Annotated in this window: 49 protein-coding genes and 2 tRNA genes (2 of these 51 cut by a window edge); 32 read left to right on the top strand and 19 right to left on the bottom strand. The window is 38.0% G+C overall.

The features are described 5' to 3' along the window. On the bottom strand, window positions 1-485 hold the 5' portion of the coding sequence (locus KYH19_RS02310; protein ID WP_132395028.1) for a DUF1080 domain-containing protein. Its footprint begins 325 nt before the window's first position; 485 of the gene's 810 nt are visible here — the first part of the coding sequence; it begins with the start codon at window positions 483-485; its stop codon lies beyond the left edge, outside the window. Between the two features lie 188 nt (window positions 486-673). On the opposite strand from KYH19_RS02310, the gene mtgA reads away from it, so the two are divergent. Beyond that, window positions 674-1,402 carry a monofunctional biosynthetic peptidoglycan transglycosylase gene (gene mtgA / locus KYH19_RS02315; RefSeq protein ID WP_132395027.1) on the top strand — a complete coding sequence of 243 codons (729 nt, stop codon included), beginning with the start codon at window positions 674-676 and terminating at the stop codon, window positions 1,400-1,402. Between the two features lie 93 nt (window positions 1,403-1,495). On the opposite strand, the gene KYH19_RS02320 is transcribed toward mtgA, so the two are convergent. From KYH19_RS02320 to KYH19_RS02330, 3 genes are all read right to left on the bottom strand, one after another. Next, the gene (locus tag KYH19_RS02320) at window positions 1,496-3,907 is read right to left on the bottom strand and encodes an AsmA family protein (RefSeq protein WP_219077416.1); all 2,412 of its coding nucleotides are present in this window, start codon (window positions 3,905-3,907) and stop codon (window positions 1,496-1,498) included. A gap of 97 nt (window positions 3,908-4,004) precedes the next feature. Further along, a complete protein-coding gene (locus KYH19_RS02325; RefSeq protein ID WP_255562630.1) occupies window positions 4,005-4,286 on the bottom strand; it encodes a YciI family protein in 282 nt (93 codons plus the stop codon). Window positions 4,287-4,295: 9 nt separating this feature from the next. Next, on the bottom strand, window positions 4,296-4,775 hold the full coding sequence (locus tag KYH19_RS02330; RefSeq protein ID WP_219077418.1) for an ABC transporter ATPase: 480 nt from the start codon (window positions 4,773-4,775) through the stop codon (window positions 4,296-4,298). A 50-nt stretch (window positions 4,776-4,825) separates the two neighbouring features. On the opposite strand from KYH19_RS02330, the gene KYH19_RS02335 reads away from it, so the two are divergent. Beyond that, entirely contained in the window at window positions 4,826-5,311 is a 486-nt protein-coding gene (locus tag KYH19_RS02335) for a hypothetical protein (protein WP_219077419.1), read from the top strand. A gap of 593 nt (window positions 5,312-5,904) precedes the next feature. On the opposite strand, the gene KYH19_RS02340 is transcribed toward KYH19_RS02335, so the two are convergent. Next, complete coding sequence (locus tag KYH19_RS02340) at window positions 5,905-6,693, bottom strand: (Fe-S)-binding protein (protein WP_132395021.1); 789 nt, start codon at window positions 6,691-6,693, stop codon at window positions 5,905-5,907. 74 nt (window positions 6,694-6,767) lie between these two features. After that, entirely contained in the window at window positions 6,768-8,063 is a 1,296-nt protein-coding gene (locus KYH19_RS02345; RefSeq protein WP_219077420.1) for a (Fe-S)-binding protein, read from the bottom strand. A gap of 228 nt (window positions 8,064-8,291) precedes the next feature. Between KYH19_RS02345 and KYH19_RS02350 the strand changes: the two genes are divergently transcribed. The 3 genes from KYH19_RS02350 to KYH19_RS02360 all read left to right on the top strand — a co-directional run bounded on the left by KYH19_RS02350 (window position 8,292) and on the right by KYH19_RS02360 (window position 9,407). Next, window positions 8,292-8,364 (top strand) — tRNA-Phe (locus KYH19_RS02350). A gap of 282 nt (window positions 8,365-8,646) precedes the next feature. Then, on the top strand, window positions 8,647-9,153 hold the full coding sequence (locus tag KYH19_RS02355) for a GNAT family N-acetyltransferase (RefSeq protein WP_219077421.1): 507 nt from the start codon (window positions 8,647-8,649) through the stop codon (window positions 9,151-9,153). A 181-nt stretch (window positions 9,154-9,334) separates the two neighbouring features. Next, window positions 9,335-9,407, top strand: a tRNA-Phe gene (locus KYH19_RS02360). A 99-nt stretch (window positions 9,408-9,506) separates the two neighbouring features. On the opposite strand, the gene KYH19_RS02365 is transcribed toward KYH19_RS02360, so the two are convergent. Next, a complete protein-coding gene (locus KYH19_RS02365; protein ID WP_132395016.1) occupies window positions 9,507-9,947 on the bottom strand; it encodes an SRPBCC domain-containing protein in 441 nt (146 codons plus the stop codon). A gap of 310 nt (window positions 9,948-10,257) precedes the next feature. Between KYH19_RS02365 and KYH19_RS02370 the strand changes: the two genes are divergently transcribed. Then, window positions 10,258-11,856, top strand: a complete 1,599-nt coding sequence (locus tag KYH19_RS02370) for a S41 family peptidase (RefSeq protein ID WP_219077422.1) — start codon at window positions 10,258-10,260, stop codon at window positions 11,854-11,856. 69 nt (window positions 11,857-11,925) lie between these two features. Here KYH19_RS02370 and KYH19_RS02375 read toward each other — a convergent pair whose 3' ends face one another. Both KYH19_RS02375 and KYH19_RS02380 read right to left on the bottom strand, forming a co-directional pair. Beyond that, window positions 11,926-12,528 carry a hypothetical protein gene (locus tag KYH19_RS02375; RefSeq protein ID WP_219077423.1) on the bottom strand — a complete coding sequence of 201 codons (603 nt, stop codon included), beginning with the start codon at window positions 12,526-12,528 and terminating at the stop codon, window positions 11,926-11,928. A 63-nt stretch (window positions 12,529-12,591) separates the two neighbouring features. Then, the gene (locus KYH19_RS02380) at window positions 12,592-12,945 is read right to left on the bottom strand and encodes a hypothetical protein (protein WP_219077424.1); all 354 of its coding nucleotides are present in this window, start codon (window positions 12,943-12,945) and stop codon (window positions 12,592-12,594) included. 29 nt (window positions 12,946-12,974) lie between these two features. Here KYH19_RS02380 and KYH19_RS02385 point away from each other — a divergent pair, with 29 nt between their 5' ends. Further along, window positions 12,975-13,457 carry a GNAT family N-acetyltransferase gene (locus tag KYH19_RS02385; protein ID WP_219077425.1) on the top strand — a complete coding sequence of 161 codons (483 nt, stop codon included), beginning with the start codon at window positions 12,975-12,977 and terminating at the stop codon, window positions 13,455-13,457. A 101-nt stretch (window positions 13,458-13,558) separates the two neighbouring features. Here KYH19_RS02385 and KYH19_RS02390 read toward each other — a convergent pair whose 3' ends face one another. Further along, window positions 13,559-15,976, bottom strand: a complete 2,418-nt coding sequence (locus tag KYH19_RS02390) for an outer membrane beta-barrel family protein (RefSeq protein WP_219077426.1) — start codon at window positions 15,974-15,976, stop codon at window positions 13,559-13,561. A gap of 206 nt (window positions 15,977-16,182) precedes the next feature. On the opposite strand from KYH19_RS02390, the gene KYH19_RS02395 reads away from it, so the two are divergent. From KYH19_RS02395 to KYH19_RS02440, 10 genes are all read left to right on the top strand, one after another. Beyond that, window positions 16,183-17,190: a sensor histidine kinase gene (locus KYH19_RS02395; RefSeq protein ID WP_219077427.1), complete on the top strand. Its 1,008-nt coding sequence runs from the start codon at window positions 16,183-16,185 to the stop codon at window positions 17,188-17,190. 70 nt (window positions 17,191-17,260) lie between these two features. Then, window positions 17,261-17,995, top strand: coding sequence for a LytTR family DNA-binding domain-containing protein (locus KYH19_RS02400; RefSeq protein ID WP_132395010.1), 735 nt, complete (start codon window positions 17,261-17,263; stop codon window positions 17,993-17,995). A 600-nt stretch (window positions 17,996-18,595) separates the two neighbouring features. Continuing rightward, complete coding sequence (locus KYH19_RS02405) at window positions 18,596-19,063, top strand: nucleoside triphosphate pyrophosphohydrolase family protein (RefSeq protein ID WP_057932530.1); 468 nt, start codon at window positions 18,596-18,598, stop codon at window positions 19,061-19,063. An 18-nt stretch (window positions 19,064-19,081) separates the two neighbouring features. After that, the gene (locus tag KYH19_RS02410) at window positions 19,082-19,933 is read left to right on the top strand and encodes an alpha/beta fold hydrolase (protein ID WP_219077428.1); all 852 of its coding nucleotides are present in this window, start codon (window positions 19,082-19,084) and stop codon (window positions 19,931-19,933) included. Window positions 19,934-20,321: 388 nt separating this feature from the next. Beyond that, window positions 20,322-21,416: an L-rhamnose/proton symporter RhaT gene (gene rhaT / locus KYH19_RS02415; protein ID WP_219077429.1), complete on the top strand. Its 1,095-nt coding sequence runs from the start codon at window positions 20,322-20,324 to the stop codon at window positions 21,414-21,416. A 28-nt stretch (window positions 21,417-21,444) separates the two neighbouring features. Then, window positions 21,445-23,565: a bifunctional aldolase/short-chain dehydrogenase gene (locus KYH19_RS02420; RefSeq protein WP_219077430.1), complete on the top strand. Its 2,121-nt coding sequence runs from the start codon at window positions 21,445-21,447 to the stop codon at window positions 23,563-23,565. Window positions 23,566-23,800: 235 nt separating this feature from the next. Beyond that, the gene (locus tag KYH19_RS02425) at window positions 23,801-25,081 is read left to right on the top strand and encodes a sugar isomerase (RefSeq protein ID WP_219077431.1); all 1,281 of its coding nucleotides are present in this window, start codon (window positions 23,801-23,803) and stop codon (window positions 25,079-25,081) included. Between the two features lie 14 nt (window positions 25,082-25,095). After that, the gene (locus KYH19_RS02430) at window positions 25,096-26,481 is read left to right on the top strand and encodes an FGGY-family carbohydrate kinase (RefSeq protein WP_219077432.1); all 1,386 of its coding nucleotides are present in this window, start codon (window positions 25,096-25,098) and stop codon (window positions 26,479-26,481) included. Window positions 26,482-26,523: 42 nt separating this feature from the next. Then, entirely contained in the window at window positions 26,524-27,555 is a 1,032-nt protein-coding gene (locus tag KYH19_RS02435) for a GntR family transcriptional regulator (protein ID WP_219077433.1), read from the top strand. A gap of 406 nt (window positions 27,556-27,961) precedes the next feature. Next, complete coding sequence (locus KYH19_RS02440) at window positions 27,962-31,345, top strand: DEAD/DEAH box helicase (RefSeq protein WP_219077434.1); 3,384 nt, start codon at window positions 27,962-27,964, stop codon at window positions 31,343-31,345. A 158-nt stretch (window positions 31,346-31,503) separates the two neighbouring features. On the opposite strand, the gene KYH19_RS02445 is transcribed toward KYH19_RS02440, so the two are convergent. Both KYH19_RS02445 and KYH19_RS02450 read right to left on the bottom strand, forming a co-directional pair. Then, the gene (locus tag KYH19_RS02445; protein WP_219077435.1) at window positions 31,504-32,325 is read right to left on the bottom strand and encodes an SDR family oxidoreductase; all 822 of its coding nucleotides are present in this window, start codon (window positions 32,323-32,325) and stop codon (window positions 31,504-31,506) included. A 126-nt stretch (window positions 32,326-32,451) separates the two neighbouring features. Continuing rightward, the gene (locus KYH19_RS02450) at window positions 32,452-33,033 is read right to left on the bottom strand and encodes a thymidine kinase (RefSeq protein WP_132395000.1); all 582 of its coding nucleotides are present in this window, start codon (window positions 33,031-33,033) and stop codon (window positions 32,452-32,454) included. Between the two features lie 123 nt (window positions 33,034-33,156). On the opposite strand from KYH19_RS02450, the gene KYH19_RS02455 reads away from it, so the two are divergent. Beyond that, on the top strand, window positions 33,157-34,350 hold the full coding sequence (locus KYH19_RS02455; RefSeq protein WP_219077436.1) for a hypothetical protein: 1,194 nt from the start codon (window positions 33,157-33,159) through the stop codon (window positions 34,348-34,350). A gap of 616 nt (window positions 34,351-34,966) precedes the next feature. On the opposite strand, the gene rodA is transcribed toward KYH19_RS02455, so the two are convergent. From rodA to KYH19_RS02490, 7 genes are all read right to left on the bottom strand, one after another. Continuing rightward, window positions 34,967-36,232, bottom strand: a complete 1,266-nt coding sequence (rodA, locus tag KYH19_RS02460) for a rod shape-determining protein RodA (RefSeq protein WP_132394998.1) — start codon at window positions 36,230-36,232, stop codon at window positions 34,967-34,969. Next, window positions 36,229-38,235: a penicillin-binding protein 2 gene (gene mrdA, locus KYH19_RS02465; protein ID WP_219077437.1), complete on the bottom strand. Its 2,007-nt coding sequence runs from the start codon at window positions 38,233-38,235 to the stop codon at window positions 36,229-36,231. Before mrdA ends, rodA begins: the two co-directional genes overlap by 4 nt. Further along, window positions 38,235-38,750: a rod shape-determining protein MreD gene (locus KYH19_RS02470; RefSeq protein ID WP_219077438.1), complete on the bottom strand. Its 516-nt coding sequence runs from the start codon at window positions 38,748-38,750 to the stop codon at window positions 38,235-38,237. Before KYH19_RS02470 ends, mrdA begins: the two co-directional genes overlap by 1 nt. After that, window positions 38,743-39,582 carry a rod shape-determining protein MreC gene (gene mreC / locus KYH19_RS02475; protein WP_219077439.1) on the bottom strand — a complete coding sequence of 280 codons (840 nt, stop codon included), beginning with the start codon at window positions 39,580-39,582 and terminating at the stop codon, window positions 38,743-38,745. Before mreC ends, KYH19_RS02470 begins: the two co-directional genes overlap by 8 nt. Window positions 39,583-39,662: 80 nt before the next feature. Continuing rightward, a complete protein-coding gene (locus KYH19_RS02480) occupies window positions 39,663-40,685 on the bottom strand; it encodes a rod shape-determining protein (protein ID WP_010601761.1) in 1,023 nt (340 codons plus the stop codon). A 222-nt stretch (window positions 40,686-40,907) separates the two neighbouring features. Continuing rightward, window positions 40,908-42,434 carry a bifunctional phosphoribosylaminoimidazolecarboxamide formyltransferase/IMP cyclohydrolase gene (gene purH, locus KYH19_RS02485; protein ID WP_219077440.1) on the bottom strand — a complete coding sequence of 509 codons (1,527 nt, stop codon included), beginning with the start codon at window positions 42,432-42,434 and terminating at the stop codon, window positions 40,908-40,910. 170 nt (window positions 42,435-42,604) lie between these two features. After that, on the bottom strand, window positions 42,605-43,183 hold the full coding sequence (locus tag KYH19_RS02490) for a phosphoribosylglycinamide formyltransferase (RefSeq protein WP_219077441.1): 579 nt from the start codon (window positions 43,181-43,183) through the stop codon (window positions 42,605-42,607). 241 nt (window positions 43,184-43,424) lie between these two features. Here KYH19_RS02490 and rpsT point away from each other — a divergent pair, with 241 nt between their 5' ends. The 14 genes from rpsT to KYH19_RS02560 form a co-directional block, all read left to right on the top strand. Continuing rightward, on the top strand, window positions 43,425-43,679 hold the full coding sequence (rpsT, locus tag KYH19_RS02495) for a 30S ribosomal protein S20 (RefSeq protein ID WP_029277289.1): 255 nt from the start codon (window positions 43,425-43,427) through the stop codon (window positions 43,677-43,679). A 65-nt stretch (window positions 43,680-43,744) separates the two neighbouring features. Next, window positions 43,745-44,443 carry a DNA repair protein RadC gene (radC, locus tag KYH19_RS02500; protein ID WP_132394992.1) on the top strand — a complete coding sequence of 233 codons (699 nt, stop codon included), beginning with the start codon at window positions 43,745-43,747 and terminating at the stop codon, window positions 44,441-44,443. A 107-nt stretch (window positions 44,444-44,550) separates the two neighbouring features. Then, on the top strand, window positions 44,551-45,390 hold the full coding sequence (locus KYH19_RS02505) for an endonuclease/exonuclease/phosphatase family protein (protein ID WP_219077442.1): 840 nt from the start codon (window positions 44,551-44,553) through the stop codon (window positions 45,388-45,390). Further along, window positions 45,391-46,155, top strand: coding sequence for a prolipoprotein diacylglyceryl transferase (locus KYH19_RS02510; RefSeq protein ID WP_219077443.1), 765 nt, complete (start codon window positions 45,391-45,393; stop codon window positions 46,153-46,155). It begins immediately after the preceding gene. Window positions 46,156-46,160: 5 nt separating this feature from the next. Continuing rightward, a complete protein-coding gene (locus KYH19_RS02515) occupies window positions 46,161-47,555 on the top strand; it encodes a radical SAM protein (RefSeq protein WP_219077444.1) in 1,395 nt (464 codons plus the stop codon). A 1-nt stretch (window position 47,556) separates the two neighbouring features. Beyond that, on the top strand, window positions 47,557-47,751 hold the full coding sequence (locus KYH19_RS02520; RefSeq protein ID WP_219077445.1) for a hypothetical protein: 195 nt from the start codon (window positions 47,557-47,559) through the stop codon (window positions 47,749-47,751). A 14-nt stretch (window positions 47,752-47,765) separates the two neighbouring features. After that, window positions 47,766-47,960, top strand: a complete 195-nt coding sequence (locus tag KYH19_RS02525) for a hypothetical protein (protein WP_219077446.1) — start codon at window positions 47,766-47,768, stop codon at window positions 47,958-47,960. A 133-nt stretch (window positions 47,961-48,093) separates the two neighbouring features. Next, a complete protein-coding gene (gene pheT, locus KYH19_RS02530) occupies window positions 48,094-50,493 on the top strand; it encodes a phenylalanine--tRNA ligase subunit beta (RefSeq protein WP_219077447.1) in 2,400 nt (799 codons plus the stop codon). Window positions 50,494-50,524: 31 nt separating this feature from the next. After that, on the top strand, window positions 50,525-50,815 hold the full coding sequence (locus tag KYH19_RS02535) for a hypothetical protein (protein WP_219077448.1): 291 nt from the start codon (window positions 50,525-50,527) through the stop codon (window positions 50,813-50,815). Window positions 50,816-50,848: 33 nt separating this feature from the next. Continuing rightward, entirely contained in the window at window positions 50,849-51,139 is a 291-nt protein-coding gene (locus KYH19_RS02540; protein WP_219077449.1) for a cell division protein ZapA, read from the top strand. A gap of 306 nt (window positions 51,140-51,445) precedes the next feature. Then, complete coding sequence (gene rny, locus KYH19_RS02545; RefSeq protein ID WP_121282496.1) at window positions 51,446-53,017, top strand: ribonuclease Y; 1,572 nt, start codon at window positions 51,446-51,448, stop codon at window positions 53,015-53,017. A gap of 177 nt (window positions 53,018-53,194) precedes the next feature. Next, window positions 53,195-53,710 carry a DUF962 domain-containing protein gene (locus KYH19_RS02550; protein WP_219077450.1) on the top strand — a complete coding sequence of 172 codons (516 nt, stop codon included), beginning with the start codon at window positions 53,195-53,197 and terminating at the stop codon, window positions 53,708-53,710. Window positions 53,711-53,822: 112 nt separating this feature from the next. Continuing rightward, a complete protein-coding gene (locus KYH19_RS02555; RefSeq protein ID WP_219077451.1) occupies window positions 53,823-56,630 on the top strand; it encodes a TonB-dependent receptor in 2,808 nt (935 codons plus the stop codon). Between the two features lie 36 nt (window positions 56,631-56,666). Further along, window positions 56,667-57,671, top strand: the 5' portion of a protein-coding gene (locus KYH19_RS02560) for a hypothetical protein (RefSeq protein WP_255562536.1). The gene runs 519 nt beyond the window's last position; only the first 1,005 of its 1,524 coding nucleotides appear in the window; it begins with the start codon at window positions 56,667-56,669; its stop codon lies off the right edge, out of view.

The following is a 57,671-nucleotide window of genomic DNA, read 5'->3' on the forward strand; positions in this document are numbered from 1 at the left end:
TCTGTACCTGGCGAACACATATTTCCTGTTGGGCGTGGACGGCCATCACTCAAGCCACCTAAAAACTGCATTTCGATCGAAATTGGCCAGTCTTGTTCCTTAGGCATCGTTTTCGGATCCTGAGAATGAAACATCACACCGCTATTCCGCAGGGTGTAACTGGGTGCTCCTTTTTGTAGTTCGCCAACAAAGCGATATTTTAGTTTTAAGTGATAATAAGAAAATGATGTTTTATAATAAAGATGGCCGAACTGATCATTGAAATCGCCATATTGGTCATATCGAACCTGTATAATTCCATCTTCAACCCTGAAGGTATTTCCGAAATTTACATTGTAATCGTGGTGATGGATTTTAACATTCCAGTCTTTAATATCTTTCCCGTTAAAAAGTGTAATCCACTTTTCTGATTGGTTATTGATGTTCTTGCTTGTACTACAGCCCCACAGTGTTACAGCAATAAAAAGATAGCCTAGTTTTTTCATTTGGTTAATTCTGTTTGCGCTATTTTTAATAATGTGAATCACAAAATAAGTAAACAAACTGATTTTAATGCAGGTTAAGGGTTTACCACAGGAATTTTGCATTTTGGTTTTTGTGATGACTAAAAAATTTCGCATCATTCCAGTAATCTGTATTTCCCAACTTCAGTCTCTTTAATTACCTTTACGCCATGGCCAAAACCCGGACAACCAAAGCTAAAAGCAAGACAAAACATCCTCTCTTAAAAAAGATTACCAATATTTTTACGAAAGTATTTTTATATTTTTTGTTGGTGTCTGTGTTTTGGGTGATCGCGCTGCGTTTTATCAACCCACCTATTACCCTTTTAATGGTGCTACGGAATATTGAACGTAAGGCAGATGGTAAGCCTTTTAAAACCGAAAAAAAATGGGTTAAGTTTGATGATATCTCTGATAATATGAAAAGGGCTGCGGTATCTGCTGAAGATCAGCTCTTTTTAACACATATTGGTTTTGACATGAAAGCTATTGAAAAAGCTTTTGCCAGTAACGCCAAAGGGAAAAAGGTAAAGGGCGGGAGTACCATTTCGCAACAAACGGCTAAAAATGTTTTTCTGTGGCCTGGCCGATCGTGGATAAGAAAAGGTTTTGAAGCTTATTTTACTTTACTTATAGAGCTGTTTTGGAGTAAAGAGAGAATATTAGAAGTTTACTTAAACGTAATCGAAATGGGCGATGGGATTTATGGTGCCGAGGCTGCTGCACAGGAATATTATGGTAAATCCTGTACAAAACTAACCAAGAAACAAGCCGCTTTAATTGCTTCGTGTTTTCCAAATCCCAGAAGGTGGACACCTAAAAATGCAACCCCATACATCAGGCATCGACAATACCTGATTTTAAGAAATATGAACAGGTTAGGGCCGCTGGATTTTTAATGATAGAATTGTGAAGGATTGAATGAGAGAATGATCGAATTTGAATGAAAAGTATAAACACATTCAATCATTCAAAACTCTCTCATTCAATTATTAGTCGTGATCCTTATTCCACCTGATCTTTATTCCGCCTTTTTCGTCATCAATAGCTTTTAAGTGCAATACGATTCCACGCATACGGGCTTCTCTTTTTTCCGATCTGGTTAGGTTTTCATCTCCTTTCGGGTTTCTCAGTGGAATATCCATCTCTACATTTGTACCACTTCCTAAAGCGTAAATACCTTTTACGTTAAAGTTTAAGGCGCTGGAGTTTACCTGCATCGGACTTATTTCTACTTTATCGCCACGCACGTTTAGTGTTCCATCAAGGTTTTTGATTTCTACGTTTGACAGGTTCCTGTTGGCAAAAGCAAATTTTCCAACCTTAACCATCGGATCGAAATTAACGAGTGCGGCATTGTTCAGATTGAACACCACTTTCCCGTTTATTGATCGTGGAAGAATTTTTCCTGTGTGCGATATTTTTCCGGAAATGTTAGCCAACGCTGATAAATAACCTTTTAAATTTTTATTGGTAATGGTATTCTGTCCGAAATTGTCAAACGAATAAAAGAAATCTTTCACACTTACATGGCTGATCTTTGAGCTGATCTTAAAACTATTTGAAGCCGTTTCCTGCATAATATTTCCGTTTAGCGATAACTGACCGCCGGCATGTGCCACGCTTATTTTGTTGAAAAATATACCCCCTCCCCGCAAAGAAATGTCGGCATCAAGGTTTTTAGCCAGGAAATTATCATAAATGGCTTTATCAACCGTTAAACGGATATTCATTTTAGAAAGTTCCAGCACATTACTCAGCTCTTTGGAAACTACTTGTTTGTTTCCATTCGATTTTTTCTTTGCTGTTCTTGGTCCTAAGAAAGGTAAAAATTCTTTTAGGTAGAGTTGAGGACTCGACATTTTTAAGTTCACCAATATTTTTTCGGGAGCAGTATAATACAGGTTGGCAAAATTGGCGATGCTACAGCTTACATTAAGTTCGCTTTTGCCCAATTGGAAATGCCCGTTCTGGATCGATAAATCGTTCTGGTTAAAATTGATGTTTAAGGCACTCTTTACCAGGTGTAGCTTCCTGGGAATGTAAAGAATGTCTGCATCGGCAATCTGTATTTTACCCGAAACAACTGGCTTTGTAAACCTGAAGTTGTCAATATCAGCCTTGCAGTATAATCTTAAATTGGCTGTTCCGTTTTTAAATTCAAAATCGTTCGTACCTAATGAATTGTTTAAATTAGATAGGGGGAACTGCGAGGTTACCAATCCGGTGGCAATTGGACGGGCTAAATTATTTACCGTGAATGTATCGATCTTAAGCGGCGCATTAAAATATTTCGCAGTAAGCTTATGGAACTTGATAGATGAGTTTTCATCACCAATAATACCGCCAACGGTATCCTGGTTGGTAAAGGAACCATCGAAATTACAAGCCGTTAATTTACCTGCCGGAATAGAAACCACATTGTCTCTCACCGTTATGCCTACTTTAATCAACGGATCTCCATATTTGCCTGATCCGTCATCAACAATATTTCCCCTGATATTGATTGGTTTTTCTATCCCGAACTTTAAGAGTTTGGAAGAGATATTGGGCGATAGGAGTAAAGCAACATCTCTGAATAAAATATCATCTACAGCTACACTAATAGCAAAAGCAGATTTATCTAATTCTATTTTAGCACCGATTTTAAAAGGATGCCCACCAATTTTTAAGATTTCGGGATTTAGTATCACTGCGTCAAGATCCCGGCTGTAACGGGCGTTTAAGGTGCCTTCCAGGGTTTTATCTTTCAAAAAGCTACCTTTTCGTGTATTGAAAGCGAAACTGTTTACCTTAGTCGTTAACTTGATTTTACCTGTCCAGCCGCTATCAGGGTAGTCCATTCTGCCCTGGATCTGATCGATGTCGAAATTGAATAGCTTAAACCTTTTTTTATTGTCTAATATCAAGCTCACCTTGTTAAAATCAATCTTTTTAACTTCCAGTGCGGAGGATTTTGGCGATGATTTTTTATCAGTTTTAGGTTTACTTTTAAAAATACTGGTGTTGCTGTAGCCTGTAGAATCGGTGTAGATGTAAATAGATGCATTGTTAATGGCAATCTGTTTAATGTTGATATTGCCCACAATAAGCGAAAGTACATTTAGCGATACATCTATATCCTGCGCTTTTAAAAGATCGTGTTTATGTTGGTTCCATAGGCTATCTCTTAATAGAACGCCATTTAAGGATACCGAAACGCCCGGAAAGCTTTTTAGAAGCGTAGGTTCCATACTGGTGGCCGTAATCTGTCCGTTTAAATTTTTATTGAGTTGCGAGAGGATAGAAGCCAGCACTTCTTTCTTGTTGCGACTAATGTAAAACGCACCCGCCAGCCAGGTTAATATAATTAGTACAACTAAAACGGATAAGATTTTTAAAGAGATTTTAAGCCAGCGCTTCATACACATTATTTGATTTAACAATATAATGTTTTTTGTTCGCTAATTGTTTGGCTTACAGTAAAAAATAGCTGCAATAGCAACAGGTAGTCTGAATGAGTTAGCCTAAAAGAGATTCCAGGTCAGGATGGTACTGTGAAGTTAGGAAATGTGTAATCGTGAAATCAGCCAAACGGTGTTTATAAAAGGGATCCTCCATCAGGATTTTTTTCAATTCAGCCTCATCTTTAGCCAGGGCCAAAATGATTCCACCGGTTCGGGGCACCTTTCTGCCCGAAGCTACAAAAATGTTTTTTTTATAGTATTTCTTCAAATATTGTACATGCGCTTCCATATGCGCATCTAACTCGCCTAGCGGAACAATATATTTAAGATCTACGATGACACAGGCTTAAAGTAAATGTGCAAAAACGGAAGAATGCCAGCTGTTTTGAAAAGGAACTTCCCATTTAGATTCAAGCTCAGCCAGGTTTTGAACCATATTGTTAAATACAGTCGTTTCTGACGTTACCTGCTTTATATTTACCAGAGTTTCAAAATCTTCTTTGCTGTTAACCACAACTTCTCCATTTACTTTATAGGCAATGTTGAAACGGTTAAAAAGGTCTACATGATACTCCTGCTCAATTTCTTTAATTAAACGAACAGAGCTATCAATAGAGCAACCGGTAACACCAGCTTGACTTTCATCTACTGTTAAGATAATAAAAAAGCCATAGCGTATTTCTGCTTTTGCAAGCAATTCATTTCCATGCGCTTTCCACTGGTTAGTAAAAGCTGCCAATTTGTTTAAGATCTCAGTTTCTTCAGTAGAAGTAAATTTGCGATCGCTTTGGTATATCCAAACTCTTGATTGTGGAGAAAAACTCATATACAAATTTATGATTTTAATTAAATTGGTATGATTAAAACGCTAACCTGATGAAAAAGTTTACACTGTGCTTGAAAATATCCCTTCTTTCGGCTTTTTGTATGTCTTTATTTGCTTTTTCAGACCCCGAATCCATGCAGCAGTATGCTCTTTATCTTCATAAAACGCTTACCGATCATTATGACAGCAGCCAGGAAAGTGATCAGGTAAAACGTTATGAACTAAATGTTACTAACAATGGTTTTTGCCGTTACAAGCGGTATTTTAATAATGGTAAAACGGAGTATTTCGCATTTAAGTTATCGAAATTTAAAGATATGGACTATTATGGTACCACTACTTCGGGTAAATTATATATCCATACCAAGGGCGACGACGTAATTGTGCAGACCTATAAAGACAGGGGAGGCGATGTAGACTCAATGGCTACCCAGCTGGTTATTCCATTAAAAAATATGGAGGCTGAAGATTTAAATCTGATCCGCGATAATTTGAATAAAATTAATGCAGGAGTTTCAATTTCGCAGAAGCTATAGGTGAAGAAATTAACTTATTAAATAAGGGTATGATTTTTTGGAGCGCAATGTTATTCGCTTTTTTTAAGTTAGTCCTGCTCTTTGCTTTATCCCGATGAAATATCGGGGATGCCGCTCCGATCAGGGCTATTAACTTGGGCTTGCGGCAAGGAAACCTACATAGTAGTAGAAAAACGACTAAATTAAACCTGATCGAACGAATGCCATTTTTCATGGCAGAAGGTAGAGCAGGAAGAAATTAACCTATGGAATACTGCTATTGCTTTCCTAAAAATCATCCTGAAGGATAATTTATTTTATGAAAATGGATATAAATGACAGGAGAATTTTTAACGAACTGTAAGTTGCCAAGCTTCGTCATTGCGAGAAGGCTTTTTCAGCCGACGAAGCAATCTTACAACGATCGCTACTAGCGTGCGCATTAAGATTGCTTCGTTCCTCGCAATGACGATCTTTCTATTGAAATCTATCATTGATAGCTTGTAGAAGGATCTGTTTAATTACAGATTTAAGCGTTTCGACAGGCTCAACGTGAAAGATCAAATAGAAACGCTTATGATACTGCTTTTTATGAAGTGAATCTAAAACGATTGTTAAAGGCCGTTTGCCCTTGCTGTAATCTCAGCAATATCTAATACCTTAACTTCCTGTTCTTTATCTTTTAGTTTAATGCCATCGCTCAGCATTGTCATACAGAACGGGCAACCCGCTGCAATGAATTGTGGATTGGTTTCAAGTGCTTCATCAATACGTTCAACATTGATATCTTTATTTCCTTTTTCAGGTTCTTTAAACATCTGAGCGCCACCTGCACCGCAGCATAAACCATTGCTTTTGCAACGTTTCATTTCTACCAGTTGAGCATCTAAAACTTCTAATGCTTTTCTTGGAGCCTCATAAATTCCGTTTCCACGGCCTAAATAACAAGGATCGTGATAAGTGATTTTTTTACCTTTAAAACTTTCCCCGCCTTCAGCTTTTAACTTACCCTCGTTAATTAAATCCTGGATCAATTGCGTATGGTGGATGACTTCGTAAGTTCCACCCAGACCAGGATACTCATTTTTAATGGTATTAAAGCAATGTGGACAGCCGGTCACGATTTTTTTAATGTTATAAGCATTCAATACTTCAATATTGGTCATGGCCTGCATCTGGAAAAGGAACTCATTTCCTGCCCTTTTAGCAGGATCGCCAGTGCAGCTTTCTTCAGTTCCCAATACCGCATATTTTATACCTACATGATGCAAGATCTTGCAGATATCGCGCGTAATTTTCTGCGCTCTTTCATCGTAACTTCCGGCACAGCCCACCCAAAATAATATTTCCGGTTCTTCACCTGCGGCCACTAACTCGGCCATTGTAGGGACTTTAAATTCCATTTGTCTATTTTCTAGTATCGAGTATCAAGTATCGGGACCTGATGAAATTAATTATTTTAATTCAATGCCAACTGCTAACTTTCTTGTGCCCAGTTAAAACGATCGGCTGGAGAGTATTTCCATGGTGCCTGGTTATTCTCAATATTGCCCAACATTGCATTAATGCTTCCTGGTGCCTGTGATTCTTCCATCACCGCAAAACGGCGGAGTTCCATAATAATCTGTAATGGATCAATGTTTACCGGACACGCCTCTACGCAGGCGTTACAGCTGGTACAGGCCCAGATCTCTTCTCTGCTGATGTAATCGTCCAGTAATGATTTTCCATCCTGATGTTCTGCACCATGTTTATCAATATTCTGGCCCACTTCGGTAATGCGGTCGCGGGTGTCCATCATAATTTTCCGTGGCGATAAAAGTTTACCTGTAATATTTGCCGGGCATACAGAAGTACATCTTCCGCATTCGGTACAGGTATAGGCATTCATCAGGTTTACCCAGCTTAAGTCGGTTGCATCTTTTGCGCCAAATTTACCAGGTTCGGTTTCTGCCGGAACAAAAGAAGGGTCGAGCATTGCTTTTACCTCATTGGTAACCGAGGCCATATTGGTAAATTCGCCTTTAGGCTCCAGATTAGAAAAGTAGGTGTTTGGAAAGGCGAAAAGAATATGGAAATGTTTTGAATAAGGCAGGTAATTTAAAAAAGCCAGAATACCTATAATGTGGAACCACCAGCAGCTGCGCTCAACAATAACCAATGCATGTTCTGTTGAAGGCAGGATATTCATTAAATATTGGCTTACCGGAAATGCCCCCGCATTAATATAATGGCTGGCACCCAACAGCTGTAATTTTGCATCGGCTGCATTCATTAACAAGAAGGCACTCATTAATAAAATCTCGGTGATGAGAATGTAATTGGCATCTGATTTGGGCCAGCTTTTCATCTCTACGCCACTAAAGCGTTTAATTTTGAGAATGTTTCTGCGGACCAAGAAAATAGCACAGGATACCCAAACGGTAAAAGCCAGGATTTCAAAAGAACCGATCAGAAAGTTATATAAACCACCCAAACCATTAAAAATACGGTGTGTGCCGAATAAACCATCGATCATGATCTCCAATACTTCGATATTGATAATAACGAAGCCGATGTAAACAAAAAAGTGAAGGAAGGCAGGGATAGGACGAACAACCATTTTAGATTGCCCAAAAGCCACCCGAAGCATCGTCATTAATCTTTTTTGCGGCTGATCTTTTCGATCTACCGGTTTGCCTAAACGGATGTTGCGAATTATTTTACGCAGGTTAACTGTAAACAGCGCAATTGCTGCAAGTGTAAGTACTAGAAAAAGGATCTGTGCTACCATGCAAAATTAGATTGTTATGCTAAATTAGGATATTAATCTAAATAAATTACTATGCATGCATAAAAAAATTAATAAAATTGTTTGTTTGTACTCATTCTAAGCAAGTATTAAGGCCTTCATTAAGAATCGTGAAAAATTAATTAATTGATAATCAGTGTTGCAATGAAATAATCGAAAAAAAATTTTGCTTTTGAAAAAAGAACACTACATTTGCAATCCCAAACGGATGGTGCCATAGCTCAGTCGGTAGAGCAAAGGACTGAAAATCCTTGTGTCCCTGGTTCGAATCCAGGTGGCACCACTTCCAAAAGCCTTTCAGAAATGAGAGGCTTTTTTGGTTTTATGCCATTCTTATTGAATTGCCGTGGTTTATTTATTTGCAACAGATTAGCATAGTATTCTATTTGTTGACCACCTAAGCCACCTTAGATCATCTAAGTCTATACCATACTTTTAAGGTTGTTTTTGGTTTTCTTAATCATAGGCATTTTATATTCCACATAAATGTCAAGTATTTTAGCATTTTTACGCCATGCAGAAATCTACAGATGATATTATAACCCCGAGGCTAATCCTTCGTTTAATGAATAAGGAATTGATATCCTATTTCCTGGAAAATGATTTAGAAGGGGCAGCACTTTTAATGAAAGCTAATATTCCTGTAGAAATGTTGGATCATCCAGGTAGTTTGCGATATGGCTTAAAGCAATTTGAAGATTCAGATTATTTGCCATGGTCGGCAAGGGCAATTATATTAGCTGAAGAAGATCAAATGATAGGATTGGTGAGGTTCCATAGTAAGCCAAATCCTGAATATTTAAAAGAATATGCTACAAACGCAGTTGAATTAGGCTATCGCATTATTAAAGACTACCGGAAAAAGGGTTATGCAACAGAAGCTGCTACGGCTGTAATGAACTGGGCAAACATAAATTTTGGAGTTGAAAATTTTATAGCCAGTGTTTCGCCGGAAAATAAAGATTCGCTTAAACTTATTTCTAGCTTAGGATTTAAAAAGATTAGTGAGGTAATGGATGATATAGATGGCCTGGAGTATGTTTTTCTAAGGAATATTATTGACCATTTATAGGGACATGTTTTTTTGATCACCTAATTCACCTGAGTGCGTGATATAAAATAAAAATATTTTTTCAGTGCATCTTCTTGCTTATCAAAAAGATGAGGCTTTATGGTCCTGTTTTTATGAAAAAAACTGAAATCCTTTTTTGGAATTGAGAAAAAGAACACTACATTTGCAATCCAAAACGGATGGTGCCATAGCTCAGTCGGTAGAGCAAAGGACTGAAAATCCTTGTGTCCCTGGTTCGAATCCAGGTGGCACCACTTCCAAAAGCCTTTCAGAAATGAAAGGCTTTTTTGGTTTAATGTCATTTAGTAAAAAATTCCACGCAGCACAATTTTATTTATGCTTCATATTGACTTTTACAGGTGCTCATCCGAATTTTCGGCTATCTCTTTAACCTTAGCAAGTGCTTTAGGCCATGTTTTTTCGAAATAATCTCTCCATTCATTGTTAATGCCCATATCAATAACGAGTTCTGTCTTGCCATCTCTTTCATTGAGGGTATAATTCTCAAGTGTTTCGCCCCAATTCCCACTGTAGTCTTCCTTGCCGTCTTTTATCTCACCAAGGTGTTTGATAGACATATACTGGTTTGGGATATTGTCTTGAATCACAGCTACCATTCCATCTCCGTTTTCGCCCAGAAACAAGGCCTTGCTTCCTTTTTTCCAGTCAGTTTCTACACGCGATCCTTCCATAAAAGCAGCTGTCCACTTAGGGTAGGTTTCTACGCCAAACAGCGCATTCCAAACTTTTTCTGCTGTGGCGTTAATTGTGGTTTTAAATTCGATCTTTTCCATAGTTCCCTGGTTTTAAATCAGATAATTAGTATAACAAATTTGCACAGGATTTGATTGACTTAAGCGGTGCAAAGGCGACAATTTGTGGGGGCATAAGGACTAATAGTGAAACACTGTTAGCAGATCTTGTTAAAAATTGCTAAATATCTCAATGAAAAGTAATTTAATCGGTAGATTTACGTAATTCACCAATATATGCGTGAGTGTACAATTTTGAGTTAAATTTAGTTTGTTGGTAGATAAAGTTTATCTCGGAACAACTTAACGATTGCCTTACTCGTATATAGAGATAACATTACTATAAATTCCAATGAAAAATAAGAAATTCTTTTACCTGGTAACGCTAGGTTTTTTAAGCTTTGGGGCTATTACCGGCTGTAAAAAGAGCAGTACTGCACCTGATGAGCCTGTAACTCCACCGGTTGTGACGACGCCTAGCGGAACGCGGGATGAATTGACTAAAGATTCTATTTATTTATACGGTAAAGAACTTTATTATTGGAATACTTCGCTACCCGCTTATGAGGTGTTTAATCCGCGTGGATTTAGTTCGAATGAAGCGGAACTATATGCCATGACACAATATTCTTTAGATCCGGCAACAGGAAAACCATATGAATATGGAAGCACTCCCGGCGAGCCTAAATATTCGTTTTTCGACTATACTGCCGCTACTACAGGTAAAACAGGAGCGCTTAAGGCAGATGTAAATGGCTCAGCCAATGATTACGGTTTTTCTGTTCAATATAATAATACTACAGATTTAAGGGTGAAATATGTTTATCCTAACTCACCTGCAGCCTTGCAGGGTTTAACCCGTGGCTGCAGGATAACGAGTGTAAACGGAAGAACAGAACTGACCTACCCTGGTGCAGTTAATTTTTTAAATAATGCCATTTTTGGTACAAATGCAACGGTGACTCTAGCTTTTAATGATATAGGCGGTAACCCGAAAACAGCTGTTGTATCCAGTAGCTTTTATAGTGTTAATCCGATCTTATTTACGAATGTTTATACGGTTGGAGCAAAGAAAGTCGGTTACATTGTTTTTAATAGTTTTACCAATAATGCCTCTGCCGCCATTAATTCAGCTTTTTCTAATTTCGCTACACAAGGAGTAAGCGAACTCGTGGTTGATTTACGCTATAACGGTGGTGGTTATGTTTCAACAGCTACCCAGATTATTAATTTAGTAGCACCAGCAGGAGAAACCGGTAATACGATGTTTACTTCTTATTACAATAACTATTTACAGTCGATCACTACCGATCAGCGTAATGCCTCTGTTCTGGCACACCAGCCACTGTTAGATGATGAGGGTAAATTACAGACCTTTACCTCTGGTGTAAACAGAAAGTACGCCACTTATGCAGATTTAGATTATTCGCCTACAGCTGCTGATAATATAGAGAAATTTGCAAAATCAGGTAGTTTAACATTAAACAGGGTTTATTTTATCGTAACGGGATCAACAGCCTCAGCAAGCGAGTTAACCATTAACAGTTTAAAACCAGTAATGGATGTGAAACTTATTGGTGCCACAACTTACGGTAAACCAGTTGGTTTCTTTCCGATCAGAATAGATAAGGTGGATATGTATATTCCAGAATTTGAAACTAAAAATAAACTTGGCGTTGGCGGCTACTATTCTGGCCTAACGGTAGATAAAGAATCGGCAGAAGATTTAACCAAGGCCTGGGGTGATGAAACAGAAACATTGTTGGCCAACGCTCTTTCATACGCCAAAAATGGGACTTTTATAACTACAGCTGCAAAAACAGCTAGCTTAAGTACAACGACAACAGTAATGCCATCAAAATTATCGGTGACACAACTAAGAGCATTAGATGAAAAGTTAGATCCAAAAGGATTTAAAGGTATGGTGATGAGGCCGGATAAGAAATTTTAATAAAAGCTAATAACGAAAATGCCCGCTTAACATATTTAGTTAAGCGGGCATTTTTATTTGTGACGGTATTTACAATAATATTTTACTGCTGATATCTTTGTTAATGGTAATATAGCCAGGATATTTAACAGGCGTATTGCCCAGCATAAAGGTTGGTTTTATTTTTATGGTTAATAAACCTAGTTTTTCATCTTTTGAAGATGATCCTTTTTGAGCAGCTTTGATAATATCATTAAATACATTGCCATTAGATATTAATCCGTAAATGTTGCTCACCAATTGTACCGGAACGGTAACCGTTTGGCCTTGTGCAATGCTTACATTTTGATTAACGATGCCTTCTGCCAAATCAGTATTATTAACCAATATTTTATATTCGAACTGGTTTATAGCGGCTAAATTGCCCGACGGGTTGGTTATTTCTAAATTCAGATTGGCTCTAAGCGGAATGTCTTTTCTGAGCAAACCCAATGCAACCCCAGGTAAACTGGTTAAGCTAAAGTTTTGCTGGTCCATTAACGTTTTAACATCTGTGCCTGCAATTGATACCTGTTGTACACCTGTAATTTTATAGGTGCAGTCTTCAAGGGCTTTTATCTGCTGTGCCTGCCTGTTTATTCCACAACCAAAAATGCTTATGGTAAACAGGAAAAGCAATAGTTTTTCTTTCATGTTATTCATAACGCCAAAATAGTAAAACTATTTCAGCTGTAATATGCGTTTAACCAAAATTAACTAAGCACTTGGTGTAGCGGTTTCGATATCATCGCGTTTATCGTCGCTATCAGTTTTGTTTTCTTCGGCAGGTTTCTCCGTAGTATCTGCTTCTTCATCCTGATCATCCAATTTTTTCTCATCCTTAACTTCATCGGTTTTTAATGCCTCACTTGGTTTTTCGGTTTCTTTTTCCGTTGAAGGGATTACGGTTTCTATTTCCAACTGTACATCATCTGTTGGTTTTGGATGATTTGTGCCTGATGTTGTTCCTGTTTTATTTTCTTCGTTTTCCATGGTGTAAATCTGTTTTAATACTTTATAAATGAAATTAGAAGGCATTTTGTTTGCTTTTATTAAAAAGCCACTACTCATTTTTTAACTTTGCATAAAATAAGAGTAATATGGCCATCACCATCAGGAAGATAACTGCGCAAGATAATACTGCTACCGCTTCAATGATCAGGACGATTTTGAGAGAATTTAAAATAGACAAGCCCGGTACTGTTTATACCGATCCTACAACTGATGAGCTATCTATAGTTTTCGAACATCCGCAATCTGCTTATTGGTTGGCCGAAGAGGATGGGGTTATTATTGGCGGCTGTGGTATTTATCCAACAGAAGGCTTACCAGATGGTTGTGTTGAGCTGGTTAAATTATACACCTCGGCATCTTCTCGTGGCAAAGGTATTGGCAAAATGCTCATGGAGAAAAGTATAGCATCGGCACAGCATTTTGGTTATAATGAGGTGTATTTAGAATCGTTCCCTGAGCTTACAACAGCAATCAGTATGTATGAAAAAGCAGGATTTAAAAAGCTTTCTGCTCCATTGGGCAATTCGGGGCATTTTGCCTGTAACGTTTGGATGCTGCTGGTTTTATAGACGGTTAATTGTTGAAACTGACTAATCGGTCAACTATTGCAATTGAGAAAATCTAACCCAATTAGCCAGTTAACCGATTTAAACACTTAACCTAACTCAGCCTAATTTTTGCCGACCCTGTTTTCCTCATCACTTGTTCCGGTTTTTCTACTGTGGGCGGTTTTAATTTTCATATTCCCGAATTTATAGGTAAAACTTAAGTTTATCCTGCGGCTTTCCCATTCGTTCTGCCAATAGGTTTTAATGTTATTGTATTCCAGGTTGGCTCTGAATTTACTGGTATTAAAAATGTCGTTTACTTTTAGGGCTAGTGTTGCATTTTTGTTCCAGAATGATTTTTTAGCACCAATATTTAGCTGGTAACTCCCTAAACTGCGGAAAAGACCAGAAACAGAAGGAGAATCATAATAAGCATAAGATGATAAGCTATAGTTTTTGGATAATGTGATCGTATTATCCATCAATACCGACCAGTTCCAAGAGAAAGCATTATAACCATTTCCCTGTACAGCTGATTCGGTGCGGTTAAATCCAGCCGAAACTTCAGTAGTGTTGTTCCACCATTTGGTTACATCAAAAGGACTTCCCGTTGCCATATAAAAGTTGGTGGTACGGCTTAGGTTTTCTGGTCTGGAGATACTTTCTTTAGTCGCATCATTTTGATAAACTACTTCCCATATCGAGCCGTTGTTAACTGAATAACTCAATGTTAATATCCTGAAGTTTTTAAAGGAATAGTTAAATTCAAAGCTGTTTGCGTACGAGGGCTGTAAAAACGGGTTTCCCTGCAAAGCAGTGTAAGGATCGCTATAAAAAGTAAAGGGATTTAAACTGCTGTATGATGGGCGATTAATACTTTTGCGGTAGGCTGCCGTAATCAGGTTGTTCGAATCGAGTTTTAAAGAAATAAAGAGTGTTGGAAAAAGCTTCCAGTATTTTCTGTCGATCAGGGTATTCGTTCCTGATGAACTGCCGTTGCCCAATGTCTGCTCCGCACGTAAGCCCGCTTTGATTTGTAAATTTTTGAAGTTTTGATCTAATGAAAGATAACCTGCATTAATGTTTTCGTTGTATAAAAATAAATTCGTCCTTCTTGGATCAGTGATCCAGCCTGCAGTTTTCAGCGAATCAAAGCGCACATCGCTCTGCGATTTTACCCAACTGCTTTTCCAGCCGGTTTCCATTTTTAGTGTTTTGTTAAAGTTCAGGGTGTAATCAGCCTTGATTGAATAGATCGATACTTTGCCCATCCCATTATTGCGCAGATCAATTGGAGTACCAATAAGCTGATCGTTTTCATCAAGGTAATTGTTGGTGAAAGTTTCGTTTTTACTATTGTCATAACGAACGTAATCTGCATCAATACCCAGTTCTCCACCCAAACTATCTGTTTTTAACCGGTAGTTTAGGTTTAAAGCGTGGTTTTTCTCTGTGTTATGCTGCGGATTGAACATGCTTGTTCCCCCCATTTTTGCCCCGGCGGCATTATAATTTACCGAATTACTGTTTACCTTGGTTTCTTCCGGAGCGGTATAACCTTTTACCATGATGCCCAGGGTATTTTTATCATCAATAAAATAATCTGCACCGGCAGAATAATTTAAACTATTCGTAATCGGGTGCCAAAAGTTAAGCTGGTTATATTGTTCCTGTCCTATGGTTCTGTTTAAAGTTAACCTGTTGTATGAGTTATAATGTCCGGCGTCTAAGCGCAGATAAGTGCTCACTTTACCGATATTGTAATTCAGGTTGGTACCCGCATAAACTTTTTCATAACGGCCGTAACCACCACCCATATTCATGTTTCCGTTAAATCCCTGCATTTTATTTCTTTTGAGTTTTATGTTGATGATCCCTGCTGTTCCAGCTGCATCAAAAGAAGAAGGTGGATTGGAAATCAACTCTATTTTACTTAATACAGATCCGGGTAGCGATTTTAAGTAAGTGGTTAATTCCAAACCCGTCATGTAACTCATCTTACCATCAATCATCACATTAATTCCTTTTTTACCTTTTAATACAATGTTATCATCCTTATCCAGCTTTACACCCGGCGACCTGCTGATTACTTCCAATGCATTATCACCCGCGGTATTCATCTGTTCTACGTTTACAATCACCCGGTCTGCTTTTTGATCAATTACGGGCATTTTTGATATAATGTTTACATCTTTCAGATTTTGTGCCTGGTCTGTAAGTATAATTCCTGGCACTTTAACTGGCATATCTTTCACTTCAAATGGTGCAGATTGGTTTTTGCTGTAACCCATCATTAATGCCTTAATAAGGTATCTGCCAGATTTAACATTGGCAAACTCATAAATTCCTTGTTGGTTGGTAGCCTGTAAGGCAACTGAAGCCGAATCGGGTAGGTGGATTAAAGCAACTGAAGCATAATCTAGTGCTTTATTACTTTTATCGGTAACAGTTCCTGAGATTTTAATGTTTTGAGCAATAGCGCTTTGAAGGCTAAAAATAAGCAAAGCAAAAAGAGCAGATTTAAATAAGCGGTTCATCATTGTGTTTGTTTTATAATTGACGATTCAAAGATGAAGATGTCGAGTGGGGCTAAAAATTATATAATCCCAACCCTTTGAAATATTATCCCAATCCGTTTTCAGGCAATAAAAGGTGTTGATCCTTAAATTGTACAGGTTGGGATAATTATTTGCAGGTTTGGAATAAGAAAATAGGCAGTTAAAAAAGCTTTGCATAGTTTTAGACCATGAAAACAATAAAAACCATTTCCATCCATATTCTTTGCTGGATACTTGTATTAGGCTATTTTTATGGTGGCTATTTAATTGATGGTACAACTTTTAGCAAAGCCGCTTTAAGTATCTCTATGAATTTTATACAAGTGATAGAGTTCTACATCTGTTACTTATGGGTATATCCAAGATTTTTAAAAAAGAATAAAGTACTTCAGTTAATTGGTGGCATTTTGTTTACCATCGGGGTATTTATTGCACTCAGGTATTTAATAGAAGAAGTGCTTTTTTTAAAATGGTTTGGTTTTCATAATTACGACGACCGTACAACTGCCTGGGACTACATCTCCGATAATATTTATTGGAGTATTGGGTTCATTCTAACACCGGCTGCGGTTTATGGTATCGAGCAGAGCTTTAAATCGGAGCAGATGAACAGAAAACTTAAAGAAGAAGTGGTTAAAGCAGAACTCTCATTTCTAAAATCACAGATTAATCCACATTTTCTGTACAATACTTTAAATTATGTTTATTCCCTGGCTATACCTGTTTCCGATAAACTGGCCAATGCTGTTTTGCGTTTATCAGATTTAATGCGGTATACCCTGAACGATAGTCCGGATGGCAAAGTAAGTTTAGATAAGGAGGTGGAATATCTTGAGAGTTATGTAGCATTATTTAAGATGCGTTTTGAACCCAAATTTTATGTCGACTTTACAACAGAGGGCATTGCCAATCAAAAAATAGCTTCGCTGATATTGATCCCGTTTGTTGAAAATGCTTTTAAACATGGTGTGGTGACTGATGAAGCTCAGCCAGTGCGTATTAAACTCAAAGTACAGAACAAACGATTAAGTTTCGAGGTAAGCAATAAGATCAGTCACGCACAAAAAGACCACTCAAGCGGTGTAGGTATGGTAAATATACACCGTAGGTTAGATTTGATTTATCCCGAAAAACATGAGTTATTGATTTCTAATAACGGCAATACCTATAAAAGTACTTTGGTCTTAAATCTGTAATGAAAAATTTGTATCATTGAAACTATTCTAACACTAATTTAAGCTAATCGCCAACCCCTAAACCCTAACCATGATCCGTTGCCTTGCTGTTGATGATGAATCTTACGCTTCAGATATTATTGCTGCTTTTATCAATAAAACCCCTTTTTTAGAATTGGTTGGGACCACTACAAATGCTTTTGAAGCCCTTAATCTGGTTCAGGAGGGTAAGGTTGATCTCGTTTTTTTAGACATACAGATGCCGGAATTAACCGGGATCCAGTTTTTGAAAATCTGTGGTGGTAAATGCAAAGTAATCTTAACCACGGCTTATCCGGAATATGCTCTAGAAGGCTTTGATCTTGATGTGGTAGATTATCTGCTCAAGCCGATCTCCTATGAGCGTTTTTATAAAGCAGCTACGAAAGCGCAGCAGATTTTAATGCCTGTGGCACCTGTACAACAAGAAGTGGTTATTCAGCAGGTAACACAGGGGAATGATTTTATTTTCATCAAAGGCGATACCAAAAACAAATTTATCAAGGTTAATTATGAAGAGATTCTCTACATAGAGGGGTTGAAAAATTATGTTTCGGTGTATACGGCCACACAAAGGATTGTAACTTACCAGGCGCTTCGTGAACTGGAAACCGAACTGCCCCAACCGCCTTTTTACCGTATCCATAAATCGTATATTATCTCCATCGAAAAAATTAAAATGATAGATGGAAATACCGTTTATATTAACGACCAGGCGATTCCCATTGGGGAAACCTATAAGGAAGAGTTTTTTAAAGTGGTGAGGGAAGGGAAGAAGGGTAGTTAAATATTGTTGAATTGTTGAATTGTTCAATTGTTGGGATTGATCTCTGGTAAACCATTTTCTATCTTCATGTTCTTAATGCCTTAATGGTAAAAATGTAAGAGTAAAACTCAAAGTAAATTCTCTGCAAATCCGTGTTACTACGGCAAAAATAAGCACATAGATTCTGAAATAAATTCAGAATGACGTGTCTCTTTTTACTTCTGTGGAATCCGTGTTTCCGTGGCAAAAAAATGGTTTAGATAGATTCTGAAATAAATTCAGAATGATGTGTCTCTTTTTACTTCCGTGGAATCCGTGTTTCCGTGGCAAAGAAAATAGCCAGATAAATGAATCTATTAGTTCATTGGTTGGTTTTTACAAATCAACAATAAAGCAATTCAACAATCAATTAACCAGTTACCATTCTCACCAGTTTTCAGTTGGCAATTTGCAGATAACAATTTAGCAATCTAACAATTTAGCAATCTAACAATTTTAGCAATTACCACGGTACATTTAAACCAGTTTCAACAATTAACCAGTCTTGTGCATAAATTCTCCCCCAATATTTCTTCCGTTTTCTTTAAGTTTGCTGCGTAAAGATTAAAATCAAAAATCACCATGCAAGAAACCAATTCGCTAAACCAGGTTGCAGAATTTCACACTACCTTTAAACATCCTATTTTAGAAAGTCCTGTTATTCCTTCAAAACAGAGAGCTAATTTGCGTATTTCGCTTTTAGCCGAAGAGCTAAAAGAATTACAGGAAGCTGTAGAAAATGATGATCTGGTAGAAGTTGCTGATGCCCTTTGCGATCTGCAGTATGTTTTGGCTGGTGCCATCCATGAGTTTGGTTTAGGAGGAAAATTTAAGACTTTATTTGATGAAGTCCACCGTTCTAATATGAGCAAAGCTTGCAAAACCGTAGAAGAAGCTGAACAAACGATCCAGTTTTACTTAGATAAAGACCAGACCGAATCTTATTACAAAGAAATCGATGGATTATTTTTGGTGTTCAGAAAATCTGACGATAAAACTTTAAAATCGATCAATTATTCTCCGGCAGATTTAAAATCACATTTGGTTTAACCCATAAATAAGCTCGAATTGAAAAGACTAAAACAGATTGCAAACGAGCTGAAATTGACACAGGCAAATCCTGATGCAGCTTTAATGCGTGAGTTTATTTTTTACTCGCCCAAAATGCCTTTGCGCTTGCATCAGGAACAGCTTATTGCTGTATCAAAACAGTTTAGTCTCCAGGTTTTTGATACCTATTTCACCAATGCCGAAGTAAGCATTAACTGTTTTAGCTGGGGAAATGGCAAACGTAAAGTGTTACTTACGCAAGGCTGGGCTTCAAAAGCTTTAGACTTTTATGAGTTGATTATTGAACTCCAGAAAATAGATGATCTGGAGATCATCGCTTTTGATGCACCTGGCAACGGAAGTTCAATCTCTGAATTTTCCAACCTAATGTTATATGCCGATTCGGTAAATTCTATTTCCTTAAATTATGCGCAGCCTGATGTGCTGATCGGACATTCGCTTGGTGGCATGGCCAACGTAATTGCTTTACAGGAATTAGGAATAACTCCGAATCTATTGATCAGCATTGCGCCATTAATCCGGTTAAAAGAAAACTTCGAACAGAGCCTTGATTCTGTGAACATTGGTGCAAAATACCAGGAGATCTTCTTTGATAATTTTGCTCAAGAATTTCCTGTTCCTGCCAGCCACTTTAACTTGACCGAACTTTATCAGCTAAGTCCGGAGATTGATCATTTTCTGGCATTCGATCCTGCTGATCACATATCTCCATATGCTTATCTTAAAGAATTCCTGGATAAATATCCTGCCATCAACTCAAAATCTTTTGAAGATGTGGGGCATTATAAAATCCTAAAATCCGTTGATGTTATTGAAGATATTGTGCAGAAAATATCGTCATTGCTTTAAGAGATCGTCCTTTCGACCGTAGTGGAGAAATCTATATCTAAAAATTACCACCAGGAAATCTTAAGTGTTCTCAGGTGGCTTAGGTGGTCAAACAAAAAATGACGCTATATTTTTTTCCATGAGAAGCGTTGTCAACTTTCTAGCCTATTTGCTATTAAAGTTGACAACGCTAACTACACTTAAAGATCTTAATCCGTGCCAGACGGTGGTATTTGACACAACGCGAAAGGCTGGTATCTGTTTTTCTATACTATAACTCCCAACCTCCGTCTCCATACTTATCCAATTCCATCCTCCATTTTGCGTCTTACATTTCTCATCCATAACAGTGCATAACAGTTAAAATTACGGTATATTCTATTTTAGAGCAACCAAATATATTAATAGCATGCAAGCAATTTTAGGCGTAATATTTCATTTCTTCGGTGGCTTTGCCTCTGGAAGTTTTTATATTCCATACAAAAAAGTTAAAGGCTGGGCTTGGGAAAGTTACTGGATTGTTGGGGGAATCTTCTCCTGGTTAATCGTTCCGCCACTTGCCGCTTATTTAACCATCCCAAATTTTACGGCAATAATCACCAGTACCAACGGGAGCATTTTATGGCTAACCTATTTTTTTGGTGTGCTTTGGGGTATCGGCGGTTTAACCTATGGTTTAGGCGTTCGTTATCTGGGCGTATCATTAGGGAGTAGTATCATTTTAGGACTTTGTATGGTTTTGGGTTCAATCCTGCCATCTATTTACTTCGATTTTTTTCCGCAGGCCGGTAAAGATACTTTTACCATGTTTCTGCATACCGATTGGGGCCGTATGGTATTGCTTGGGCTTTTGGTTTGTGTTGTTGGGATTATCATCTGTGGTAAAGCAGGTATGATGAAAGAAAAGGAAATGAAATCCGGTATTACCGATCCGCATGGGATGGAGATAAAAACAGAATATAAATTCGGGCTCGGTTTATTCGTCGGGATTGTTTCGGGTGTTTTAAGCGCCTGTTTCAATTTTGGTATTGAAGCCGGAAAACCAATGGCTGATTCAGCGAATGCGATCTGGAAAGCAGCAAATCCTGCTGAAACCGGTAATTTTTTATTTCAGAATAACGTTACTTATGTAATTGTGCTTTGGGGCGGCCTAACCACCAACTTTATCTGGTGTATGGTATTAAATGCAAGGAATAAAACATTTGGAGATTATACCAATGCAAAAACGCCGTTGTTAAAAAACTATATTTTTTCTGCTCTGGCTGGTACCACCTGGTTCTTACAGTTCTTTTTCTATGGTATGGGCGAAAGTAAAATGGGCAATGGTGCCAGTTCATGGATTCTGCACATGGCCTTCATCATCCTTATCGCCAATTTATGGGGACTGGTATTAAAAGAGTGGAAAGGTGTATCAAGAAAAACATTGATTACAGTTTTGGCCGGTATTTTAACCATCATCATTTCGGTACTCATTGTGGGTTATGGTAATTCAATTAAAGGTTAATAAATAAAAATTTAAATAGAATATAAGAATGTCAATCGATACGAAAAGTTATAAGCACGTAAGCTATCTATGGGATGAAGAGGAAGCCGCAAAACTAGCTGGAGATGAAGTTGCCCTATTAATTTATCGCTCTAATTTATTAGGTGCAGACTTACGCTTAACCAATTATGGAGGTGGAAATACCTCGTGTAAAGTATTGGAAAAAGATCCCCTTACAGGTTTAGAAACCGAAGTAATGTGGGTAAAAGGTTCAGGCGGCGATTTAGGTACTTTAAAGAAAAGTGGCCTCGCAGCATTATATGTTGATCGTTTACGTAGCTTGAAAAATATTTATCGTGGGGTAGAACATGAGGATGAAATGGTTGAACTGTTTAACCACTGCATTTTCGATTTAAGTTCTAAAGCACCATCAATCGATACGCCTTTGCATGGTTTCCTGCCATTTGCGCATATCGATCACTTACACCCCGATGCGGCCATTGCTATCGCGGCGGCTAAAGACGGCAAAAAAATTACCGAAGAATTATTTGGCGGAACAATTGGCTGGGTGGAATGGAAAAAGCCAGGTTTTGAACTGGGTTTACAATTAAAACAGTGTTTAGATGAAAATCCGGGTATCCGTGGTATTATGTTGGGCTCGCATGGTTTATTTACCTGGGGAGATACCGCTTATGAAAGTTACCTGAATACTTTAGAAGTAATCGAAATCTGTTCTGAATACCTGAACCAGAACTATGGTAAAAAAGGTTCTGTTTTTGGCGGACAGAAAATAGAAGGTGCAGCTGCAGATCAGCGTAAAAAACAAGCTGCTGCTTTAGCCCCTGTTTTGCGTGGTTTATGTTCTTCTAAACAGCACATGATCGGTCATTTTACAGATGATAGCCGCGTTTTAGAATTTATCAATTCTAATGATCTTGATCGCCTTGCTCCAATGGGCACAAGTTGTCCTGATCACTTTTTAAGAACGAAGATCAGTCCGCTGGTTTTAACACTAGCCAGCGATGCTGATTTGACAGATGTTAAAGCACTAAAAGAAACATTGGAGCCTGCTTTTGAGGCTTATAGAGCAATGTATACTGCTTATTATGAAGCCTGTAAACATCCAAACAGTCCGGCTATCCGCGATACCAATCCAGTGGTTATTTTATATCCTGGAATCGGCATGTTTACCTTCTCTAAAGATAAACAGACCGCAAGGGTTGCTGCAGAATTCTATATTAATGCCATTAACGTAATGAAAGGTGCTGAGGCCGTTTCAGAATATACTTCGTTACCACACCAGGAAGCTTTTAATATCGAATACTGGTTGTTGGAAGAAGCGAAATTACAGCGTATGCCAAAACCGAAACCTTTAACAGGGAAAATTGCCCTGATTACAGGCAGTGCGGGTGGCATCGGTAAAGCAATTGCGAAGAAATTTGTTGCAGAAGGTGGTGTGGTAATCTTAAACGATATGAATGCCGGGCGTTTGGAAGAAGCAGGTAAAGAGTTTGCAAACCTTTATGGCAAGGATTCTTATAGCACTGCAATTCTGGATGTAACCAGCGAAAACGATATTAAACAAGCTTTCGATGCTGCTGCTTTGGCTTTTGGTGGGGTAGATATTATTGTTAACAATGCAGGTTTATCAATTTCTAAAACCATTGCTGATCACACCGAAAAAGATTGGGATTTATTATATAATGTTTTGGTAAAAGGTCAGTTCTTTATTACCCAGGCTGCAACAAATACGATGCAAAAGCAGAATATTGGTGGCGATATCATTAATATTGTAAGTAAGAACGCTCTGGTGAGTGGACCGAATAATGCCGGTTATGGCAGTGCAAAAGCGGCCCAATTACATTTGAGTAGGTTAAATGCTGCAGAATTGGGCGCCGATAATATCCGTGTAAATGTGGTTAACCCTGATGCTGTAATCAGCGATAGCAATATCTGGGCAGGCGGTTGGGCCGAAGGCCGTGCAAAAGCTTATGGAATTACCGTTGCAGAACTACCTGCTTATTACGCCAAACGTACCTTATTGAACCAAATCATATTACCGGATGATATTGCCAATGCCTGTTTCGCTTTTGTAGGTGGCTTGCTGCAAAAATCAACCGGAAATGTTTTAAATGTTGACGGCGGAGTAGCCATGGCATTTGTACGATAGTTTATCTTCGGTCTGTGTCCTCACAGACCGAAACGTATAATTGGATTAGTGGTCTGTGGGGACACAGACCACGGCGGTAGCAAAAAAATAAGTTTTTTAAGTTGTTTAACCGGTCTGTGCCTGGCTCAGACCGAAATGACTTTAATTTTTTATAATCGTCCTCGTTTGAAACGAGGATGAGCGAGAATGGCGATTGTATCGCCACAATGATTAACCTAATAAACCAAATATTCTCATGAATATCGAGCAGAACCAGATAGAAAAACATAACGACTCCCTTTTAACTTCGCATCAACGTAAACTTTCATTTCTAAAAGAAGATTGGTCTCACGTTGACTTAGAAAGCGTAATCCAGAAACTGGTCGATTTTCAAATTGCCATTCCGAGCTGGGCTTTAGGTACAGGTGGCACACGTTTTGGCCGTTTTGCAATTACTGGTGGTGAACCGCGTAATATTGAAGAAAAAATTGAAGATGTTGGCTTGCTTCATGCGCTAAATGGTGCAAGTGGTGCAATTTCGCTTCACATTCCCTGGGATATCCCTCAAAATGCAGAAGCGTTAAAAACTTTGGCATCTGGCTACGGTTTAAAATTCGACGCTATGAATTCAAATACCTTTCAAGATCAGAAAGGTGCTGCACATAGCTATAAATTTGGTTCGTTACAGAATGTAAATAAAGACATCCGCAAACAAGCGATTGAGCATAATATAGAAGTAATCAAACATGGTATCGCATTAGGATCTGATGCATTAACCGTTTGGCTAGCCGATGGTTCTTGTTTCCCTGGTCAGCTCAATTTCCGTAAAGCTTTCGAAAATACCTTAGAAAGCCTTCAGGAGATCTATTCAGCACTGCCGGAAAATTGGAAAATGTTTGTGGAGTACAAAGCCTTCGAACCTAACTTTTACTCGACTACGGTTGGCGACTGGGGACAATCACTTTTATATGCTAGTAAACTGGGTAAAAAGGCATATACTTTGGTCGATTTAGGTCACCATTTGCCTAATGCAAACATTGAACAGATTGTTGCTTTATTGTTAATGGAAGGAAAATTGGGTGGTTTCCACTTCAACGATTCTAAATACGGAGATGATGATTTAACTGCCGGAAGCATTAAACCTTATCAATTGTTCTTAATTTTTAACGAACTGGTAGAGGGAATGGATGCAAAAGGTATGAACCATGCAAAAGATTTAGGATGGATGATCGATGCTTCTCATAATGTGAAAGATCCATTAGAGGATTTATTACAGTCAGTAGAAGCCATTATGATCGCCTATGCGCAAGCTTTATTGGTTGATCGAAAAGCATTAAACGAAGCACAGAACAATAACGACGTGGCAAAAGCACAGGAAATTTTGCAAAATACTTTCCGGAGCGATTTAAGGGCTTTAGTAGCCGAGGCGAGATTGAGAGCTGGAGCGGCCTTATCGCCAATCGAATTATACCGGGGTTTAGAGGTTAGAAATAAGTTAGTTGATCACCGCGGAAATACTGTTGCCACAGGTTTGTAAATAGAGAAATAGAAATGCCTAAACCTGTTATTGCCATATTTGATGTCGGGAAAACAAATAAAAAACTGTTTCTGATAGACGAAAATTACAGTATTGTTTACGAACGGTCTGCACGTTTTGTAGAAACAGTTGATGAAGATGGCGAACCATGCGAAAATCTGGAAAGTCTGCGTTTATCCGTTTACGATTCCCTGCATCAGGTTTTGCAGTTAAAAGAGTTTGATGTTAAGGCCATAAACTTTTCTACTTATGGTGCCAGTTTTGTTTATCTCGATGAAAATGGCAATCCACTAACACCACTTTATAACTATTTAAAGGAATATCCCGAGGAGCTTAAAAAGGCCTTTTATTCAAAATATGGAGGCGAGGAGAAGATCTCCTTAGAAACAGCTTCACCAATTTTAGGTAGCTTAAATTCGGGGATGCAATTGTACCGCCTAAAGCACGAAAAACCCGAAATATTTAAAAAGGTAAAATGGGCTTTACACCTGCCTCAATATTTAAGCTATTTGATCACAGGTAAGGCAGTGGCCGATATCACCAGTATTGGTTGCCATACCCAGCTTTGGGATTTCAATAAAAACAAATACCACGATTGGGTATCTGAAGAAAAAATAGGGGAGAAATTTGGCGAATTCACTGCGGCAGATTCGAGTTTAACAACCAATTTTGAAGGAAATGCAATACAAGTAGGTGTTGGCTTGCACGATAGTTCTGCAGCATTGATTCCTTACCTGGCCAATTTTAATACGCCATTTGTACTCATCTCAACCGGAACATGGTGCATTAGTTTAAATCCTTTTAACCAGGAGCCATTAACAGCTGAAGAACTTAAACAAGATTGCCTGTGTTATATGCACTTTAAAGGTAAGGCAATTAAGGCTTCGCGGATTTTTGCGGGCTACGAGCATGAAGTACAACTTAAGCGGATTGCAGAACATTTCGATCGTGCGGCTTATCTGTTTAAACATTTGAAGTTTAACCCTGCAATGATTTTAAAACTGGCCAATAAAATACCCGAAAACCAACAGGAACAACAGGGTTTTTCAGCAAGTTCAGCTTTTCCTGATCGCGATTTGAACCTCTTTCAAACGGCAGAAGAAGCCTATCATCAACTGATTTTTGACCTGATCAAACAGCAGATTTATTCGTTGAAACTGATCTTAAATGCAGGAGTAAAAAGAATTTTTGTAGATGGTGGTTTCGGTAAAAATGCAATTTATATGCATCTGTTAGCGATTTCTATTCCAGATATAGAGGTTTATGCTTCTTCAGTTTCGCAAGCTACGGCAATAGGTACAGCTTTGGCAATAAATGATGCCTGGAACGAAAACCCAGCACCAACGGATATGATCCAGCTAAAATACTATTCTGCCATACAACGAACCATAGATTTTTAGGGATTTCCGTATATTAGAATTTCATACATCAATATTGTCAATTTGAAACCAGAAGATTTAATCCCCTATCTTAACGTCGACGAATATTCGTCGACGCCAAAATACAAGCAGCTAACCAATGCCATTTTGGCGGCTATTGAAAGTGGTAAACTTCTGAAAAATAGTTTGTTGCCTTCTATAAATGAACTGAGTTTCAGTCTGGAGATGTCGAGAGATACTGCAGAAAAAGGTTACCGTAATCTCCGGAAATTAGGGGTGGTTGATTCTGTACCAGGCAAGGGTTATTTTATTATCAATACCGATTTTTCACGGAAACTGAAGGTTTGTTTGCTTTTTAATAAACTCAGTACACACAAAAAGATCATTTACGATTCCTTCACTAAAACCTTGGGAGAACGCGCTGCGATTGATTTTTATATCTACAACAACGATTTTGCACTCTTTAAAAAAATGATTGTGGCCAAGCGCGACGATTATTCGCACTTTGTAATTATCCCACATTTTTTAGAAGGAGGCGAAAATGCACACGAAATTATCAATACCATTCCTAAAGAAAAACTGGTTATCCTTGATAAATTACTACCGGGGGTGACGGGTGATTATGCTGCGGCTTATGAAAACTTTGCACAGGATATTTATGCAGCTTTAGAGCAGGCTTTAGAACGCCTTTCACATTACCGCACCCTGAAAATCATTTTTCCAAAAAACAGTTATTTCCCTCATGAAATACTAACAGGTTTTTATAGGTTCTGTCAGCAATATGCTTTTGATCATAAGGTAATCCATAATATCAAAGACGAAGAAATTAATCGAGGTGAAGTGTACATTAACCTGATGGAAGATGATCTGGTGATACTGATTGAACGCTTAATTGCCCAGAAACTTAAAATTGGTAAGGATGTTGGCGTAATTTCTTATAACGAAACACCGTTAAAAAAGATTATTCTGGATGGGATTACCACCATTTCAACTGATTTTAGCAAACTAGGTATACAGGCTGCTGAATTTATCCTTAATGGAAAAACAGAAAAGATAGCAGTACCTTTTTATTTGAACTTGCGTAAATCGCTGTAGTCTAATAGGGTCGTCTTCTCGACTGAAGCGTAGCGAAATGGAGAGATCTATCTAGACAGATTTGGCTTCGCTGAGCCTTCGGGTTCTCGACTGCGTTGTACTCCGATACATTCTACAAATCTAAATAAAAAGGGTCGTCATTGCGAGGCACGAAGCAATCTTAATGCACATAGCTATTAGCGATCGTTGTAAGATTGCTTCGTCGGCTGAAAAAGCCTTCTCGCAATGACGACTTCTCGCATCCTATTATTTCGCTAAAATCCCATTGTCATTTATATTGGTTTTTATGAATAAACTTTTCCTCGAAATAACAATGCTTTTGATTAATTGTGCATAAAAACCCAAAAAGTCATTTTAGCTAAAACTTATTAATGATTACTTTTATCACTTAGCTATTCTAGTTTAAATGAGTGATCAGGTAACCGCGCATCCAGTATCAGAACAAAATCCTTACGATTACATCTTAAAAGATTTTAACCTGAAAGATCTGAGTCAGATTGTTATCCTTAAACATTTAAGCGGACTCATTCATACAGATGTTAAAGGTTTTTATCAGTTATTTCCAGAGCAGATTGAAATCGATTTTGCAGCTTTTAGCGATGAAGCTTCTGGATTATCTTTTCCAATTGTTCAGGTTCAGCAGCACCCCAACTCCGTAAAACTTTCTTGTCGTTGCACTACACCGAAGCATAAATTGTGTGAGCACCAGGCAAGGGTTTTATACAATATCCTGCAACGGCAGGATTTGCTTATTTTTTTCGACAGTAATCTGCGGAAACAAAAGCTTGCCAAAATTGCGATCGATTATGGATTGGAAAAAGAAGAGAATCTTGATCTTCTTTTTAATCTCCGCTACGAAAACGACCAGGTAGCTATCCACCCAAAAATGGACGCCCTCCAGCCATTCAATAAAGAAGTCCAGCAAAATTTACAGGAACTTTTACTTCCGGCTAAAGCCAAAATAAAAGTACAGGCTAAAAACGACCCAGGTAAAATGATCCTGGTTTTTGGGCAACACCGCTATTACAACAATTTAACGATCGAATTATTTGAAGCCGAAACCACTAAAAGTGGCAAGGTTAAAAATCCTATAAAAGGAATTAATCCGGCTGATTTGCTCTTTAAAACAAATGATAACGATCAGGTGAAATTTTATAGCGGTATTACTACTTTTCAGCAGAATTACAATAATGATCAAAGCGAGGTAGAGATTGAAGCCTTAAAAGCGATCGTTAAAAATCCTCAACAGATTCCTTTTTACCTGCAGGATAGTAAACAGTCTGGGGCTATTCAAGCGTCGACCATTACGGCGGTTGATGCACATTTATTGGAGGTAGATCTGCATCTTTCGGTAAACCAGCGTGATGATTATTATGAAATTACAGGTCGATTGATCATCGAAGGCAAATCATACGAACTGGAGAACCTGGTATTAGTACACCAGTATTTTGTTAAACTTAACAATCAGCTTTATCTAATTGGCAGGCTGGATTTTCTACGCGTAATTGGTTTTTTCAAAAAGCAAAGCAACAGGTTAATCCTGCATAAAACCAAATATCCGGAGTTTCAAAAAGTTATTCTGGTGCCTTTAGAAGGAAGTATCCATGTCGATTATTCTTATTTGAAACCGGCAACCAAAGGCCAGATCGAAGAAAAAGGTTTCGATCTCGAAAATGAACAGTTGATCTATCTTTCAGAATCAGAAGATTATATCCTCCTTACACCGGTAATGCGTTATGGGAGCATGGAAATACCTGTGCTGTCTAAAAAGAAAATCCAGGCGCAGGATAAATTGGGCAATCTCTTTACCTTACATCGTGACGAAGATGCCGAATTACAGTTTATCGGGAATGTTTTGAAACAACACCCTTATTTCTATGATCAGGAAACCAACGATTCTTTTTATTTGCACCGTAAAAGGTTTCTGGAAGAAGCCTGGTTCCTTGATGCTTTTGAGGTATGGCGAAATAAAGGCATCCATATTTTAGGATTTAACCAGCTCAAAAACAATAAACTGAGTGAATTTCAGGCGAAAATTAATATCGAGGTATTGAGTGGGACAGATTGGTTTGAAACCAAAGTGAAAGTGAAGTTTGGCAAACATCAGGTTGCATTGAAACATTTACATAAATCGATCAGAAACAAAAGTAAGTTTGTTACGCTTGATGATGGGACTCAGGGCATACTTCCACATGAATGGATCGAAAAATTTGCTGCTTATTTTAATGCAGGTGAAGTAACTGATGATGCCATTCTTACACCAAAAATTAAATTTGCTTCTATCAACGAGCTTTATGAAGATGCCTTATTGGATGGTGATGTAAAGAACGAATTGAAACTTTACAAGAAGAAATTTGAAGGAAGCAACTCAATTCAGGAGGTAGAGGTGCCAAAAGGTTTAACCGCAACTTTACGGCACTACCAGAAAGACGGTTTAAACTGGCTCAACTTTTTAGATGATTTTAACTTTGGTTCTTGTTTAGCCGATGACATGGGATTGGGTAAAACCATTCAGGTTCTGGCTTTCATTTTATCACAGCGTGAAAAAGTAAAACACAATACAAATCTGGTGGTGGTTCCGGCTTCGTTAATATTTAACTGGAAGGCCGAAGTAGAGAAGTTTACTCCATCTATAAAAGTAAAAACCATTTATGCTGGCGAACGGACCAAAACAACTGATACTTTCGACGATTTTGAAATCATTTTAACCTCTTACGGGACGCTGCTTTCTGATATCCGTTTCTTAAAAGATTATCGCTTTAATTATATCTTTTTAGATGAATCGCAGTTGATCAAAAACCCGGAATCGCAACGTTATAAAGCAGTTCGGATGCTGCAGTCGCGAAATAAGGTAACCATGACAGGAACGCCGATAGAGAACAATACCTTTGATTTATATGGGCAGCTGTCATTCGCTTGTCCGGGTTTATTTGGCAGTAAACAGCAGTTTGCCGATTTATATTCAACCCCAATCGATCAGTTTAAAGATAGTAGAAGGGCAGAAGAGCTTCAGAAAAAAATACGTCCGTTTATTCTCCGCAGGACCAAAGAACAGGTGGCGAAAGAACTTCCCGATAAAACAGAAATAGTGCTGTATTGTGAAATGGGAGCCGAGCAGCGCGAAGTTTACGAAGCGAACAAAAAAGAAATTCAGGATTTTATTCTGGGCAAACAGGAGGATGAGCTGCCTAAAAGTTCGATGCACGTACTGAAAAGTATTACTACCTTAAGGCAGATCTGCAATTCGGCTGCCTTACTGGCTGATGGAAAATCGTATTTGCAGGCTTCATCAAAAATTGAGGTGTTAATGGAGCAGATCGGGAGTAAGGCCGGCAAGCATAAAATTCTTGTTTTTTCTCAGTTTGTTACCATGCTCGATCTGATTAAAAAGCAATTGGAAAGCAAGGGGATCAGGTATGAATATCTCACCGGACAAACACGGAAAAGGGCTGAAGCGGTTGCCTCATTTCAGGAGAATGCCGACATCCCGGTTTTTCTGATCAGTTTAAAAGCTGGCGGAACGGGATTGAACCTCACTGAAGCCGATTATGTTTATCTGGTTGACCCATGGTGGAACCCCGCAGTGGAGAACCAGGCAATTGACCGCGCTTACCGGATTGGCCAGCATAAAAATGTGATGGCCGTCCGTTTAATCTGCCCTGACACGATTGAAGAAAAAATCATGAAGCTTCAGGCGACGAAAAAAGATCTGGTTAAAGATCTGATCCAGACTGAAGGTAGTTTGTTTAAGAATTTAACCAAGAAAGAGTTGTTGGGATTGTTGAGTTAGTCTAATCTTGTCATTGCGAGGCACGAAGATAACCGAACAAAGCGAGCTCATGAATGCCTTTAAAAACAACTGCACAGATGAATAATCTTAATGCGATCGCTTAACCCATAGTAGTAAGATTGCTTCGTCGTTCCTCCTCGCAATGACGAAGCAATAAATTAAATCCCTACCTCAAACGTATAACCCAAAAATTCAGGTACATTAATGCTCTCTACAATTTTCCAATCCTTCTTTTCTGTAATAAAATTGGGTTCAGCAAGGCCTGTTGATTTAGCTGCATTAATGTAAAAGTCCATTTTTGCAGGGTGGTCTGGTGAGCAGGCATTATAGGTTCTGCCGAATGCCTGTTTTTCCAAAAGTTTTACTGCAAGGCCTATCGCATCTGTTTGATGAATCAGGTTTACTGGGGCTAAACCATTCGGCACATTACTTTTTCCGGCAAAAAATCTGCCAGGGTTACGATCAGGACCAATTAAGCCTGCAAAGCGGATCACGGTGTAGTCTTCTGGAAAAAGTTCCTTAAATCGTATTTCAGCAGCTAGCACAACTTTTCCCGAATCTGTATCTGGATCTGTTTCGCTAGTTTCATTTACTGTTTTGTTTTCATCAGCATAAACACTGGTCGAACTGATCAACACCACGTGTTTTGATTTATCTTTTGCGGCTGCTAAAATTGAGTTAACCTTTTGAGGATAATCAAGAAGTTCAGTCGAACTGCGCTTTGGTGGAATGCAGATAAACAATACATCTGCATCAAAAAAATCAGGATCTGCTGTGATCTGATCAGTCGTAAAATTGATCAGAAACGGCTGAATACCTTCCGCTGAAAGTTTTGATAACTTTTCTGGAGTTGTGGTAGAGCCTTTAACCTGATAAGACAATTGAATCAATTTTCGGGCGAATGCCAGACCAAACCAGCCGCAACCTAAAATAGATATGGTTTTAACACTGTTTTTATATGTTTTATTATCTTGAATCATTTGTGCTAAGATAAACAGTTGGCTTTATAATTTGCTGTGATTCATGTCAATTCTGATTTTGATACATGCTTTGCATATAAACAATATCAAAAAATATTAGCTTTTATAAAGATTAATCAATAATGGCTATCCCTTGTCCAGATTGTAACAGGCCCTGCAACGTGGCTCGTAACTTTCCTTTTCGCCTAATAAAACCGTAGCTTCATCGGCAACTGTTCGGTAACTGAATAGGGCAGGGTTACCACAACAAACACAAACTGCATTTACTTTGGTAACATGCTCTGCAATGGCCATTAAGGCAGGCATTGGTCCAAAAGGTTTACCTGTAAAATCCATATCGAGGCCGGCAACAATAACGCGTATTCCCCTAAGGGCTAGTTTATTGCAAACATCAGGTAGTTCATTGTCAAAAAACTGAGCCTCATCTATACCCACCACCTGTGTGTTGGTGCCCAGTAGTAAAATGGCCGAAGCGCTATCAACAGGGGTAGAGTTTATTGAATTTAAATCGTGCGAAACTACGGCAGTTTCATGGTAGCGGGTATCGGTGCGGGGTTTAAAAATTTCGACATTCAGTTTAGCAATCTGGGCTCTTTTTAACCTGCGGATCAGTTCTTCCGTTTTACCGGAAAACATAGAGCCACATACTACTTCTATACTTCCCGAAAATTCGCCCCTTCTTCTAAAATTTTGTTCGCTAAATAACATGCCTGTTTTTTTATTCCCCTATATCCGTTCTATAATTTTTAAACCGAACAAATATGAGAATTATGTGTTATTTTTGAACACATAGTTACCAACATAAATCGACTAAAATTTCGTTTTAATTTTATGATGAACCAACAGGATATTTTTAGAAAGATCGGCAGCATTTTAGCAGAATTAAATGAGCAATACCAATTTTTAGCTCAAAATCCTCAACAATTAAATGATTTGGAGCTGGAGCTTTTTCTCGCTAATGCCAATTTCCTTTCTGATCATGTTAATATCGTCAAAAAATTGAATGCTACATCAGAACATAAGCCAGCTGAAGCCGGAAACCATACGTTATTAGCCGAACAGAATACCATTATACTGCCAGAAGCTGAAAAAAATTATGCAGCAGATGATGAGTGTTTCGATCCGCAGGAACTGGAAGAAGTAGTAACAGCCGAGGAAGAGGAAGAACGTGTGGATGTAAAGCCTGAACAGGAGCTACTGGACGATGAAAGGATTGAAGAAGAAAAAGCTACTTCGATTTTGGATAAAGATTTCTTTAAACCCGACCAGGACGACCATACTTTTGAGTTTGTACTGGGTACACATGATGAAAATGATCAGTTCGATTATGAAGCAAAATCTGTCGAAGAAATTTTCGATCGTCCGTTAAGTACAGAAGAAGCAGAGATTTTAGCACGTAAAAAAATAATTCATGAGAAGGAAGAAGCTTCAGCTCTTCAGGAGGAACCTCTGCCAACTGAAGAAGATGAAATTGGTCCGGAGCCTTTTTTAATTCCACATGAAGAAGAATCGCCTGAAATAATTGCGGATGAAGCGCCTGTTATGGCTACTTATGTAGAAGAGCCTATGCCAGTAGCTGCTGCTAATGAGCCTATTGAGGCACTGAAGGATATGAAACTGGATGAGCCAATTATTTCACCGCCCGTTGAGCAGGAGCGTCCATTATTTACCCCTGAAGCAGTTCCTGTAAAACCAGCTCCACAACCCGAAGCAGCTAAGCCTGCTCCAAGTTTAAACGACTTATTGGCCAAAACAAACAGCCAGAATAATGAGCCTGTTAAAGCACCTATCGCCGATTTAAAACAGGCGATTAGTTTAAATGAAAAGTTACTTTTTGTCAAAGATCTTTTTAATGGATATAATCTGGCCTATTCGGAAGTAATTGATATCATTAATAAGATGAACAGCTTCGAAGCCGCAGATAGTTACCTGCAGCACAATTATGCAGCGAAAAATAACTGGGCCAATAAACAAGCCACTGTTGATCAGTTTTATGAGCTGCTTAATAGGAGGTTTAGTAAGTAGGTCGGGGGGCGATAAGTGTTTGGGATAGCGTAATATTACGTTCCTTATATCACTAATTTGGTCGTCATACTGAACTTAGTTTCAGGATCTATTATGCATCGCCTTCGTTTATAATGAGGATGCATGAGATTGGCATTCGTAATGTCGTAACAAAATCTATTCAGAATCACTCATTCAGATTCTGAAATAAATTCAGGATGACGTTACGCGAGGGCATCGTCTTTGTTTCTAATGCTGATAAGAACAAAAACAATTTTGTTTTTTTGATTAGGAAATGAAAGTTTAGTGTTTCACGGCTGCTGTAGCCCCGCCATCATTTCAATCTTTTTGCGAAAGGTGCTGCCCAATATGAATATGGCTGCTCCAAAAAGTATTTTCATTTTTGTCGGGTTTATTAACCCAGAATAGTAGCACAGAATTGCCCACCTAAACCCGATAAAAGCGAACACGCAGTAAAGCGTTTAGCGGGAACAGGCAATAATTTGAATACAGGTTTTGCTTTCCAAAAAATATCAATATCTCCTATTTTGATGATGTGAGGCAAAAATCCTTAAATAACCTCACGGATAACATTCCAGGTATTGACTCCGGACTAAAGACTTCGAACCCCCGACTCTTAAATAAATCCCATCCGGTTAGAATCGAGCTTTAAAAAGATAAACACCAGGATCGTAAAGCTCCATAATGACGAACCACCATAGCTAATAAATGGTAGCGGAATCCCGATTACCGGAATAATACCAATGGTCATCCCGATATTGATGAATACGTGGAAAAAGAGGATGCAGGCCACACTGTAGCCATAAACCCTCGAGAAGGTAGACCGCTGCCTTTCTGCCAGATTGATCAATCTCAATAATAAAAACATATACAAGCCGATTACAACTGAACAACCTACAAAGCCCCATTCTTCGCCAATAGTAGAAAATATAAAGTCGGTACTTTGAGCGGGTACATAACCATATTTTGTTTGGGTACCCTGTAAAAACCCGCGACCGGTTGCCTGGCCTGAACCAATGGCAATCTGCGATTGGATTACATTATAACCCGCGCCCTTATTATCGGCTTTAAGGCCTAACATCAACTCAATACGGCTACGCTGATGTGGTGCCAAAACTTTTTCGTAGGCAATTTTAACCACAAATAAATAAGCAATGGCGATAATGGTTACCAGTACGGTAGAAATAATGATTTTCTGTTTTCGCCTGTTATTGTATATGAAAAGTCCGCCAATAGTAGTTAGGATAAGAATCAGGATGTAAGTTGGTACCAGAAAATCGGCAACAAACAGTACAATCATCCCCAAGAAAATCAACAGGAAATAGCCGGATAAGCCCTCCCGGTATAAAGGGAACATAAAGGCCAGGAAAACCAGTGCAGAACCCGTATCGGGTTGCAGCATGATCAATAAAAGTGGTGCTACTACAATCAATCCGGCAATTACAATTGATTTAATATCCCTGAATTTTGGATTGAAAGTGCTCACATACCTGGCTAAAAGTAAGGCTGTACCAAATTTGGCAAACTCTGAAGGCTGTAGCCTGAATGATCCTATGGGTATCCAGGCCTGGTTTCCACCTACATTCCTTCCTACAAAGAGCACCACAACCAGCAGAAAAAGGGTAGCGCCGTAAATAAAGGGTGCAAATACGTTAAATAGCCTCCCGTCGAACAATAAAATCGATAAACCCAATATCAGCCCGGTAATTGCATAAATTAACTGTTTTCCGTAACTGCTTGCAAAATCGAAAGTGGTTGCACCTTCGTGATGTGGAATGGAGGCATAAACATTGATAAACCCAATGGCGCATAAAGCAATGTAGATTAAAACAGTAATCCAATCTACATTAAAAAAGAAACGATTTCCCTGTTGCTGGATCATTTTTTTACAGGTTTATGATTTACAATGGGTTGATTTACTGTCGGCTTGTTAGCAACAGTTTGTTTTAATATTGATGGTTTTATTTTTAAACTGTCTTTAACCCTTTTCAGCGAATCTGCCTTCTTTAATTTTAAACTATCTAGTTTAGTCGGTTTAACTTTTTTTGTCTTATCGATTAATGCAGGTAAAAGATTGGTTTCAGAGAATGCTTTTACAGTATAGCCATTCGAACGTGGCTTAATACTGTCAGTCAGATATTTTTCAACCATAAAACTCGAGATTGGTGCAGCATAAGATCCACCAAAACCACCATTTTCTACAATCACCGCAATAGCAATTTTAGGATTATCCATTGGTGCAAAACCGATAAAAACCGAGTGGTTTTTACCATGTGGGTTTTGTACGGTTCCGGTTTTACCACACATCACAATATTGGGGATCTGAGATTCTTTTGCTGTTCCCCACGGACTGTTTACCGCATCCCGCATCCCATTAATTACAATCGGGAAATATTTCTCATCCACACCCACATAATTTTTAACCACGTATTCTTTTTTCACTACATTTTTATCGCCGATACCTTTAATTAAGTGAGGCTTTAAGTAATAGCCACGGTTGGCAATTGCCGCCATTACGTTTGCCATTTGCAATGGGGTAGACGTAATTTCACCCTGACCAATGGCCTGCGAAATTACGGTGGTGTAACCCCAGCGTTTGCCATAAATTTTATCATAATGATCAGCCTGATAAAATATCCCCTTTTTTTCGAAAGGCATGTCGATACCCAGTTTCTGGCCAAAACCCCATTTTGCAATCTGTTCGTGCCATTGTGTGTAGGTTTGACGCTGGTTTTTCATGCCATTTTTGGTGATGATGTTTTGAAAAACATGGCAAAAATAGGTGTTGCAGGAACGGGCAATGCCCCTTTGCATATTAATGGTTCCGTCTACGTGCTCGCACTTTACTTTGTGATTTCCGGCCATGTAATAACCCGGACAGAAAAAGGTCGTATTTGGATCGATTGCGCCATCTTGCAATGCCACCAGGGCATCAACCGGTTTAAACGATGATCCAGGTGAATATTGCCCTGCAATAGGTCTTACAATCTGCGGACGGTAAGGGTTTGCAATCAAACTCATGTAGTTTTTACCCCAATCTTTACCAACCAATTGGTTAGGATCGTATCCCGGGCTACTTACAAAAGCCAGAATTTCTCCGGTTGAAGGTTCGATGGCAACAATTGCCCCTACCTTATTTTTCATCAGTTCTTCGCCAAGACGCTGGATTCTGATATCTAAAGAAGAAATTAAACGATCTCCCGATACGGCATTTATATCATATTTTCCATTGGCATAACTGCCTTGGGCAATGTTTTTGGCATCGTATAATGTATTGATCACTCCCTTTTCGCCCCTTAAAAAATCTTCATAAGAACGCTCTAAACCACTTTTACCGATAAAATCGCCTGGTTTATAATACCCTTCCGATTTTTCAATGTCATCAGGACTTACTTCTTTTACATAACCAAACAGCTGCCCTGCAATACTGTCGGGGTAATGCCTGATCGTTCTATCCTGGGTTCTGAAACCCGGAAAACGGTACATGATCTCCTGCAGGCGTGCATAACTCTGCACTGAGATCTGTCTTTCGAAAAATGTAGCCTGATAAGAAGATTGTGCCCTGGCTTTTTTTAGTTTTTTACGTACATCATCAATGGTGATTTCAAGGGCATTGGCCATTGCCAAAGTATCGAAGGGCTTAACTTCGTTTGGGGTAACCATTAAATCGTAAACGGGTTCGTTCTGCACAATTACTTTCATGTTCCGGTCGAGGATAGCACCACGGGCCGGGTATTTGTAAATTTTACGCAATACGTTACTTTCGGCGGAGCTGAAGGCCTTATCACTAATAATCTGGATATAAAATAACTTCCCTAATAAAATCAGGGCGATTACAATAAATAATCCTTGAACGATATATTTTCGGTTAAATAACTGATCCATTAGCGCGGTGTTCTTCTATAGAATATAAACTCTACCAATAAAATAAGAAGCAGTGTAAAGATACAACTTAAGCCGCATCTCATTAAGGTATAACCAATTTCGGTTAGCCTAAATGTTTCTAAAAAGAACAGCACCAGGTGGTGTGCAATAACGCAAAGGAAAGCATAAAGAGAAAACCACTGGAAACCCATATAACTTAACGATGGTTCCGGATCGTCGATAGCGTCGCGGTTTAAACTTATAGAGATAAAAGAAATCCTTACAAAAGCCAGAACAACACAAGCTGTGGCATGCACGCCCATGGTATCATAAAAAGCATCAAGCGTTAATCCTGTGATAAAAGCCAGTAAATACAACAATATATTTGGGATCCCGAATGGAAGCAAGAGTAGAAACAGCACATAGATAAATGGCGTGGAAAGGTCGTAAAATCCCATATTCTTGAGCAAAAATATCTGCACAAAAAGTAGTAAAAACCACCTGATCACATTTACAATTATGATTCTACTATTCATTCGGTTTAGCGATGCTTTCTAAAGCTTTTTGCTCATCAGCACTTTTATCTTTAACTACATATACATATTGCAATGTGCTAAAGTCAGTAAATAAATTTAATTCTGCAGATAAGAAATTATCATTCGTGGCTACATTTGCCTTGCTGATCCTACCGACCAAAATCCCTTTTGGAAATGATGCAAAACCCGAAGTCACTACCGTATCGCCAACATACATTTTAATGTGGTTGGGGACCTCTTTCACAAATGCCTTTTTAATATCGAAATTTCCGTCGCCCCAAACCAATGAGCCAAGCGCATTATTCTTTTTCAAGGTCACACTAATTTTGGTGTCTTTATGTAATAATGACTGGATGGTGGCTAAATGTGCAGAAACATCACGGATAAAACCGACTACTCCGCGTTGAGGCGCAATAACCGCCATACCACTTTTAATCCCGTCAACTGTACCTTTATTAATGGTCATGATGTTATTGCGCAAAGTGATCGAATTTTTAATCACCTTGGCTGCCAGATAAGTGTATTGTTGATTGGTAACCGTATCTACCACTTTAACATCTTTGGCTGTATCTACAGTAGTTAAGCTTAATAGCTTACTTTTAAGCTTTGCATTTTCGGCTGCAAGGCTATCGTTAACCACACCCAGATTTAGATATCGTTTAAAAATATTTAACCTTTCGTAAGCGGTTCCAACTACCTCATTGCTTGAGTTTAAGGTTACACTCCGCTGATAGGAATTGTTCTTCACCGTCAGATAGATGCCAACGATAAAAAAAATGATAAATAAGAAAAATGCGTTGTATCTGCTGATGAAAATCCAAAGGTTACGCATATTTTTAGGTAAAATGGAAGATGGGAAATGTATAATGGAGTCAATACATCATCCATCATACATCTTCCATTTTCCGTGTTTTATTGCATTAAGAATTTATATCCGCCAATATTTTTAAGGGCGATGCCAGTACCACGAACTACTGCACGAAGCGGATCTTCTGCAACGTGAACAGGCAATTTAGTTTTGGCTGCTACGCGTTTGTCTAATCCTCTTAATAATGCACCACCACCGGTTAAGTAAATACCTGTTTGGTAAATATCTGCCGAAAGTTCCGGAGGAGTAATCTCTAAAGCTTTTAAAATCGCTTCTTCAATTTTAGAGATCGACTTATCTAAACAGTGTGCAATTTCGGTATAAGAAACGGTGATCTGTTTTGGTACACCCGTCATTAAATCACGACCCTGAACCGCGAAATCGGCAGGAGCGTCCTGTAACTCAGGTAAAGCTGCACCGACTTCAATTTTAATTTTTTCAGCAGTACGGTCGCCAATCATGATGTTGTGTTGACGGCGGATGTAGTTTACAATGTCAGAGTCGAAATTATCTCCCGCAACGCGGATAGACTGATCGCAAACAATACCTGATAAAGCGATAACCGCAATTTCAGTAGTACCACCACCTATATCGATAATCATGTTGCCCATTGGCTCTTCTACATCGATACCGATACCAACAGCAGCAGCCATTGGCTCATGAATCAGGTACACCTCTTTTGCTCCGGCAATCTCTGCAGAGTCGCGTACCGCACGTTTTTCTACTTCAGTAATACCAGATGGGATACAGATTACCATACGTAAAGAAGGAAACATCCAGCCTTTACCACCGTTAAGCATACGGATCATTCCTTTAATCATCGCCTCAGCAGCATTGAAATCGGCAATTACACCATCTTTTAATGGGCGTACTGTTTTAATATTATCGTGGGTTTTACCCTCCATTTGCATTGCCTGACGACCTATAGCAATGACTTTGTTTGTAGTACGATCGAAAGCAACGATAGATGGCTCATCTACAACTACTTTGTCGTTATGTATAATCAGGGTATTCGCAGTGCCTAAATCGATGGCAACTTCTTGCGTAAACCAGTTAAATAATCCCATGTATAAGGTATGTTTTCTTTATTTTATCAAATCTATACTATTCCTAATGTAAAAATAGCTTTTTTATTGTTTTAAGTTTTATTTTCTTCAGTTATTAAATTGTTTTTGAGACAATTAAAATGTTTAGAAAATCAAAACCTATAATAATTGGGTGTGAACTGTTTTTATTATAAGATAATGCACAAAAACCTTCCGCCTTTAAACCCTCAACCTTCTACCTTTCTAGTGTTTAAAGTGTCTTACACCGGTGGTCACCATGGCAATACCTTTTTCGTTTGCTTTTGCAACAGAATCGGCATCTTTAATCGATCCGCCTGGTTGTAAAACAGCAGTAATTCCGGCTTCGGCAGCAATTTCAACACAATCCGGGAAAGGGAAGAAAGCATCAGAAGCCATTGCAGCACCTTTAACGCTGAAACCAAATGAAGCAGCCTTTTCAATTGCTTGTCTTAAGGCATCAACACGTGAGGTTTGGCCAACACCACTTGCTATTAAAACATCATCCTTAACTAAAACAATGGTATTCGACTTAGTGTGTTTTACAATTTTGTTGGCAAAGAACAGATCTTTTAGCTCTTGTGCTGTTGGTGCTTTATCGGTAACGGTTGTCATTTGCTCCGGACCTTCGATAATTAAATCTTTATCCTGCTCAATTACACCGTTTAATAATGTTTTAAATTGTTTTTTACTCAATTCAACCTCGTTGCGTTGTAAAATAACGCGGTTTTTCTTTTTGCTGAACAGCTCAACTGCTTCTGCCTGGTAAGAAGGAGCAATCAACACCTCAAAAAACAAGTTATTAATTTCTTGTGCTGTCTCAAGGTCAACTTCCACATTGGTAATCAGTACGCCACCGAAAGCTGAAACAGGATCGCAGGCTAAAGCATCAACCCAGGCTTGTTTAACGGTAGGGCGTGAGGCAATACCACAAGCATTGGTGTGTTTTAATATCGCAAAAGTCGGATCTTCAAATTCATCGATTAAAGCAACAGCCGCGTCCACATCAACCAGGTTGTTATAAGAAAGCTCTTTACCGTTAAGTTTGGTAAACATGGCATCTAAATCGCCATAAAATACACCTCCCTGATGCGGGTTTTCGCCATAACGTAAAGTTTTAGCTTCAGTTACACTCTGTTTAAAAACATCAAGTGGCTCTTCAGTATTGAAATAATTGAAAATTGCAGTATCGTAATGAGAAGAAGTATGGAATGCTTTTTTAGCAAATGCTTTACGCTGTGCTAAAGTAGTTTCGCCATTTTGTTCTGCCAATTGGGCTTCTAAAGTAGGATAGTCGTTTTTTGATGCGATAATCACCACATCGTTGAAGTTTTTGGCAGCAGCACGGATTAAGGAAATACCACCAATGTCTATTTTCTCAATAATTTCTTCTGGTGTTCCGCCTGCTTTTACAGTTTCTTCAAATGGATATAAGTCAACAATAACCAGGTCAATCTCAGGGATTTCATATTCAGCAATCTGCTCCTGGTCGCCAGCTAATGCTCTACGGTTTAAAATTCCGCCAAATACTTTTGGGTGTAAGGTTTTAACACGTCCGCCTAAAATAGATGGATAACCAGTTAAATCTTCAACCGCCGTAACAGGAAGGTTTAAATCTTTGATGAATTGTTCTGTTCCACCGGTAGAAAATAATTGTACACCTTGTGCGGCTAACAATTTTACCAATGGCTCCAAACCATCTTTATAATATACTGAGATTAAAGCGTTTTTGATTTTAATGGATTGACTCATTCGACTGAAAATTTTGAGCCGCAAAGGTAGTAAAACAGGATTGTTTTTTAATGAGATTTACCGATCAATGTTAAATTTTATTCCACTATATATAATAAGGTAGCGTTGCCAGTCTGGTTGACTATGCTAAAGTTTATTTTAATAGCCTTATTAAGGCTGCGTCGAATCATTTATTTGCTGATCTTTTTAACAATAGTTTCTACAATACGTGGGTAGTGCTGGTGTTCTAGCTGCTGACCTTTAAATTTTACCATTTCCAGGTTATCGTTTTTGTCTATTCTGTAGCGGGCCTGGTAAATGTATTCACCTTCGTCATAGTTTTCATCCACATAATGAATGGTTATTCCCCCTTCTGTTTCGCCTGCAGACATAACCGCATGGTGTACATGGTCTCCATACATGCCCTTTCCGCCAAATTTTGGAAGGATAGCAGGGTGAATATTGACAATTCTGCCCGGGTAGGCGTGGATCAGGCTTTTAGGAATCAGCCAAAGAAAGCCGGCCAGTACAATAAAATCGATTTCAAGATTTTTTAGCAAGTCTACTACTTCATCTGTGTGGTAGAACTCATTCCTATCGAAAATATGAGTGGGGATTTCAAAATTATCAGCTCTTTGTAATACATATGCATCGGCATTGTTGGTCAATACCAAAGATATTTCTATTTCATTACTCCGCTTAAAATGCTCCATCAGCTTTTGGGCATTAGAGCCAGAACCTGATGCAAAGATGGCTATTCTTTTTTTCACTCAAAATCGTTTTGCCCAAAAATAGTATTTTTAAGCCTTTTTTCTCTATCGAAAAGAATTTTTATTCATTTATGGTAAAGTATTATTAATGAATAATTTTAACGTATTTTTGCCGTTCGGAAATAGGGTTCAATTTTAATGAAAAAAAAGTTGAAAGTGTTTTGTAATTTAAAAACATTAATCCTATATTTGCAACCCGAATTATAGGAAACGAATAAGAAAAATAAAAGGCTAAATAGAAATGGCAAATCATAAATCTTCATTAAAAAGAATTAGAGCAAACGCAACAAAACGTTTACGTAACAGATATCAGGCAAAAACTACACGTACCTTTATTAAAAGATTACGTGCTGCAGAAGATAAAAAATCTGCATCTGATTTATTGCCTAAAGTAATCTCTATGTTAGATCGTTTAGCTAAAAAGAATATTATCCACAAAAACAAAGCGGCTAATAACAAATCAAAATTAACGAAATTCGTTAATGGTTTAAAATAAGCCAATTTTTTTACGATATTAAGGCATCCTAACCAAAAGTTAGGATGCTTTTTTTTGTCTAAAAAATGAAGAATTACGAACAGAAAGTAGGGATAAAGTTATGGGCTGAAGAGGATCGGCCACGCGAAAAACTTTTATTGCATGGCCGAAGACATTTAACAGATGCCGAACTGATTGCTATTTTAATTGGCTCTGGAAGTAAAAATGAAACCGCTGTCGACTTAAGTAAAAAGATTTTGTCTTTTTACGATAACAATTTAACAAAACTAGGAAAAGCTTCTATTCTGGATCTTTCCAGGTTTAAAGGTATTGGAGAAGCCAAAGCATTAACTATTATTGCCGCTTTAGAGTTGGGTTTGCGGCGAAAGGAAACCACAGAGGAGGTGATTACGCATGTAACTACTTCTAACGATGTTTATAAATATTTACATCAAACCTTTGCTAATCTCAATCATGAAGAGTTCTGGATATTACTGTTAAACAGGTCTAACCGGGTAATCGGTAAATTTTTGATCAGTAAAGGCGGGCAGGCAGGTACAGTAGCCGATCCGAAAATTATTTTTAAAACAGCTTTAGAAAACAATGCAGCAAATGTTGTTTTAGCGCATAACCATCCTTCAGGAAATTTAAAGCCAAGCGAAAGCGATGATAAGTTGACCAGGGATATGGTTGCTTCGGGGAATTTGCTTAGTCTGTATGTGGTTGATCATCTGATTTTTGCCAATAACCGCTACTATAGTTATAGAGATGAAGATCTGATTTAAAAGATATTCGGTTATTAAAGTATAATTAACGTTAAATTAGTATAATAGCGGCTTAAAATTAGAGGTTGCCTGCCAGCCTGTATGAATTAAATGGTTTAATTATGTTTATGAATACTTTAAAAATCATCCCTGTTTTTCTTTTATTAACCATTATGGCTTTTGCTCAGGAAAAAGCTGTTCCAATTAATATCATTACCTATAACATCCGCTTAAATGTGGCATCAGATGGTGTTAACGCCTGGCCAAACCGAAAAGACAATGTAAAAGCGTTAGTAAAATTTCACGATGCCGACATTCTGTGCGTACAGGAAGCCTTGCCCGAACAATTTGATGCATTGCTCGAAAATTCTAATTTCGATGTGGTAGGAGTTGGCCGTGAGGATGGGAAAAGAAAAGGAGAATTTTCTGCTGTTTATTTTGATAAAGACCGTTTCACTAAAAAAGATGGGGGAACGTTTTGGTTGTCAGAAACTCCTGATGTTCCATCAAAAGGTTGGGATGCTGCGCTGAACCGTGTATGCAGCTGGGTTAAATTGTACGATAAGTTAAATAATAAAGAATTTATCGTTTTTAATACCCATTACGATCATATTGGGATGAAAGCAAGAATTGAATCAGCTAAATTATTGAAACAAAAAATACAGCAGATAGCACCTGCTTTGCCGGTTGTTTTTACAGGCGATTTAAATGTAACACCCGAAACTGAAGCCATTGCAACCATCAAATCTTTTCTGACCGATGCTAAAGAGATTTCGGTAGAGCCACCGTATGGTCCTGCAGGTACTTTTAACGGTTTTCATTTCGATAGCGACTTGAAAGACCGGATTGACTACATTTTTGTAAACAAAGGTTTTAAGGTGCAAAAGTTTGCCGTTTTAACCGATAGTAAGGATAAAAGGTATTATTCTGATCATCTGCCAGTTTTCTGTAGACTTTTTTTTAAATAAATGCTACTAAAAACCCTTTCAATTTTTCCTTTTCAATTCGAGCTTTTTGGTAACCAATACCATTATCACTATATTTTCGAAACGCTCGCATTTATAATCGGTGTTAGGCTTTATTACTATTATAAAAAAGGCATCGTAGATCAGATTTCTGACGAAAACAGGCTTTGGATTATGTTGGGAGCCATGTTTGGCGCATTAATAGGATCTCGGGTGGTAGCTGTACTGGAAACTCCAGAGGTAATCAATCACCTAACGTTTTCAATTTTATATCAAAGTAAAACCATTGTTGGCGGTTTACTTGGTGGTTTGTTCGGTGTCGAATTGATAAAAAAGATCATAGGTGTGAATATCGCTTCTGGAGACATCTATGTGATCCCGATTTTGGTTGCACTGATGATAGGCCGTATCGGCTGCTTTTCCATGGGGATTGATGAACCAACTTATGGAGTTCCCACTCATTTTTTTATGGGTATGGATTTGGGCGACGGAATCCTTCGGCACCCGATAATGCTCTATGAAATGATTTATCTCCTACTGTTAATTTTTCTTTTTAACAGATTAAAACTGGTGGAAATGATTAACGGCGATCGATTTAAACTATTTATGGTATTGTATTTTCTATTTCGCTTCTTAATCGAATTTATTAAGCCTTATCAATCATTATTTTTAAATTTAAGCAGTATTCATTGGTCTGCATTGTTTATTTTTATTTATTATTATAGATTCATCATCAGAATTTCTAAACAAATAGCTGCTAAAAAGTAAACACTATGGCCAATACCAGAGATTATATATACTACGATTATACCAAGAGCCTTTGTCCGGAATGTTTACAGCTTTGCGATGCAAAAATTGTTTTTCAGGATGCTAAAGTGTTTATGTTGAAAAACTGCAGAACGCACGGTGATAGTAAAGTGATGATTGCTGATGATGTTGAATACTATAAACAGATCAGGAATTACAATAAACAGTCGGAAATGCCACTTAAGTTCAATACCAAAGTACATTACGGTTGCCCTTACGATTGTGGTTTGTGTACTGATCATGAACAGCATTCGTGTTTAACGGTAATAGAAGTTACTGATCGTTGCAACCTGGCCTGTCCGACTTGTTATGCCATGTCGTCGCCAAGTTATGGCAGGCACAGAACCTTGGAAGAAATAGAACGCATGATGGATGTTGTAGTAGCCAACGAAGGCGAACCCGATGTGGTTCAGCTTTCGGGCGGAGAGCCAACGGTACATCCTGAGTTCTTTAGGATTTTAGATCTTGCCAAAACCAAACCCATTAAACACCTGATGGTGAATACCAACGGGATCAGGATTGCCAAGGATATTAATTTTGTGGAAAAACTGGCAACTTATATGCCCGATTTTGAAATTTACCTGCAGTTTGATAGTTTCAGCGCTGAAGTATTAACAAAACTAAGGGGCGAAGATCTTACCGAAGTGAGGAGAAAAGCAATAGATCATTTAAATCAATTTAATGTATCTACTACTTTGGTGGTAACCTTGCAAAATGGGTTGAATGATCATGAAATTGGCGATATTTTAGATTATGCATTAAAGCAGAAATGTGTTCGTGGCGTTACTTTCCAGCCTACTCAGGTTGCCGGAAGAAATGATGATTATAATGATCAGCAGGGAAGAATCACCTTAACTGAGGTACGCAGAAAAATTTATGAGCAATACCCAACCTTTACCCCACAAGATTTAATCCCTGTGCCATGTAACCCCGATGCATTATGTATGGCTTATGCTTTAAAAATCGGTGATGAGGTGATCCCGATGACGCATTTGATCAATCCAGAAGATTTGCTCAACAATTCAAAAAATACGATTGTTTTTGAACACGATGAAAAATTGAAAGAACATATGCTCAACCTGTTTAGTACAGGTGTTTCAGTAGATTGTGCCGAAGATACCTTTGGCGAATTGATGTGCTGCCTGCCCAGGGTAAAATCAGATAGTTTAAGTTATGACAATTTATTTCGGATCATTATCATGAATTTTATGGACCCGCTGGACTTTGATGTACGTGCAGTTAAAAAATCATGTGTGCACATTGTGAGCGATAAATACAAAATGGTACCCTTCGAAACGATGAATATTTTTTACCGCGACAATAAAATAGATCTGATCAGGGAAAAATTAAATATGAACTAATATGGGTGGTTTATTTGGCTTATTTGTAATTTATTGTCTTACCGCAATTGTACTTTTTGTAGTTGGGATTATTCAGATTATCATTAAATCATCCAGGAACGAACCGGTAAAATCGGGGCTGAAACTGCTAATTATATCAGTAATTATGGTGATAATCGGTTTTGGTGCTTGTGCAGTATTGCTCGCCAACAGTTAATTTTAAAATAAATCATGGAACTTTTTATTGTATACTGGGTAATTGTAGGATTGTTATTTACAATTGGTATCATTCAAATCATTGTAAAAGCGGCTAAAAATCAACCTGTTAAGTCAGGGCTTAAATTGGTTATTGCTTCAGTGATTATGCTGGTAATAGGAGCAGGTGCATGCGCGGTAATTCTATCTAATTTAAGTATTGGCCATTAGTCATTTTTATTGTGTCAAGATTGCGGGTTTGGCTTTCTCCTTTGACCTTTAAATAATATCTTTGCGTTTTATAGAAATAGAGTATCAGTTGAGATTTGTCTTGATACCTGATACTCAAACTTGATACTCCAAAATGAAAATATCATATAACTGGTTAAAACAATTCGTACAGATTGATAAAACGCCTCAGGAACTTTCCTTAATCCTTACCAATGTTGGTTTAGAAGTAGAAAGTGTAGAAAAAGTGCAGCCCGTTGTTGGCGGCTTGGAGGGGTTGGTTATCGGCGAAGTATTAACCTGTGTTCAGCATCCCAATGCCGATCGTTTGCGCATTACTACGGTAAACGTTGGTGGTAAAGAAAACCTTCAGATTGTTTGCGGTGCTCCAAATGTAGGCGCTGGTCAAAAAGTGGTAGTCGCTACAGTAGGTACAACAGTATATCCTTTAGAGGGTGAGCCTTTTAAAATAAAAGAATCAAAAATCAGGGGCGAACTTTCTCAGGGCATGATTTGTGCAGAAGATGAAATTGGCTTAGGCAAGTCTCATGATGGAATTATGATCCTTGACGAAGATACCGAAATTGGGATCCGCGCAAAAGACCATTTCAAAATGGATGATGATTTTGTTTTCGAAATCGGATTAACACCAAACCGTGCCGATGCGGCTTCGCATTTAGGTGTGGCGAGAGATTTAGCTGCTTATTTCAGAAGTGAATATGAAATGCCTGATCTTTCCGCTTTTAAAACAGATAACGAAAATCTGGTAATTCCGGTAGAAGTAGAAGATTTTGCCGCTTGTCCGCGTTACAGCAGCCTTACCCTTTCTGGCGTTACCGTAAAAGAATCACCAGATTGGTTAAAAGATAAATTGAAGGTAATTGGTTTACGTCCGATTAATAATGTGGTTGATATTACCAATTATGTACTTCATGGTTTAGGTCAGCCTTTACATGCTTTCGACGCCGATAAAATTACCGGTGGAAAAGTAATCGTGAAAAAAGTTGCTGAAGGAACACCGTTTATAACCCTTGATGATGTGGAGCGTAAGTTAAGTGCAGATGATTTAATGATCTGCAATGCTGAAGCACCAATGTGTATTGCAGGGGTTTTCGGCGGAAAGTCTTCTGGTGTTGACACCAATACCAAAAATATTTTCTTAGAAAGTGCTTATTTCAATTCGGTTTCTGTACGAAAAACATCAAAAAGACATGGTTTAAAAACCGATGCCTCTTTCCGTTACGAGCGTGGTACCGATCCGGAGATTACAGTAACAGCTTTAAAATATGCAGCTTTATTAATTAAAGAACTGGCTGGAGGCGAAATTTCTTCATCAGTTTCTGATATTTATCCAAGCCACATCAAGCCGTTTGAGTTTGATGTGAGCTATACCAATATCAATAAATTAATCGGTGCAAATATCCCTTCAACCGAAATTAAACACATTATTACAGCTTTAGGTATTTCGGCAACCAATACTTCTGATGATACCCTGGCTTTAAGAGTGCCATCGTTTAAAGTTGATGTGACGCGTGAGTGCGATATTACTGAAGAAGTATTACGTATTTATGGTTATGACAATATCGAAATTCCGGCAAAGGTAAATGCATCGCTTTCATACAGCGTTAAGCCTGAAAAAGAAAATACGCATAATGTAATTGCAGATATGCTTGCCGCTAATGGTTATGCAGAAATTATGTGTAACTCGTTAACTAAATCGGCTTATTCGAAAAATTTAGACGAAGCAGTATTCATTTTAAATCCGTTAAGCAGCGATTTAAATGTAATGCGCCAGAATTTATTGATGCCGGCTTTAGAAAGCGTAGCCTACAACCAGAACCGTAAAAATGCTGATGTTAAGTTTTACGAATTCGGTAAAACCTACCATTTAATCAATGAGCAATATGTAGAGCGTCCAAGGTTGTTATTGTTGATTTCGGGCGCTAAACAAAGCGAGCAATGGAACCATAATGCGAAGTCATCTACTTTCTATAATTTAAAATCAGCAGTTGATGCAATTATATCGCGTTTAGGCGTTACAAGCTATCAGTCTGATACTTTAAATGATGAAAACTTTGCTTACGGCATCAAATATTTCCGTGGAGATAAAATCCTGGTAAGTTTCGGTGCGGCTTCAAAAGCCGACCGCAAAGTGGCTGATGTAAATGCAGAGGTATTTTATGCTGATTTCGATTGGGCAACTTTATTAGATATTGTAAGGAAAAATAAAATCGTACACAAAGATGTTTCTAAATACCCGCAGGTTCGTCGCGATCTTTCATTGTTGATTGATCAAAATGTAACCTTCGATACCTTAAAGGGTATTGCATTTAAAACCGATAAAAAGCTGATCAAGGAAGTTGGTGTATTCGATGTATACGTTGGTGATAAATTGCCGGAGGGAAAAAAATCTTATGCCTTGAATTTTATTTTGCAGGATGAAGAACAAACCCTAACCGATAAGCAGATTGAAAACACGATGCAGAAATTAATCGCGAATTTAACGGCACAAGCTGGTGCAGAAATTAGGAAATAAAATATAAATTCGTATTTTTAGAAATAAATTCATGACTTCTGTTGCAGATCAGTTAGATAAAGTATTACAAAAAACAGCTCAGGTAATTGAGTTATGTAATGCGCTACAGGAAGAAAATGATTTATTAAAGCTTGAAAATCAATCGTTAAAAGTAGCACTCGATACAGCGAAAGGCAAAAATTTGGAACTTGACGAAAAATTAAGGGTTACAAAATTGGCTAAAAGTATAGAGGGAACAAGTGAAAAATCGCTTGACATTAAACAAAAAATTAACGATTTTGTGCGTGAGATTGATAAGAATATTGCATTATTAAAAAAATAATGATGCAAAGAAATCAGAAACTAAGCTAAACAAATGGGAGAAATCTCGATTAAAATAACCATTTCCGACCGTATTTATCCACTAAAGGTGAATATGGAAGAGGAAGAAATTGTGAGACGGGCAGCAAAAATGATCAATGAGCGCATAAAAGATTACCAGGATAATTATGCGGTTAGAGATAAGCAGGATCTTCTTTCTATGGCCGTGTTGCATTATGCAACAGCCGTATTAAGAACAGAAAACAAAGTACAAAGTCAGGATACTGCTGTTGCCGATAAAGTTGAAGAATTGGATGTTTTACTCAATAATTTCTTTTCAAAATAAGGTTCGTTCTTTCGGCATTCGTCACTCTGAACTTGTTTCAGGGGCTGTTTAATAAGATCCTGAAAATCCGATAGTTATCGGATCAGGATGATGGGGCCAATATTTAGCATAAAGACATAGCCGCGGCTAGTTTTTGAGTTTCAAATTTTATAAAACTTAACACTTCAATATCTATAGGGTTAAGAGGGCGTATTTCATCTGCTATGGCACCTGAAAATGGCTTAAACCCTAATTATGCTTAGTTGAGGTTTAAAATGTATGAGACTTTAAAAATTAGTTGCGGTTTTTTTTTACTTAAAAAACAAAATGGAAATAGTTGAAATATTAGGATACGTATTTGCCGTAATAGCGGGTATAGCTATCGGAGTAGTGGTAGGAAGATTCCTCCTGCGTAACTTGCTTAAACAGCAGGAAGTTGCCGCACAGAACAAAGTGAAAAAGATTTTAAAAGATGCAGAAAACAATGCAGAGATATTAAAAAAGAATAAACTTTTAGAAGCAAAAGAAAAGTTTTTGCAAATGAAAGCGGAGCATGAGCAAGAAGTGAATGCCAAAAATAATAACATTAACCAACGCGAAAACACCATGAAGCAGAAAGAGCAATCGGTGAACCAGCGCATGGAAAACTTCAATAAAAAAGAACAGGAACTCGATAAGCACAAAAGCAACCTCGAAAAACAAACTGAACTTGCTATTAAAAAGCAAGAAGAGGTAGAAGTGCTTAAAAATCAACACCTAACACAATTGGAAACTATTGCAGGTTTATCGGCCGAAGAGGCTAAAAACCAGTTGGTAGAAAATCTAAAAGAAGTTGCCCGTACACAGGCCATGATCCAGATTAAGGATATTGTTGACGAAGCAAAATTAACGGCGAGCAAAGAAGCTAAAAAAGTGGTGATCCAAACCATTCAGCGTACGGCCACCGAAGCTGCGATTGAAAACTCTGTTTCTATTTTTCATATCGAAAGTGACGAGATTAAAGGTCGCGTTATTGGTAGAGAAGGTAGAAATATCCGCGCTTTAGAAGCGGCAACCGGTATTGAGATTATTGTGGATGATACACCAGAAGCCATTATTTTATCCGGTTTCGACCCGGTAAGAAGAGAAATTGCCCGTTTAGCTTTACACCGTTTGGTAACAGATGGTCGTATCCACCCGGCGCGTATTGAGGAAATTGTAGCGAAAACCAAAAAACAGATCGAAGATGAGATTGTAGAGATTGGTGAGCGTACAGTGATCGATTTAGGTATCCATGGTTTACATCCGGAGCTGATCCGCATGGTTGGCCGTATGCGTTACCGTTCATCTTATGGACAAAACTTATTACATCACTCTCGTGAGGTAGCTAATTTCTGTGCTACCATGGCTGCAGAATTAGGTTTAAATGCTAAAATGGCCAAACGCGCTGGACTATTACACGATATAGGTAAAGTGCCTGATGATAATCCTGAATTGCCACACGCAATTTTAGGGATGCAACTGGCCGAAAAATATAAGGAACACCCTGAAATCTGCAATGCCATTGGTGCTCACCACGATGAAATTGAGATGACTTCAATGATTTCTCCAATCATTCAGGCTTGCGATGCTATTTCTGGTGCCCGTCCTGGTGCCCGCCGTGAGGTTGTAGAAAGTTACATCAAACGTTTAAAAGATCTTGAAGAACTGGCTTTATCTTACCCTGGTGTAGAAAAAACTTTTGCTATCCAGGCTGGTAGAGAGTTACGTGTAATTGTAGAAAGCGAACGTATTACCGATGCACAGGCAGAACTTTTAGCCGCTGATATTTCGACTCGTATTCAAACCGAAATGACTTATCCGGGGCAGATTAAGGTTACTGTAATCAGGGAAACCCGTTCTGTAGCATTTGCGAAATAAAGAAGGTGATTACACAGATTTTGTGATTACACTGATTAAAATTTATCTCGCTAGCCTCGGTTCGTGTCCTCACGAAACGATACGAGCAAAAGGTTTGTGAAGACACAAACCTTGGCGAATGAATTAAACAAAATATTAAGCGATGGAATATCCATCGCTTTTTTTTATTTTTACATAATGAGCAAGCAAACTATCCAAATCGAACCAAAGAGACTTGTAGATGTGCTTTTTGACAAGTATGCCGAAAGTCACCAAAACCCGACTAACAAACTGGTACACTGGATCTGCGTTCCATTAATCGTATTCAGTTTATTGGGTTTAATCTGGCAAATTCCTTTTCCGCATATTGGCTTTTTGGGTAGCTATAACGGTTTCTTTAACTGGGCTTCGTTCCTTTTAGCCTTTAGCTTGTATTATTATTTTACTTTATCACCTGTATTGTTTTTTATGATGATCTGGGTGGTTGGCCTAATGAGTTACATCATCGTAAAAATTGAGCAGGTGGTAGGCTTAGGAACTGGCACTGCTTATGCCATTTATGCAGCAATATTTGTTGCGGCCTGGATTGGTCAGTTTATTGGTCACAAAATCGAAGGAAAGAAACCCTCATTCCTGGATGATGTTAAGTTCCTGTTAATCGGTCCGATCTGGTTATTGCACTTCATTTGCAAGAAAACGGGGATTAAATATTAGGATTGAAATGTTGTTAACTTAGAATTAACCTTAAGGTAAACAAACCTTAATTAACATCTAACCTGCAGTTAACACTGTGGTAATAATTTTGCCCTTATCAAATAAAGGCAAATTGGAATTACTAAACTCTTTTAGAAGAGCGGCACTTACTGTGTTCGCTTTGACGATCAGCATACTTTCGTATGCTCAAACCGGAAAAATTTCTGGAAAAATAACGGATAAATCTACGGGTCAAACGTTGGTGGGATTATCTGTCCAAATAGAAGGAACATCAATTGGTAGTACCAGTGATGCTGAAGGTAATTATGTTCTTAATACTGTAAAACCAGGGACTTACCGTGTAAGTTTTTCTTTTATTTCCTTTAAAAAACAGACAATTCCGAATGTAAAAGTTACTCCAGGAAAAACGACTGTAATAGATGTTGTAATGGAAGATGATCAATCTACCCTTAATGATGTCGTAATTACAGGATCCAGAAAAACAGGTACTGAAGTTTCTCTTTTGGCAGAGCTGAAAAAATCCCAGTCCATTGCAAACGGGGTTTCATCTCAAACCATTCAGAGATCTGGTGATACGGATGCAGCACAGGTGGTGAAACGTGTGCCGGGTATTACTATTGTAGATAATCGCTTTATTAATATCCGTGGTTTAGCCGAACGTTATAATAACGTTCAGTTAAACAATGTGACAGCACCAAGTTTGGAAACTGACGTTCGGTCTTTCTCTTTTGATTTAATTCCAAGCAATCAGATTGATCGCGTATTGGTTTATAAAAGTCCTTCTGCTGATATCCCGGCAGATTTCGCAGGAGGTGTTGTAAAAGTCTTTCTTAAGAGTATTCCCGATGACGACCGGTTAACAATAGATTATGGTACAAGTTACCGCCAAAATGCTACTTTCAAAGATTTCAAGAGGACTAATACTGGAAACTTATACTTTACTGGCTTCAATACAGGTGAAAATGATCTACCTGTTAATTTCCCTTCAAATTTAAACCAGGTTAGTGCGAACAAATTAAATGCTGCGGGGCATGCACTCAGAAATAACTGGGTACCTGATGTTAATACTGCTAATTTGGATCAAAAACTAAATATCTACGGTAGCAAGCGATTTAACATTAACAATAAGTTATTGGGAAATATTACAGCGGTTACCTATAGTAATAGCAAAACAAATAATGCTGTTTTTAGAGGAAACTACGAGGTTTACGATCCAATTTCAAAAATTGCTGAAGAAAATTACAGGTATAATGATGATCAATACACCTACAATGTTCGTTTAGGGGTTGTGCACAACTGGGCTTTTAAATTAGATAACAACAATACTTTCGAGTTCAAAAACTTATACAATCAATTAAGTACATCACAATATGTTAGTCGCCTGGGGTCTGAAAAGCAGCAAGAGTATGCCAATTATGCATCGAATGTTTTATATCGTGGCATCTATTCCGGACAATTATCGGGTGTTCATAAATTCAATGAAGAGCATACAAAATTTGACTGGGTTTTAGGTTACAGTAAATCATTTAGAGACCAGCCAGATTATTCACGTTACAGAACACTCGCTAATGGAGATGGTACATACAATATTTTTGTGCCAACTGGCGGTGCCCAACCAGAGTTCCTGGGAAGATTTTATTCCAAAATGAATGAGGACATCAAAACTGGTGCATTTAATGTAGAACAGGCACTTGCTCCAAAATCTGAAGGTTTTAAGCCTTCGATAAAAGTTGGCGGTTATTATGAAGATAAACAAAGAACATTTTCTTCAAGAAACATCGGGTATGTAAGGGCTAATTCATTAAATTTTGATCAGTCATTGTTGAAAGGAACTATAAGTGAGCTTTTTGATTGGAAAAATATCAATACAACTACAGGAATCAGACTAGACGAGAAATCTAATCCTTACGATAATTATGATGCTTCAAATAAACTATTAGCTGGATTCGCAAATTTTGTTTTGCCATATAAAGACAAACTAACAATAGTTGCAGGTGCAAGAGTAGAGAATAACGTTCAAAAACTGAACAGTTTTGATACTGGAGGCCCCGTTAATGTTAATAATGATATTACAAGGGTACTTCCTTCTGCAAATGTACAGTACAATATAAACGAAAAATCTTTATTCAGGCTGGCTTATGGTAAAACATTAAACAGACCGGAATTCAGAGAAATCGCTCCTTTTTCATTTTATGATTTTGATCAGAATTTCAATGTTGCAGGTAACCCAAATTTAAAAACAGCAAAGATTGATAATTATGATTTAAAATATGAATTCTATCCTTCGACAAGCGAACTGATCAGTATTTCAGGTTTCTATAAAAAATTTAAAGATGCGATTGAGATGACTGCTATACCAGGTTCTAATGCACAATCTTTTAATTTCAATAATGCTCAGAACGTTAGAAATATAGGTGTAGAGCTGGAAATGCGTAAATCACTTGCAGGATTAAGTGAAAGTAAGTTTTTAAATGACATCACAATTTTGTTAAATGCCTCTTACATTAATAGTAAAGTAATGTTTGATGGTGCCAACGCAATTGGACAATCAAATAATCGTCCGATGCAAGGTCAATCTCCATATATTTTAAACGCGGCTATATTCTATAATAACATTAAATCTAAATTTCAAGTTAACCTGCTTTATAATGTTGCTGGAAAACGTATTGCATTTGTTGGTACAGATCTGATCAGGGATATTTATGAAATGCCGAGAAATGTAGTTGATTTAGTTGTGACAAAAAACTTCACTAATAAACTATCGTTAAAAGCCAACTTCAACGACTTGCTCAATCAGAACTTTACATTGATGCAAGACGGAAATCAAGATGGAAAATTTGATCAATCAGAAGATCAGGTAACTGCACAATTTAAAAGTGGCCGTCAATTCGGATTAACACTTTCTTACAAAATATTTTAAATAAAAAAATAAAGACTTAAAATAGGAAAAATGAATATGAAAAAGCTTTACAAGCCAAAATTTGGTACTAACGGATTCAAAACAATGGTATTTGTTTTGGCAGGGACATTAATTTTTAGTTCATGTAAAAGAACAACTATTATCGAATACAATGAAGCAGGATATAATTCTGGTAACGGATCTGGCCCAGGTACAAATCCAACTACAGGATTTACTAAACCAATAGTAGAAGTTGCGAATGGAAGCATTACGACAAATACTAAATGGACTAAAGACAAAATTTACAGACTTAATGGTTTTGTTAGAGTGGGTAGAGATGCCAAAAACAAAGCTGGTTTAGCGGCAGTTGAAGGAGTTACTTTAGAAATTGAAGCAGGTACGGTGATCATCGGCGATAGGGAAACAAAAGGTACTTTAGTAGTACAAAGAGGAAATAAATTAATTGCTGAAGGTACTGCATCTCAACCAATTATTTTTACATCGGAACGTGCTGCAGGGTTACGTGAGCCAGGAGACTGGGGTGGTGTGGTGTTATGTGGAAAAGCAACTAACAATCAAGCAGGTGGTGAGGCCGAATTAGAAGGAGCTTACGAAGGCTGGCACGGTGGTACTGTTGATACTGATAACTCTGGTATTTTAAAATATGTTAGAATTGATTATGCTGGTACACCGATTAATCCAAACCAAGAGGTTAACTCTTTAACTATGGGCTCAGTAGGTTCGGGAACTGTAATTGATTATGTACAGTGTTCTTATGGTTTAGATGATGCTTTTGAATGGTTTGGCGGAACTGTAAATGCAAAACACTTAATTGCGTATCGTGGTCTTGATGATGACTTTGACGTTGATTTTGGTTTCCGTGGTACTGTTCAGTTTGCTATTGGTATCCGCGATGCAAATTCTGCCGATCAATCTGGTTCTAATGGTTTTGAAGTTGATAACGATGGAACTGGATCAAGCGTTGCACCTTACACATCTGCTCAGTTTTCGAACGTAACAATTATTGGCCCAAAGAAAGACAGAACAAAAACTATTTCAACT

It is taken from the genome of Pedobacter sp. D749 (assembly GCF_019317285.1).
GTDB lineage: Bacteria > Bacteroidota > Bacteroidia > Sphingobacteriales > Sphingobacteriaceae > Pedobacter.

Excerpts from the sequence above, each read along its gene's own strand:
- mtgA (WP_132395027.1), top strand. The coding sequence starts at position 674 with ATGGCCAAAACCCGGACAACCAAAGCTAAAAGCAAGACAAAACATCCT.
- KYH19_RS02320 (WP_219077416.1), bottom strand. The coding sequence starts at position 3,907 with ATGAAGCGCTGGCTTAAAATCTCTTTAAAAATCTTATCCGTTTTAGTT.
- KYH19_RS02330 (WP_219077418.1), bottom strand. The coding sequence starts at position 4,775 with ATGAGTTTTTCTCCACAATCAAGAGTTTGGATATACCAAAGCGATCGC.
- KYH19_RS02335 (WP_219077419.1), top strand. The coding sequence starts at position 4,826 with ATGAAAAAGTTTACACTGTGCTTGAAAATATCCCTTCTTTCGGCTTTT.
- KYH19_RS02340 (WP_132395021.1), bottom strand. The coding sequence starts at position 6,693 with ATGGAATTTAAAGTCCCTACAATGGCCGAGTTAGTGGCCGCAGGTGAA.
- KYH19_RS02345 (WP_219077420.1), bottom strand. The coding sequence starts at position 8,063 with ATGGTAGCACAGATCCTTTTTCTAGTACTTACACTTGCAGCAATTGCG.
- KYH19_RS02355 (WP_219077421.1), top strand. The coding sequence starts at position 8,647 with ATGAATAAGGAATTGATATCCTATTTCCTGGAAAATGATTTAGAAGGG.
- KYH19_RS02365 (WP_132395016.1), bottom strand. The coding sequence starts at position 9,947 with ATGGAAAAGATCGAATTTAAAACCACAATTAACGCCACAGCAGAAAAA.
- KYH19_RS02370 (WP_219077422.1), top strand. The coding sequence starts at position 10,258 with ATGAAAAATAAGAAATTCTTTTACCTGGTAACGCTAGGTTTTTTAAGC.
- KYH19_RS02375 (WP_219077423.1), bottom strand. The coding sequence starts at position 12,528 with ATGAAAGAAAAACTATTGCTTTTCCTGTTTACCATAAGCATTTTTGGT.
- KYH19_RS02380 (WP_219077424.1), bottom strand. The coding sequence starts at position 12,945 with ATGAGTAGTGGCTTTTTAATAAAAGCAAACAAAATGCCTTCTAATTTC.
- KYH19_RS02385 (WP_219077425.1), top strand. The coding sequence starts at position 12,975 with ATGGCCATCACCATCAGGAAGATAACTGCGCAAGATAATACTGCTACC.
- KYH19_RS02390 (WP_219077426.1), bottom strand. The coding sequence starts at position 15,976 with ATGATGAACCGCTTATTTAAATCTGCTCTTTTTGCTTTGCTTATTTTT.
- KYH19_RS02395 (WP_219077427.1), top strand. The coding sequence starts at position 16,183 with ATGAAAACAATAAAAACCATTTCCATCCATATTCTTTGCTGGATACTT.
- KYH19_RS02400 (WP_132395010.1), top strand. The coding sequence starts at position 17,261 with ATGATCCGTTGCCTTGCTGTTGATGATGAATCTTACGCTTCAGATATT.
- KYH19_RS02405 (WP_057932530.1), top strand. The coding sequence starts at position 18,596 with ATGCAAGAAACCAATTCGCTAAACCAGGTTGCAGAATTTCACACTACC.
- rhaT (WP_219077429.1), top strand. The coding sequence starts at position 20,322 with ATGCAAGCAATTTTAGGCGTAATATTTCATTTCTTCGGTGGCTTTGCC.
- KYH19_RS02420 (WP_219077430.1), top strand. The coding sequence starts at position 21,445 with ATGTCAATCGATACGAAAAGTTATAAGCACGTAAGCTATCTATGGGAT.
- KYH19_RS02425 (WP_219077431.1), top strand. The coding sequence starts at position 23,801 with ATGAATATCGAGCAGAACCAGATAGAAAAACATAACGACTCCCTTTTA.
- KYH19_RS02430 (WP_219077432.1), top strand. The coding sequence starts at position 25,096 with ATGCCTAAACCTGTTATTGCCATATTTGATGTCGGGAAAACAAATAAA.
- KYH19_RS02440 (WP_219077434.1), top strand. The coding sequence starts at position 27,962 with ATGAGTGATCAGGTAACCGCGCATCCAGTATCAGAACAAAATCCTTAC.
- KYH19_RS02445 (WP_219077435.1), bottom strand. The coding sequence starts at position 32,325 with ATGATTCAAGATAATAAAACATATAAAAACAGTGTTAAAACCATATCT.
- KYH19_RS02450 (WP_132395000.1), bottom strand. The coding sequence starts at position 33,033 with ATGTTATTTAGCGAACAAAATTTTAGAAGAAGGGGCGAATTTTCGGGA.
- KYH19_RS02455 (WP_219077436.1), top strand. The coding sequence starts at position 33,157 with ATGATGAACCAACAGGATATTTTTAGAAAGATCGGCAGCATTTTAGCA.
- rodA (WP_132394998.1), bottom strand. The coding sequence starts at position 36,232 with ATGATCCAGCAACAGGGAAATCGTTTCTTTTTTAATGTAGATTGGATT.
- mrdA (WP_219077437.1), bottom strand. The coding sequence starts at position 38,235 with ATGGATCAGTTATTTAACCGAAAATATATCGTTCAAGGATTATTTATT.
- KYH19_RS02470 (WP_219077438.1), bottom strand. The coding sequence starts at position 38,750 with ATGAATAGTAGAATCATAATTGTAAATGTGATCAGGTGGTTTTTACTA.
- mreC (WP_219077439.1), bottom strand. The coding sequence starts at position 39,582 with ATGCGTAACCTTTGGATTTTCATCAGCAGATACAACGCATTTTTCTTA.
- KYH19_RS02480 (WP_010601761.1), bottom strand. The coding sequence starts at position 40,685 with ATGGGATTATTTAACTGGTTTACGCAAGAAGTTGCCATCGATTTAGGC.
- purH (WP_219077440.1), bottom strand. The coding sequence starts at position 42,434 with ATGAGTCAATCCATTAAAATCAAAAACGCTTTAATCTCAGTATATTAT.
- rpsT (WP_029277289.1), top strand. The coding sequence starts at position 43,425 with ATGGCAAATCATAAATCTTCATTAAAAAGAATTAGAGCAAACGCAACA.
- radC (WP_132394992.1), top strand. The coding sequence starts at position 43,745 with ATGAAGAATTACGAACAGAAAGTAGGGATAAAGTTATGGGCTGAAGAG.
- KYH19_RS02505 (WP_219077442.1), top strand. The coding sequence starts at position 44,551 with ATGAATACTTTAAAAATCATCCCTGTTTTTCTTTTATTAACCATTATG.
- KYH19_RS02510 (WP_219077443.1), top strand. The coding sequence starts at position 45,391 with ATGCTACTAAAAACCCTTTCAATTTTTCCTTTTCAATTCGAGCTTTTT.
- KYH19_RS02515 (WP_219077444.1), top strand. The coding sequence starts at position 46,161 with ATGGCCAATACCAGAGATTATATATACTACGATTATACCAAGAGCCTT.
- KYH19_RS02520 (WP_219077445.1), top strand. The coding sequence starts at position 47,557 with ATGGGTGGTTTATTTGGCTTATTTGTAATTTATTGTCTTACCGCAATT.
- KYH19_RS02525 (WP_219077446.1), top strand. The coding sequence starts at position 47,766 with ATGGAACTTTTTATTGTATACTGGGTAATTGTAGGATTGTTATTTACA.
- pheT (WP_219077447.1), top strand. The coding sequence starts at position 48,094 with ATGAAAATATCATATAACTGGTTAAAACAATTCGTACAGATTGATAAA.
- KYH19_RS02535 (WP_219077448.1), top strand. The coding sequence starts at position 50,525 with ATGACTTCTGTTGCAGATCAGTTAGATAAAGTATTACAAAAAACAGCT.
- KYH19_RS02540 (WP_219077449.1), top strand. The coding sequence starts at position 50,849 with ATGGGAGAAATCTCGATTAAAATAACCATTTCCGACCGTATTTATCCA.
- rny (WP_121282496.1), top strand. The coding sequence starts at position 51,446 with ATGGAAATAGTTGAAATATTAGGATACGTATTTGCCGTAATAGCGGGT.
- KYH19_RS02550 (WP_219077450.1), top strand. The coding sequence starts at position 53,195 with ATGAGCAAGCAAACTATCCAAATCGAACCAAAGAGACTTGTAGATGTG.